This window comes from Blastococcus sp. SYSU DS0539, assembly GCF_054050855.1.
In genome coordinates this window covers 115,137-160,647 of the sequence record NZ_JBJHAF010000012.1, presented here as the reverse complement: position 1 = coordinate 160,647, position 45,511 = coordinate 115,137, and the positions used below count along the sequence as shown (strand labels likewise).

48 protein-coding genes and 1 tRNA gene (1 of these 49 running past the window's edge) are annotated in these 45,511 nt (G+C 74.5%); 5 read left to right on the top strand and 44 right to left on the bottom strand.

Annotated features, from left to right (window positions below):
* Positions 1-89: 89 nt before the first annotated feature.
* Positions 90-698, top strand: coding sequence for a hypothetical protein (locus ACI790_RS15605; RefSeq protein WP_456570697.1), 609 nt, complete (start codon positions 90-92; stop codon positions 696-698).
* 3 nt (positions 699-701) lie between these two features.
* On the opposite strand, the gene nusB is transcribed toward ACI790_RS15605, so the two are convergent.
* The 15 genes from nusB to ACI790_RS15530 all read right to left on the bottom strand — a co-directional run bounded on the left by nusB (position 702) and on the right by ACI790_RS15530 (position 14,852).
* Positions 702-1,109: a transcription antitermination factor NusB gene (gene nusB, locus ACI790_RS15600; protein ID WP_456570696.1), complete on the bottom strand. Its 408-nt coding sequence runs from the start codon at positions 1,107-1,109 to the stop codon at positions 702-704.
* Between the two features lie 25 nt (positions 1,110-1,134).
* Positions 1,135-1,695: an elongation factor P gene (efp, locus tag ACI790_RS15595; protein WP_456570695.1), complete on the bottom strand. Its 561-nt coding sequence runs from the start codon at positions 1,693-1,695 to the stop codon at positions 1,135-1,137.
* Positions 1,696-2,814 (bottom strand): M24 family metallopeptidase, encoded by a 1,119-nt coding sequence (locus tag ACI790_RS15590; RefSeq protein ID WP_456570694.1) that lies wholly within the window; start codon positions 2,812-2,814, stop codon positions 1,696-1,698.
* Positions 2,811-3,245 carry a type II 3-dehydroquinate dehydratase gene (aroQ, locus tag ACI790_RS15585; RefSeq protein WP_456570693.1) on the bottom strand — a complete coding sequence of 145 codons (435 nt, stop codon included), beginning with the start codon at positions 3,243-3,245 and terminating at the stop codon, positions 2,811-2,813. Before aroQ ends, ACI790_RS15590 begins: the two co-directional genes overlap by 4 nt.
* Entirely contained in the window at positions 3,242-4,303 is a 1,062-nt protein-coding gene (gene aroB / locus ACI790_RS15580; protein ID WP_456570692.1) for a 3-dehydroquinate synthase, read from the bottom strand. The genes aroQ and aroB overlap by 4 nt, the downstream gene beginning before the upstream one ends.
* Complete coding sequence (locus ACI790_RS15575) at positions 4,300-4,833, bottom strand: shikimate kinase (RefSeq protein ID WP_456570691.1); 534 nt, start codon at positions 4,831-4,833, stop codon at positions 4,300-4,302. The genes aroB and ACI790_RS15575 overlap by 4 nt, the downstream gene beginning before the upstream one ends.
* The gene (gene aroC, locus ACI790_RS15570) at positions 4,830-6,014 is read right to left on the bottom strand and encodes a chorismate synthase (RefSeq protein WP_456570690.1); all 1,185 of its coding nucleotides are present in this window, start codon (positions 6,012-6,014) and stop codon (positions 4,830-4,832) included. The genes ACI790_RS15575 and aroC overlap by 4 nt, the downstream gene beginning before the upstream one ends.
* Positions 6,015-6,061: 47 nt before the next feature.
* Positions 6,062-6,724, bottom strand: coding sequence for a prepilin peptidase (locus tag ACI790_RS15565; protein ID WP_456570689.1), 663 nt, complete (start codon positions 6,722-6,724; stop codon positions 6,062-6,064).
* Between the two features lie 8 nt (positions 6,725-6,732).
* Positions 6,733-7,539, bottom strand: coding sequence for a shikimate dehydrogenase (locus tag ACI790_RS15560; protein WP_456570688.1), 807 nt, complete (start codon positions 7,537-7,539; stop codon positions 6,733-6,735).
* On the bottom strand, positions 7,532-9,292 hold the full coding sequence (mltG, locus tag ACI790_RS15555; protein ID WP_456570687.1) for an endolytic transglycosylase MltG: 1,761 nt from the start codon (positions 9,290-9,292) through the stop codon (positions 7,532-7,534). The genes ACI790_RS15560 and mltG overlap by 8 nt, the downstream gene beginning before the upstream one ends.
* Positions 9,289-9,894, bottom strand: coding sequence for a Holliday junction resolvase RuvX (gene ruvX / locus ACI790_RS15550; RefSeq protein WP_456570686.1), 606 nt, complete (start codon positions 9,892-9,894; stop codon positions 9,289-9,291). Before ruvX ends, mltG begins: the two co-directional genes overlap by 4 nt.
* Before the next feature lie 75 nt (positions 9,895-9,969).
* Entirely contained in the window at positions 9,970-12,651 is a 2,682-nt protein-coding gene (alaS, locus tag ACI790_RS15545; protein WP_456570685.1) for an alanine--tRNA ligase, read from the bottom strand.
* Between the two features lie 55 nt (positions 12,652-12,706).
* Positions 12,707-12,991, bottom strand: a complete 285-nt coding sequence (locus ACI790_RS15540) for a hypothetical protein (RefSeq protein WP_456570684.1) — start codon at positions 12,989-12,991, stop codon at positions 12,707-12,709.
* Entirely contained in the window at positions 12,991-13,416 is a 426-nt protein-coding gene (locus ACI790_RS15535; RefSeq protein ID WP_456570683.1) for a DUF948 domain-containing protein, read from the bottom strand. The genes ACI790_RS15540 and ACI790_RS15535 overlap by 1 nt, the downstream gene beginning before the upstream one ends.
* 98 nt (positions 13,417-13,514) lie before the next feature.
* Positions 13,515-14,852: a replication-associated recombination protein A gene (locus tag ACI790_RS15530; RefSeq protein ID WP_456570682.1), complete on the bottom strand. Its 1,338-nt coding sequence runs from the start codon at positions 14,850-14,852 to the stop codon at positions 13,515-13,517.
* A gap of 35 nt (positions 14,853-14,887) precedes the next feature.
* On the opposite strand from ACI790_RS15530, the gene ACI790_RS15525 reads away from it, so the two are divergent.
* The 3 genes from ACI790_RS15525 to ACI790_RS15515 all read left to right on the top strand — a co-directional run bounded on the left by ACI790_RS15525 (position 14,888) and on the right by ACI790_RS15515 (position 16,778).
* Positions 14,888-15,748, top strand: coding sequence for an aldo/keto reductase (locus ACI790_RS15525; RefSeq protein WP_456570681.1), 861 nt, complete (start codon positions 14,888-14,890; stop codon positions 15,746-15,748).
* Positions 15,749-15,909: 161 nt separating this feature from the next.
* A complete protein-coding gene (locus ACI790_RS15520) occupies positions 15,910-16,224 on the top strand; it encodes a hypothetical protein (protein WP_456570680.1) in 315 nt (104 codons plus the stop codon).
* Positions 16,146-16,778: a hypothetical protein gene (locus tag ACI790_RS15515; RefSeq protein WP_456570679.1), complete on the top strand. Its 633-nt coding sequence runs from the start codon at positions 16,146-16,148 to the stop codon at positions 16,776-16,778. The genes ACI790_RS15520 and ACI790_RS15515 overlap by 79 nt, the downstream gene beginning before the upstream one ends.
* Before the next feature lie 100 nt (positions 16,779-16,878).
* Here the strand turns inward: ACI790_RS15515 and ACI790_RS15510 are convergent, their stop codons facing one another.
* The 5 genes from ACI790_RS15510 to ACI790_RS15490 form a co-directional block, all read right to left on the bottom strand.
* A complete protein-coding gene (locus ACI790_RS15510; protein ID WP_456570678.1) occupies positions 16,879-17,970 on the bottom strand; it encodes a pyridoxal-phosphate-dependent aminotransferase family protein in 1,092 nt (363 codons plus the stop codon).
* A gap of 241 nt (positions 17,971-18,211) precedes the next feature.
* Positions 18,212-19,987, bottom strand: coding sequence for an aspartate--tRNA ligase (aspS, locus tag ACI790_RS15505; protein WP_456570677.1), 1,776 nt, complete (start codon positions 19,985-19,987; stop codon positions 18,212-18,214).
* A gap of 29 nt (positions 19,988-20,016) precedes the next feature.
* Positions 20,017-21,012 (bottom strand): aldo/keto reductase, encoded by a 996-nt coding sequence (locus ACI790_RS15500; protein ID WP_456570676.1) that lies wholly within the window; start codon positions 21,010-21,012, stop codon positions 20,017-20,019.
* Positions 21,009-22,274: a histidine--tRNA ligase gene (hisS, locus tag ACI790_RS15495; protein WP_456570675.1), complete on the bottom strand. Its 1,266-nt coding sequence runs from the start codon at positions 22,272-22,274 to the stop codon at positions 21,009-21,011. The genes ACI790_RS15500 and hisS overlap by 4 nt, the downstream gene beginning before the upstream one ends.
* Positions 22,271-22,957 (bottom strand): MBL fold metallo-hydrolase, encoded by a 687-nt coding sequence (locus tag ACI790_RS15490; RefSeq protein WP_456570674.1) that lies wholly within the window; start codon positions 22,955-22,957, stop codon positions 22,271-22,273. Before ACI790_RS15490 ends, hisS begins: the two co-directional genes overlap by 4 nt.
* 159 nt (positions 22,958-23,116) lie before the next feature.
* Here ACI790_RS15490 and ACI790_RS15485 point away from each other — a divergent pair, with 159 nt between their 5' ends.
* Positions 23,117-23,962, top strand: a complete 846-nt coding sequence (locus tag ACI790_RS15485; RefSeq protein WP_456570673.1) for a peptidylprolyl isomerase — start codon at positions 23,117-23,119, stop codon at positions 23,960-23,962.
* 48 nt (positions 23,963-24,010) lie between these two features.
* Here the strand turns inward: ACI790_RS15485 and ACI790_RS15480 are convergent, their stop codons facing one another.
* The 24 genes from ACI790_RS15480 to ACI790_RS15365 form a co-directional block, all read right to left on the bottom strand.
* Complete coding sequence (locus ACI790_RS15480) at positions 24,011-26,464, bottom strand: RelA/SpoT family protein (RefSeq protein ID WP_456570672.1); 2,454 nt, start codon at positions 26,462-26,464, stop codon at positions 24,011-24,013.
* 91 nt (positions 26,465-26,555) lie between these two features.
* The gene (locus ACI790_RS15475; RefSeq protein ID WP_456570671.1) at positions 26,556-27,143 is read right to left on the bottom strand and encodes an adenine phosphoribosyltransferase; all 588 of its coding nucleotides are present in this window, start codon (positions 27,141-27,143) and stop codon (positions 26,556-26,558) included.
* Complete coding sequence (gene secF, locus ACI790_RS15470) at positions 27,140-28,471, bottom strand: protein translocase subunit SecF (RefSeq protein ID WP_456570670.1); 1,332 nt, start codon at positions 28,469-28,471, stop codon at positions 27,140-27,142. Before secF ends, ACI790_RS15475 begins: the two co-directional genes overlap by 4 nt.
* Positions 28,468-30,126 carry a protein translocase subunit SecD gene (gene secD, locus ACI790_RS15465; RefSeq protein WP_456570669.1) on the bottom strand — a complete coding sequence of 553 codons (1,659 nt, stop codon included), beginning with the start codon at positions 30,124-30,126 and terminating at the stop codon, positions 28,468-28,470. The genes secF and secD overlap by 4 nt, the downstream gene beginning before the upstream one ends.
* 14 nt (positions 30,127-30,140) lie before the next feature.
* Positions 30,141-30,455: a preprotein translocase subunit YajC gene (gene yajC / locus ACI790_RS15460; protein WP_456570668.1), complete on the bottom strand. Its 315-nt coding sequence runs from the start codon at positions 30,453-30,455 to the stop codon at positions 30,141-30,143.
* A gap of 147 nt (positions 30,456-30,602) precedes the next feature.
* Complete coding sequence (ruvB, locus tag ACI790_RS15455) at positions 30,603-31,727, bottom strand: Holliday junction branch migration DNA helicase RuvB (protein ID WP_456570667.1); 1,125 nt, start codon at positions 31,725-31,727, stop codon at positions 30,603-30,605.
* Positions 31,724-32,359, bottom strand: coding sequence for a Holliday junction branch migration protein RuvA (gene ruvA, locus ACI790_RS15450; RefSeq protein WP_456570666.1), 636 nt, complete (start codon positions 32,357-32,359; stop codon positions 31,724-31,726). Before ruvA ends, ruvB begins: the two co-directional genes overlap by 4 nt.
* Positions 32,356-32,925, bottom strand: a complete 570-nt coding sequence (ruvC, locus tag ACI790_RS15445) for a crossover junction endodeoxyribonuclease RuvC (RefSeq protein ID WP_456570665.1) — start codon at positions 32,923-32,925, stop codon at positions 32,356-32,358. Before ruvC ends, ruvA begins: the two co-directional genes overlap by 4 nt.
* 92 nt (positions 32,926-33,017) lie before the next feature.
* Positions 33,018-33,779 (bottom strand): YebC/PmpR family DNA-binding transcriptional regulator, encoded by a 762-nt coding sequence (locus tag ACI790_RS15440; RefSeq protein WP_456570664.1) that lies wholly within the window; start codon positions 33,777-33,779, stop codon positions 33,018-33,020.
* 2 nt (positions 33,780-33,781) lie between these two features.
* Positions 33,782-34,438, bottom strand: coding sequence for a pyridoxal 5'-phosphate synthase glutaminase subunit PdxT (gene pdxT / locus ACI790_RS15435; protein WP_456570663.1), 657 nt, complete (start codon positions 34,436-34,438; stop codon positions 33,782-33,784).
* Positions 34,439-34,461: 23 nt separating this feature from the next.
* Positions 34,462-35,553 carry a heparan-alpha-glucosaminide N-acetyltransferase domain-containing protein gene (locus ACI790_RS15430; RefSeq protein WP_456570662.1) on the bottom strand — a complete coding sequence of 364 codons (1,092 nt, stop codon included), beginning with the start codon at positions 35,551-35,553 and terminating at the stop codon, positions 34,462-34,464.
* A 2-nt stretch (positions 35,554-35,555) separates the two neighbouring features.
* On the bottom strand, positions 35,556-36,464 hold the full coding sequence (gene pdxS / locus ACI790_RS15425) for a pyridoxal 5'-phosphate synthase lyase subunit PdxS (protein WP_456570661.1): 909 nt from the start codon (positions 36,462-36,464) through the stop codon (positions 35,556-35,558).
* A gap of 51 nt (positions 36,465-36,515) precedes the next feature.
* Positions 36,516-37,067, bottom strand: coding sequence for a hypothetical protein (locus ACI790_RS15420; protein ID WP_456570660.1), 552 nt, complete (start codon positions 37,065-37,067; stop codon positions 36,516-36,518).
* Positions 37,068-37,078: 11 nt separating this feature from the next.
* Positions 37,079-38,293, bottom strand: coding sequence for a glycosyltransferase family 4 protein (locus tag ACI790_RS15415; protein ID WP_456570659.1), 1,215 nt, complete (start codon positions 38,291-38,293; stop codon positions 37,079-37,081).
* A complete protein-coding gene (locus ACI790_RS15410; RefSeq protein WP_456570658.1) occupies positions 38,293-39,249 on the bottom strand; it encodes a phosphatidylinositol mannoside acyltransferase in 957 nt (318 codons plus the stop codon). The genes ACI790_RS15415 and ACI790_RS15410 overlap by 1 nt, the downstream gene beginning before the upstream one ends.
* The gene (gene pgsA, locus ACI790_RS15405; protein ID WP_456570657.1) at positions 39,246-39,863 is read right to left on the bottom strand and encodes a phosphatidylinositol phosphate synthase; all 618 of its coding nucleotides are present in this window, start codon (positions 39,861-39,863) and stop codon (positions 39,246-39,248) included. Before pgsA ends, ACI790_RS15410 begins: the two co-directional genes overlap by 4 nt.
* Positions 39,864-40,466 (bottom strand): HIT family protein, encoded by a 603-nt coding sequence (locus tag ACI790_RS15400; protein ID WP_456570656.1) that lies wholly within the window; start codon positions 40,464-40,466, stop codon positions 39,864-39,866.
* Complete coding sequence (thrS, locus tag ACI790_RS15395) at positions 40,463-42,457, bottom strand: threonine--tRNA ligase (protein ID WP_456570655.1); 1,995 nt, start codon at positions 42,455-42,457, stop codon at positions 40,463-40,465. The genes ACI790_RS15400 and thrS overlap by 4 nt, the downstream gene beginning before the upstream one ends.
* Positions 42,458-42,599: 142 nt before the next feature.
* Positions 42,600-43,736: a CapA family protein gene (locus ACI790_RS15390; RefSeq protein ID WP_456570654.1), complete on the bottom strand. Its 1,137-nt coding sequence runs from the start codon at positions 43,734-43,736 to the stop codon at positions 42,600-42,602.
* Complete coding sequence (locus ACI790_RS15385; protein ID WP_456570653.1) at positions 43,733-44,290, bottom strand: MOSC N-terminal beta barrel domain-containing protein; 558 nt, start codon at positions 44,288-44,290, stop codon at positions 43,733-43,735. Before ACI790_RS15385 ends, ACI790_RS15390 begins: the two co-directional genes overlap by 4 nt.
* A gap of 10 nt (positions 44,291-44,300) precedes the next feature.
* Entirely contained in the window at positions 44,301-44,684 is a 384-nt protein-coding gene (locus ACI790_RS15380) for an HNH endonuclease (protein WP_456570652.1), read from the bottom strand.
* 86 nt (positions 44,685-44,770) lie between these two features.
* Positions 44,771-44,842: transfer RNA gene (locus ACI790_RS15375), tRNA-Val, on the bottom strand.
* 26 nt (positions 44,843-44,868) lie between these two features.
* Positions 44,869-45,327, bottom strand: coding sequence for a TIGR02611 family protein (locus ACI790_RS15370; protein ID WP_456570651.1), 459 nt, complete (start codon positions 45,325-45,327; stop codon positions 44,869-44,871).
* Positions 45,328-45,353: 26 nt separating this feature from the next.
* A protein-coding gene (locus ACI790_RS15365; protein ID WP_456570650.1) for an anti-sigma factor crosses the window boundary here: on the bottom strand, positions 45,354-45,511 show its 3' portion. The gene runs 640 nt beyond the window's last position; the window shows 158 of its 798 coding nt (coding positions 641-798); the start codon falls outside the window, past its right edge; its stop codon occupies positions 45,354-45,356.

The window sequence follows — 45,511 nt, the reverse complement described above, 5'->3', positions numbered from 1 at the left end:
CCCCCCCCCCCCCCCCCCCCCCCCCCCCCCCCCCCCCCCCCCCCCCCCCCCCCCCCCCCCGCCCGCCCCCCCCCCCCCCCCCCCCCCCGGTGCTCGCCTTCCTCGTGGGCGCCACCTGGATCGGCGCCGAGTGGTCCCACCGCACCATCGTCGCCCTGCTGTTCTGGGTGCCGAACCGGCTGCGCGTCATCGGCACGAAGATCGGCGTGCTCGCCCTGGCGGCGCTGGTGATCGGGGTGGCGGCGCAGGCCGCCTGGCTCGCCATGGCGTGGATCCTGCGCAGCCTGGTGGGCGTCGACACGCCCCTGCCGGCGGGGTTCTGGGGCCAGCTGCTGGCCGCGCAGGGACGCGCGGTCGTGCTCGCCGTGCTGGTCGCGCTGATCGGCTTCGGGCTGGCCAACCTGGTGCGCAACACCGGGGCGGCGCTCGGCGTCGGGTTCGTCTACTTCGCGATCGTGGAGACGGCGCTGCGGATCTACGACCCGATGCTGGAGCGCTGGCTGCTGTCGACCAACGCCGCCGCCCTGGTCTTCCCCGGCGGCATCCCGGTCTTCGACTACGGCGCCATGGGTCCGGGGACGAGCGAACCGGTGCCCTACCTGGTCACCAACCTGCAGGGCGGCCTGGTCGTCGGCGCGTTCGCCGCGGTGATCCTCGGCGTCGGCGTCTGGCTCTTCGCCCGCCGCGACCTGCAGTGAGCGTCAGGCGGTGGGGACCTCGGCGGCGAGGATGGCGCCCAGGACGCCGTTGACGTAGCGCGGGGACTCGTCGGTGGACAGCGTCTTCGCCAGCTCCACCGCCTCGTCGATGACCACCGCGTCGGGCACGTCGTCGGCCCAGAGCAGCTCGTAGGTGGCCATGCGGAGGATCGCGCGGTCCACGTCGGGCAGGCGGTCCAGCGACCAGCCGGCGGTGTGGGTCTCGATCAGCTCGTCGATGCGCGCAGCCTGCTCGTCCACGCCCTCGACCAGCCGGACCGCGTGGTCCGGGATCGGGGGGTTGCCGTCGGCGACCCGTTCACGGAGGAGTTCCAGCCGGTCGCGGCCCCGGACGTCGGCCTCGTACAGGACGTCGACGGCACGCTTGCGCGCCTTGGACCGTGCAGCCATGCGACCTGTTCCGCCCGCTCCGTGCTCAGTTGACGCGGCCGAGGTAGCGGCCGTCGCGGGTGTCGACCTTCAGCTTCTCGCCGGTGGTGATGAACAGCGGGACCTGGATCTGCGCGCCGGTCTCCAGCGTGGCGGGCTTGGTGCCGCCGGTGGAGCGGTCGCCCTGCAGGCCCGGGTCGGTGTGCTCGACGACGAGCTCCAGGGTGACCGGGAGCTCGACGTACAGCGGGGTGCCGTCGTGCACCGCGACGACGACCTCGGTGTTCTCCAGCAGGTAGTCCGCGCCCCCGCCGACGGTCTCGGCCGGCACGTAGATCTGGTCGAACGTGTCGCCGTCCATGAAGACGTAGTCGGTGCCGTCCTTGTACAGGTACGTCATCGACCGCTTGTCCACGTTGGCCGTCTCGACCTTGGTGCCGGCGTTGAAGGTCTTGTCCACGACCTTGCCCGACAGCACGTTCTTCAGCGTCGTGCGCACGAAGGCGCCACCCTTGCCGGGCTTGACGTGCTGGAAGTCGGTGACGGTCCAGAGCTGGCCGTCCAGGTTCAGGACGATGCCGTTCTTCAGGTCGTTGGTGGTAGCCATCTAGAGAACCAGCAGTTCCTTGCTCGTGAGGGTCAACAACTCGGGCGCGTCGTCGGTGACGATCAGGGTGTCCTCGATCCGGACACCGCCATGGCCGGGCAGGTACACACCCGGCTCCACGGTGACGGCCATACCGGCGGCAAGCGTACCCGCGCCCTGCTGGCCGATGCCCGGTGCCTCGTGGATCTCCAGGCCGACCCCGTGCCCCAGCCCGTGGGTGAAGTGCTCGCCGTGGCCGGCCGCGACGATGACGTCGCGCGCCGCGGCGTCCACCACGACGACGTCGGCACCCACCGCCAGCGCGGCCCGGCCGGCCGCCTGGGACGCCGCCACCAGCTGGTAGATCTCCCGCTGCCAGTCCGCGGGCTCCCCGCCCAGCACCAGGGTGCGGGTCATGTCGGAGTGGTAGCCGTCGACCGTCGCACCGAAGTCGAGCTTGAGGAAGTCACCGGATCGCAGCTCGGTGCGGTCGGGTCGGTGGTGCGGGATGGCGGAGTTGGCGCCGGTGGCGACGATCGTCTCGAACGACGGCGCCTCGGCGCCGAGCGCCAGCATGCGCGCGTCGAGTTCCCGGCCGACCTCCAGCTCGGTGCGGCCCGGCCGCAGGGCGCCCTCGGCGGCCAGTTCGGCGAGCGCCTGGTCGGCGACGGCGCACGCGCGGCGCAGGGCCTCGATCTCGTCGTCGTCCTTGATCGCGCGCTGCCCCTCGACCGCCCGGCGGACCGAGGCCAGCTCGGGGACCGTTCCTCCGGCGGCGGCGTCGGCGAGGACCCGCTCGAGGCCGCGCAGGCCGTCGACGGTGAGGTCGTGGGACTCGTAGCCCAGCCGGCCGGCACCGCCTCGCACGGCCTCGCGGGCCAGCGCGGGCACGGTCGCCCGGTCGATCACCAGCTCGACGTCGGGCACCTGGGTGCCGGCCTGGGTGGTGTAGCGGCCGTCGGTGCCGAAGACGTCGCCGCCGCCGACCCGCACCAGCAGCGCACCGTTGGAGCCGGTGAAGCCGGTCAGGTAGCGCACGTTGAGCAGGTTGGTGACCAGGACGGCGTCGAGCCCGCGCTCGGCGGCGGTGGCCCGCAGCGCGTCGCGGCGACCGGCCTCGCGCGCGGTGTCCCGGCTCACGACAGGCCCCGCAGGACCAGCCACTGCAGGGCGAGCACGTAGCCGTGCACGCCCAGGCCGGCGATGACGCCGTCGGCGACGCGGGAGACGTACGAGTGCTGCCGGAACTCCTCGCGGCGGTGGATGTTGCTGATGTGCACCTCGATCACCGGCGCGGTCACCGCGGCCAGCGCGTCGTGCAGCACCACCGACGTGTGCGTCCAGCCGCCGGGGTTGACCACGATCGGGTCGCCGGCGTCGGTCGCCTCGTGGATCCAGCGCAGCAGCTGGCCCTCGTCGTCGGTCTGGCGCACCTGCACCTCGACGCCGAGCTCGCGCGCGGCGGTCGCCAGCAGCTCCTCGAGCTGGGCGTAGGTGGTCGTCCCGTAGACCTCGGGCTCGCGCGTGCCGAGCCGGCCGAGGTTGGCCCCGTTGAGCACGTGGATGGTCATCGCTGTCCTCCGGAGACTGCGGCCCACGCCGCGTCGAGCCAGGCCTGCTCGGGGTCGGTCAGGATCCTCGGGTTGCCGATGCCGTCGAGGACGACGAACCGCAGCGACGCGCCGCGGGCCTTCTTGTCCACCCGCATGACCTGCTGCAGCCGTGCCCAGTCGCCGGCGTACCGGGTGGGCAGGCCCATGGCGGCCACCAGGTCGCGGTGCCGCGCCACCTCGGCCGGCGTGAGCAGCCCGGCCTGCCCGGCCAGCTCCGCGGCGAAGACCAGCCCGACGGCGACCGCCTCGCCGTGCCGCCAGCCGAAGTCCTCGACCCGCTCGATGGCGTGGGCGAGGGTGTGGCCGTAGTTGAGGAACTCCCGCACGCCCGTGTCGAGCAGGTCCTCCCCCACCGCCGCGGCCTTGACCCGCACGGCCCGCTCGATGAGCTCCTCGGTGTGCCGCCGGCCGGCCGGGTCGGCGGCGAGCAGCTCCAGGATCCGCGGGTCGGCGATGAACCCGCACTTCACCACCTCGGCCAGCCCGGAGCGGAACTCCGCCTCGGGGAGCCCGGCCAGCAGGTCGGTGTCGGCGAGCACCGCGGCGGGCGGGTGGAAGGCGCCGACGAGGTTCTTGCCGGCCGCGGTGTTGATGCCGGTCTTGCCGCCCACGGCGGCGTCCACCATGCCGAGCAGGCTGGTGGGCACCTGGACGACGCGGATGCCGCGGGTCCAGGTGGCGGCCAGGAAGCCGGCCAGGTCGGTGACCGCTCCCCCGCCCACGCCGACGACGGCGTCCGAGCGGGTCAGGCCCAGCCGGCCGAACTCCTCCCACACCTCGGCGGCGACCTGCGCGGTCTTCGCGGCCTCGCCGTCGGGGACGACGACGGCCTCCGCGGCCACCCCGGCGGTCTGCAGGATCTCGACGGCGGCACCCGCGGCGGCGGCCAGCGGCGGCGCGTGGACGACGGCGGCCTTCGGGGTGCCGGCCAGCACCAGCCCGAGCTCGGCCTGGGCTCCGGCCCCGATCCGGACCTCGTAGGGCTGCTCCCCCGCGACGGGGACGCGGCGGGTCACCGGGCCCCCTCCGGCGTCAGGACGGTGAGCACCTCGGCGACGACCTCCTCCGGGGAGCGCCCCGCGGTGGCCACCGGATGGGTGGCGACCTCCGCGTACAGCGGGGCGCGCTGTTCGAGCATGGAACGCAGCATGGCGCGCGGGTTCACCGCCAGCAGCGGCCGGTCCCGGGACAGGCCCACCCGGCGGGCCGCCGAGGAGACGTCGACGTCGAGCCAGACGACCGTGCCGCCCGCGCGCCCGTAGGCCACGAGCAGCTCCCGCGTCGCGGGGCTGGTCACCGCGCCGCCTCCGAGCGCCAGGACGCCGTCGTGCTCGGCCAGGGCGCGGGCGACGGCCCGCTCCTCCAGCGCCCGGAAGTGCGGCTCCCCGTGCTGCACGAACAGGTCGGCGATGCTGCTGCCGGTCTCCCGCTCGACGTCCTGGTCGGTGTCCCGGAACGGGAGGTCCCGGGCGGCGGCGACGGCCGTGCCGACCGTCGTCTTGCCCGACGCGGGCGGGCCGACCAGGACGAGCGCGGGGACGCTCACCGGTACGGCAGCGCGTCGAGGTAGGCCTGCGCATTGCGCCGGGTCTCGGCGACCGAGTCGCCACCGAACTTCTCCAGCACGACGTCGGCCAGCACCAGCGCCACCATCGCCTCCATCACCACGCTGCCGCGGGGCACCGCGCAGGCGTCGCTGCGCTGGTTGATGGCGACCGCGGCCTCGCCGGTGGCGACGTCGACGGTCTGCAGCGCCCGGGGCACCGTGCTGATCGGCTTCATGGCGGCGCGGACCCGCAGCACCTCGCCGTTGGTCATCCCGCCCTCGATGCCGCCGGCGCGGTCGGTGAGCCGCTGCACCCGCGTGCCGTCGTCGGCCAGCACGATCTCGTCGTGGGCCACCGAGCCCCGGCGCCGGGCGGTCTCCAGCCCGTCCCCGACCTCCACGGCCTTCACCGACTGCACGCCCATGAGGGCCGCGGCCAGCCGGGCGTCCAGCCGGCGGTCCCAGTGCACGTGCGTCCCCAGGCCCGGCGGCAGCCCGTGCACCACCACCTCGATGACCCCGCCGAGGGTGTCGCCGGTCCTCCGGGCGTCGTCGATCTCGGCGACCATGCGCGCGCTGGTGGCCGGATCGGCGCAGCGCACCGGGTCCTCGTCCAGGCGCGGGTTGTCGTCGGGCCCGGGCAGGAGCCCGTCGGGCGCGACGACGGGACCGATGCCGACGACGTGGCTGACCACCGAGACGCCGAGCGTCTGGCGCAGGAACGCCTGCGCGATCGCGCCGAGCGCCACCCGCGCCGCGGTCTCCCGCGCGCTGGCCCGCTCGAGCACCGGCCGGGCGTCGCCGAAGCCGTACTTCTGCATGCCGGCGAGGTCGGCGTGCCCGGGACGCGGCCGGGTCAGCGGCGCGTTGCGGGCCTGGCCGGCCAGCACGTCGGCGTCGACCGGGTCGGCGGACATGACGGTCTGCCACTTCGGCCACTCGGTGTTGCCCACCTGGACGGCGATCGGGCCGCCCTGGGTGCGGCCGTGCCGCACCCCGCCGGTCAGCGTGACGAGGTCCTGCTCGAAGGACATGCGGGCGCCCCGCCCGTGCCCCAGCCTGCGGCGGGCGAGCTGCAGGTCGAGGTCGGCGGTCTGCACCTCGACCCCGGCCGGTAGGCCCTCGAGGATGGCGGTGAGCTGCTGGCCGTGCGACTCACCGGCGGTCAGCCAGCGCAACATGCCGGGGATTCTGCCAGTACGAGGAGCCGGTCCCCGGAGGCCTCCCCTCAGCCGGGTGGGACGCCGCCGACCAGCAGCGCCAGGACGGCGCCGACCAGCAGCGGCGGGCCGAACGGAACGGAACTGCGCCAGCCCGCCCGCCGGGTCGCCACCAGGGCCACCGACACGAGGGCGCCGGTGAGCAGACCGAGGAAGACGCCGGCCAGCAGCACCCCCCAGCCGAACCAGCCCAGCACCAGCCCGATCAGGCCGAGCAGCTTGACGTCGCCGAGACCGAGGGCCGCCGGGGCGAGCAGCCGCGCCACCGCCGGGATGGCGAACGCGGCGGCGCCCGCGGCGACGGCCCGCGCCAGCGGCAGCCAGGTGCCGAGCACGGCGGCGTCGGCGACCAGCGCCGCGGCGCAGACCACCAGCGCCGGCAGGAGGACCCGGTCGGGCAGCCGGTGGACCGCGAAATCGACCGCCGCGAGGACGACCGCGGCGCCCGCGGCCCAGGCCAGCGCGACGGTCGCGGGCCGGAGCCCGCAGAGCAGGACGGCGCCGGCGAACCCGGCGGCGAGCAGGCCGGTCGCCAGCGCGACGGCACCGGGTGCGGCGGTCGCCCGGGCGTCGCGGGCGGCCAGCCGGGCGGCGGTGCGCGCCAGCCACGGGCCGGCGCCCAGCCCCACGAGCAGGGCCGCGCCGGCCAGCAGCGGACGGGAGACCTCCACGCCGGCGGTCAGCGCGCGTCGAGCGCGGCCCGCATCGCGCCGATGGGCGCCGGCTGCCCGGTCATCAGCTCCACCTGCACGGTGGCCTGCCAGAACAGCACCTCGAGGCCGCTGACGACCGTGCCGCCGGCGGCGGTCACCCGCTCGGCCAGCGGCGTCGGCCACGGGGCGTACAGGACGTCGAGCACCGTCTGACCGGCATGCCAGTCCAGCGCCGCCACGGCGGGCTGGCCGTCGACGGGCACGGTGCTCACCACCACCGGGGCCGCGACCCGCGCACCGGCCAGCGGGAGGACGGCGCCGTCCACCCCCAGGGCGTCCAGCACGCGCACGACCTCGCCGGCCCGGGCGGGCTCCCGGACGACGACGTCGACCCGGCGGGCACCGAGCGAGGACAGCGCCACGGCGGCGGCCGCAGCCGTGCCCCCCGCGCCCAGGATCGCCGCGTGCTCCACCTGCTCAACCCCGGCCAGCTGCAGCGCCATGCCGACGCCGGTGACGTCGGTGTTCTCCGCGCGCCAGCCGGCCCCGGTGCGGACGAGCGTGTTGGCCGCCCCCAGCAGCCGGGGCAGCGGGTCGACCTCGTCGGCCACCTCGACCGCGGCCTGCTTGCACGGCATGGTGACCGAGAAGCCGCGCCACTCCTCGCCCAGCCCGGCCAGGAGCACCGGCACGTCTTCGGCACCCACGTCGAGGGCGTCGTACGTCCAGTCGGTGAGCCCCAGTGCCGCGTAGGCGGCGCGGTGCAGCAGCGGGGAGAGCGAGTGGGTCACCGGCCGGCCGAGGACCGCCGCCCGCTGCTGCCGCTCAGCCACCGCACCCCAGATCGGCGGCGGCGCACCGCTGCCGGGCTTCCTGGAACTCCGGGTACGAGCTGGTGAAGAAGTGCGATCCGTCCGCGGACTCCAGCACGTAGTACAGGAGGTCGCCGCTGCTCGGGGACAGGGCCGCCTCCAGGCTGGCCTCGCCGGGGGAGCTGATCGGCGTCGGCGGGAGCCCCTGGCGGTTGCGGGTGTTGTACGGGTCGTCGGACGCCAGATCGGTGACGGTGAGCTCGTTGCCGCTCTTGTCCAGCCCGTAGGCCAGCGTGGCGTCGATGCCGAGCGCGATCCCCTGCTCCAGCCGGTTGTAGATCACCTGGGCCACGTCGGGGCGCTCCTCGTCCAGCCGCGTCTCCGACTGGACCATCGACGCCACCGTGACGACCTCGTACGGGGACAGGGCCAAGGCCGCGGAGCGCTGCTCCAGCTGCAGCCGGTCGGCCACGCCGGCGAACGCGTCGACCATCTGCTGCAGCATCTGCTGCGGCGTGGTGCCGGGCTCGAAGTCGTAGGTCGCCGGGAACAGGAAGCCCTCGAGCTGGCCCCGGGCGTAGGCGGGCAGGGTCAGCGCGGCCGGATCGGCCGCCGCCCGCAGCTCCTCGATCGGCGTGCCGGTCTCCTCCGCCAGCCGGGCCAGGATCTGCTCCACGGTGAACCCCTCGGGCACGGTCACCCGCGACACCTGGCGCGAGGCCGGGTCCAGCAGCAGCTCCAGCGCCGCCTCGCCGCTCATCTGCTGCCGCACCGTGTAGACGCCGGGCTGGATGCTCGTCGCCTCGGGATTCGCCTGCGCGGCATCGATGAACGGGCCGGTGGACGCGACGACGTCGGCCTCCTGCAGCGTGCGGGCGATGTCGCTGAGCGTGTCCCCCTCCTCCACGCGGACGTCCACGCTGCCGGTGCCCGCCCCGGTGTAGTCGGGCGAGGACTGGTCGAACAGGGAGAGCAGCTGCTGACCGCCCAGGACGATGCCCGCCACGAGGCCGCCGAGGACCAGCAGGGCCGCGGCGATGGCGAAGGGACGGCGGCGACGGCGCCGGCGGCTGCGGTCGCTGTGCGCGTCGTAGGGCTCGATCGGGATCTCGTCGTCGGTCAGCGACCCGTCGGCGTGCTCGCCGGCCTCGTCCAGCAGGTCGTCGTCCGCGGGGTGGAGCTCCTCGTCCGGCCTGGAGCCGGACCCGGCGACGGCGCCGCGGCGACGGCGCAGGCCGCGCCGGCGGGGCCGGTCCTCGTCCACGTTGGCGCCGATGACGTCGAGGCCACCGGTCTGCTCCTCCCACGAGGAGGCGTCGGCCGCGGCGTCGGTCTCGGCGGCCGGTTCGCCGTCGCGCAGGTCGTCACCCGGGCGGCCGGCGTCGGGGCCGGTGCTCAGGCGGGGCGCGGCGACGGTGGCGTCGTCGTCCCCGGCGTCCGGGCGCGGGCGCAGCCGGCCCCAGGAGCCGGTGGGCAGCGGCGGCAGCGGTGCCGAGGGGTGCTGGCGGCCGGAGCCCTGCTCGTCGCCGCCGTGCCGGGAGGTGAGCGGGTGGCCGGGATGGGCGCCGGAGCCGGCGGACCGCCGGTCGGGGCCGGCCAGCGGACCGGTCGCGTCCTCGGCGCGGTCGGCCGGGTGACGCGTGGGGTGGGCGGTGGGGCCCGGCGGGAGTCCGCCGCCTGCGGGGGGCCCGGCTCCGCTCGAGAAGGGCGACGCACCCGCGCCGTCGTCGAAGGAGTGCCGGCCCCGCCGCGGCGGCCCGCCGGGCGCGCTCACGAGGGCGCCCGCCGGCTGTCGAGATACTGCTGGAGGATGACCACGGCAGCCGCCTGGTCGATCACGGCCCGCTGGCGACGGCTGTCGATACCGCCCTCCCGGAGATGGCTGGCTGCGGTCACGGTGGAGAGCCTCTCGTCGATCAGGTTCACCGGCACATCCGGAATGCGGTCGGCCAGTTCCTGAGCGTAATCGGCGGCATCCTGGGCGGAACTGCCCGACGCACCCGACAGGTGCACCGGCTCCCCCACGACCACCTCTGTCACCTCGTGTTCCGCCACGAGGGCGGCGAGCTGGTCGAGATCGGCCTTGCTCTTGGCCCGGCGGAGCGTCTCCAGGGGGCTGGCGAGCGTCCCCGTGGCGTCGGACAGCGCCACGCCGACCCGGACGGTCCCGACGTCGACACCGAGCACCCGGCCGCGTGGGGCGGACGCGTCGGCCCGGCGCGGCGGCACCTTGAGGTGCTGCGGCCAGCCGCCGGAGAGGTCGATCTCGGTGGTCTCGTGCGTGACCGGCGGAAAGCCCTGGCTCAGGTCGATCTCGGTCGTCGGGTGATAGGTCGGCTGCTCCCCCGTCGACGGGCGGGGCCGCGTCGGCGGCACCGCCGGCAGCTCCCGCCGCCGGCCGCCGACCGGGCCGGTGTCCTCGGGGCTGTGCTCGGTTCCGGACACGTTGGTCTACCTCCCACTGGCGGCCGCGACCGCCTGCTCGCCGGCCTGCAACGCCGCGGGGATCCCCGCGGGATCGGTTCCGCCGCCCTGGGCGACGTCGGACTTGCCGCCACCTCGCCCGCCGACCGGGGCCGAGGCGGCCTTCAGGACGTCGTTGGCCGACAGTCCCTGCGCGACCGCACCCGGGTTCAGCGCCGCCACCAGTGCCACCTTGCCACCGGAGTCCGAGGCCAGCAGCACGACCGCCGGGCGGTCGGACCCCAGCCGCCCCCGGATGTCCAGCGCCAGGGTGCGCAGATCGCCGCCGCCCAGGCCCGCCGGCGCGCCGGTGACCACGGCGACCCCGCCGACGTCCCGGGCGGAGGCGGCCAGCTCGCCGGCCGCGGCCACGCTCTGCCGGGCGCGCAGGTCGGCCAGCTCGCGGTCGAGGTCGCGGAGGCGGGCGACCATGCCGCTCACCCGGTCGACCAGTCCGTCCTGCGGGGACTTGAGCAGATCGGCCAGCTGGCGCACCAGGTCGCGCTCGCGCGCGAGGTACCGGAACCCCTCCAGCCCGACGACGGCCTCGACGCGGCGCGCGCCCGAACCGACCGAGGACTCACCGGTGAGGGCGAGGGTGCCGATCTGGGCGCTGCCGCGCACGTGGGTGCCACCGCAGAGCTCGCGGGACCACGGTCCGCCGATCTCCACGACGCGGACCTGCTCGCCGTAGGTCTCGCCGAACAGCGCCAGGGCGCCGAAGGCCTGCGCCTCGGGCAGCGTCATGTACGACGCGGTCACCGTGTGGTCGGCGCGCACGGCGGCGTTGGCGACGTCCTCGATGTCGGTGCGCTGCTGCTGGGTGAGCGCACCCTGCCAGGCGAAGTCCAGGCGCAGGTAGCCCGGCCGGTTGTAGGACCCCGACTGCAGTGCCTGCGGGCCGAGCACCTGGCGCAGCGCGGCGTGCACCACGTGGGTGCCCGAGTGCGCCTGGCAGGCCGACAGCCGCCACTCGCGGTCCACCTCGGCGGTGAGCTCGGCGCCGTCCCGCAGCTCGCCCTCCAGGATCCGCACCTGGTGGGCGACCAGGCCCTTCACCGGCCGCTGCACGTCGATGACCTCGGCGCGACCGCCGTCCCAGATCAGGATGCCGGCGTCGGCGACCTGCCCGCCGGACTCGGCGTAGAACGGCGTCCGGTCCAGGACGACGCGGGTGATCTCCCCCGGGCCGGCCGGCCGCTCGGCCTCCTCGTCGCCCTCGCGCACGATCGCGAGCACGCGGGAGTCGGTGCGCAGCGTCTCGTAGGCCTGCCAGTCGGTGGGGCCGTGGTCGGCCAGCAGCCGCCGGTAGGCCAGCACGTCGACCGAGCCGGTGCGCTTGGCGCGGGCGTCGGCCCGGGCCCGGTCCCGCTGCTCCGCCATCAGGGCGCGGAACCCCTCCTCGTCGACGGTGACGCCCTGCTCGGCGGCCATCTCGAGGGTGACGTCGATGGGGAAGCCGAAGGTGTCGTGCAGGCTGAAGGCCTGGTCGCCCGAGAGCCTCGGCGTGCCGGCCCGCTTGGCTTGCTGCACCGCGGTGTCGAACAGCGCCGTCCCGGAGGTGAGGGTGCGGCGGAACGCCTCCTCCTCGGCGTAGGCGACGCCCGAGATCCGGGCGAAGTCGGTGGCCAGCTCCGGGTAGCTCGCGCTCATCGCGTCGCGGGACACCGGCAGCAGCTCGGGCAGCGTGGCCTCGTCGACGCCGAGCAGCTTCATCGACCGGACGGCGCGGCGCAGCAGCCGGCGGAGGATGTAGCCGCGGCCCTCGTTGCCGGGCGTGACGCCGTCGCCGATGAGCATGAGCCCGCTGCGCACGTGGTCGGCGACCACGCGCAGCCGGACGTCGGCGTCGCGGTCCTTGCCGTAGGTGACGCCGGCCAGCTCGGCCGCGTGCCGCAGCACCGGGGCGACCTCGTCGATCTCGTACATGTTGTCGACGCCCTGCAGCAGGTAGGCGACCCGCTCCAGGCCCATGCCGGTGTCGATGTTCTTCTTCGGCAGCTCGCCGAGGATCGGGAAGTCCTTGCCCTCGCCCGGCCCCCGCTCGTACTGCATGAAGACGAGGTTCCAGATCTCCAGGAACCGGTCGCCGGCGCGGTCGACGGCCGGCCCGCCGTCGGGCCCGAACTCGGGGCCCCGGTCGACGTAGATCTCCGAGCAGGGACCGGCCGGGCCGGGGGCTCCGGTCGACCAGTAGTTGTCGTCCATGCCCAGGCGCTGGATCCGCTCGTGCGGGAGCCCGGCGATGCGGTGCCAGGCGTCGGCGGCCTCGTCGTCGTCCAGGTAGACCGTCGCCCAGATCTTCTCGGGGTCGAGGCCGAGCCCGCCGTCCTCCACCCGCCCGGTGATCAGGTCCCAGGCGTGCTGGACCGCGCCTTCCTTGAAGTAGTCGCCGAAGGAGAAGTTCCCGTTCATCTGGAAGAACGTGCCGTGGCGGGTGGTCTTGCCCACCTCCTCGATGTCGAGGGTGCGCACGCACTTCTGCACGCTGGTGGCCCGCGGGAACGGCGCGGGCTCCCGGCCGGTCAGGTACGGGATGAACGGGACCATGCCGGCGACGGTGAACAGCAGCGACGGGTCCGGGGAGACCAGCGACGCGCTGGGGACGACGGTGTGGCCGCGCTGGGCGAAGTGCTCCAGGAAGCGGCGGCGGATCTCGGCGGTCTGCATCAGGTCTTCTCGGTGTCGGGGGCCGGAGCGGGGTGCTCGATCCGGCCCCGGGGGGTCAGAGGTCGGCGGCGTGCGATCCGCGGCGCAGGGCCGCGGCGTCACCGGCCTCGGGGAGAGGCGCGTCGAGGCCGGTGCCGGCGCGCAGCTCCAGCTCCCGCTCGTTCATCGCCTCGCGGATGTCGGCGCCGAAGTCGCCGATCGCGTCGGCGAGGTCGCGCAGGCCGTCGGCGATCGAGGCCCCGATGCCGGCCGGCGTCATCTTCTCGGCGGCGGCCGACAGCTTGCGGACGACGAGCGCGCCGATGGTCACGCCCATCGCGAGCCAGAACAGCCGGCGCATCAGGCGGCCCGCCGGGCGGCACGGCGGGCGCGGCGCTCGGCCTTGTCCCGCGCGGCGGCGTCGGCCAGCGCCTGGCCCTCGCGCTTCTTCCGCGTCGCGCTGCGCACGCCGTAGCTGAAGGCGGCGACCTTGATCAGCGGGCTGCCGAGCGTGGCGGCGACGACGCTGGTGAGCGCGGCGACGTTGCTGGAGACGTTGGCGGCGTTGCCGGTGATGTCGTCGACCCGCTCCAGGTTGCTGTTGACGTGCGCGACCGTGGTGCTGGCCTGGCCGAGGATCGGCGCGCTCTGCTCACGCACCTGGCGGATGGTCAGGGTGGTCTCGTCGAGCGTCCGGCCCAGCTTGAGCAGCGGCACGGCCACGAGGACCACCAGCAGCACCAGCGCCCCGGCTGCGATCAGCCCGGCGATCTCTCCTACGGACACGCGTGCTCCTGTTCTGAAGGGACTCTGCGCCGGGAGCGGACTCCGGCCTCGTCACAGTAGTCGCGGCCCCCCGCCGCCGTCCGTGCCCCGCCGGGGCGTCACCGCTGTCGTCTGATGATCGCCCGGAGCTTGGCCAGCCGTTCCCCGAGCCGCGCCTCGGCGCCGCGGCCGGTCGGCCGGTAGTAGTCCTTCCCGACCAGCGCGTCCGGCGGGTACTGCTGGGGGACGACGCCGTCGGGGTGGGCGTGCGGATAGACGTAGCTGGTGCCGTGGCCGAGCTTCTTCGCCCCGCCGTAGTGCGCGTCCCGCAGCCCGGGCGGCACCGGCCCGCCCAGCCCGGCCCGCACGTCGGCCATCGACTCGCCCATGGCCGCGGTGACGGCGTTGGACTTGGGCGCCGTGGCGAGGTGGACGACGGCCTGCGCGAGCGGGAAGTGCCCCTCCGGCATGCCGATGAAGGCGACCGCGTCCGCGGCGGCGACCGCGGTGAGCAGCGCCGTGGGGTCGGCCATGCCGATGTCCTCGCTGGCGCTGATGACCAGCCGGCGGGCGATGAAGCGCGGGTCCTCCCCCGCCGTGACCATGCGCGCCAGGTAGTGCAGCGCGGCGTCGACGTCGCTGCCCCGGATACTCTTGATCAGCGCGCTGGCGACGTCGTAGTGCATGTCGCCCTGCCGGTCGTAGCGCACGGCCGCCTGCGCGACCGCCGTCTCCAGCGTGGCGAGGTCGATCTCCGTCGCGCCGACCGCCTGGGCGGCGCCCGCGCCGGACTCCAGCGCGGTCAGCGCCTTGCGCGCGTCACCGCCGGCCACCCGGACCAGGTGGTCCTCGGCCTCGGGGCTGAGCGTCAGCGCCCCCGCGAGCCCGCGCTCGCTGGTGAGCGCCCGGTGCAGCACCGCGCGGACGTCGTCGTCGGTGAGCGGCTGCAGCGCCAGCACCAGGCTGCGGGACAGCAGCGGGCTGACCACGGAGAAGAACGGGTTCTCGGTGGTCGCGGCGATCAGGCTGACGATCCGGTCCTCGACCGCGGACAGCAGGCTGTCCTGCTGGGTCTTGGAGAACCGGTGCACCTCGTCGATGAACAGCACCGTGCGGCGGCCGGCGTAGGTGAGCTCGCGCCTGGCGCTCTGGATGACCGCGCGCACCTCCTTCACCCCGGCGTCCAGGGCGGAGAGCTGCACGAACTGGCGCTTGGTGGCCAGCGAGATGACGTGCGCGAGCGTGGTCTTGCCGGTGCCGGGCGGGCCGTAGAGGACCAGCGACATCGGCTCGTCGGACTCGACCAGCCGGCGCAGCGGGGCGCGGTCGCCGAGCAGGTGCTGCTGGCCGACGACCTCCTCCAGCGCGCGCGGCCGCATCCGCACGGCCAGCGGCGCCCCGGCGTCGACCGCCGCTTCGGCAGCCGCCTCCACGGGGTCGTCGAAGAGCGAGGTCACGGTTCAGACGCTACCCGCGGGGCACGACACGCCCCGTGCAGCAGCGACGCATCGGGAACCTGACCGTGGGCGCCATCGGGCTCGGGGCCATGCCCCTGTCCACGAAGGACGCCCGCCCCTCGCCCGGCGACGCCGTCGCGGTGGTCCACGCGGCGCTGGACGCAGGTGTGACGCTCGTCGACACCGCCGACGCCTACTCCCGGGACGAGGCGGAGTTCGGGCACAACGAGTCGCTGGTGGCCGGTGCCCTGCGGTCCTACGGCGCCGGCGCCGCCGACGTGCTCGTCGCCACCAAGGGCGGGCACACCCGGCGGGGCACCGACTGGGAACTGGACGGGTCACCGGCCTACCTGCGCCGGGCCTGCGAGGCGTCGCTGCGCCGGCTCGGCGTCGAGGCGATCGGCCTCTACCAGTTCCACCGGCCCGATCCGGCCACGCCGTGGGAGGAGTCGATGGGGGCGCTGCGCGCGCTCGCCGACGACGGACTGGTGCGGATGGTCGGCATCTCCAACGCCGACGTCGGGCAGATCGACGTCGCCCGCACGATCGTGGGCGAGGCGCTGGTGAGCGTGCAGAACCAGTTCGCCCCCGGCTGGCGGCACTCCGCCGACGAGCTGGCGCACTGCGCCGCCCACGGGCTGGCCTTCCTGCCGTGGAGCCCGTTCGGCGGGGTCACCGCCGCCGGCTCGTTGGGGTCGACGGCGCCGGCGTTCACCGAGGTGGCCGGCGAGCTGGGCGTGTCCGTGTACCGGGTGGCGCTCGCCTGGCACCTGGCCCAGGCCGACGTCGTGGTGCCCATCCCCGGCGCCTCCCGGATCGGGTCGGTCCAGGACTCCGTGGCCGCCGACGAGCTCACCCTCTCCCCCGACCAGCTGGCCCGCCTCGACGCGAGCTGATCGCCGCCCCGGCCGAGTGAGCAGTTGGTGCCGCCGACCCGCGCAGCCACGCCGACGGGGGCGACCACGACTGCGCACTCGGCGGATCCACAGGCCCGCGGGCTGTCCACCGGTCCCCGACGGACCGGCCGTGACGGGCGCGCGCGCCCCACCGTCGGCCCATGGACCACCGGGAACTCCCACCGACCTACACGCGCGCTCTGGCCACGGCGGCCGGCCTGACCCGGGCGCAGCTCCGGGACGACGGCCGCCGCATCACCCGCGGGGTCTACGTCTCCCGGGCCGTGCCGCTGGGGCTCCGTGCCGCCTGCCACGCCGTGCTCCCGGTGCTGCCGCCCGGCACGGTCTTCTCGCACCTCACCGCCGCCGCGTTGTTCGGCGCACCGGTCGAGCACCGGTGGCCGGTGACCGTGAGCGTCCCCCGGGCACCTACCGGCCGCGGCGGGAGCGGCTGCGCACGCACGTCCGGCACCTGACCGAGGACGACGTCGTCCGGCACCACGGCCTGCCGTCGACCAGCGGCGCCCAGACGTGGCTGGACCTGGTGGGCCTGCTCCCCGACGGTGAGCTCGTGGCCGTGGGCGACGCCCTCTTCCGGTCCGGCCATCTGGACGGGGCCCGACTGGACGGCCGGCTGCAGCGGGCCGGGGGCACCCGCGGGATCGTCGTCGCGCGCGCCCTCGCGCCGCTGCTCACCTCGCGTGCCGCCTCCCGGCCGGAGAGCCTCGTGCGGTACGCGGTGATCAGTGGTGGACTGCCCTCCCCCGAGGTCCAGGTGCCGATCCTGGACCGGTGGGGTCAGGAGGTCGCGCACGCCGACCTGGGCTGGGCACGGTGGAAGGTGGCCCTGGAGTACGAGGGCCGCCAGCACGCGGAGGCCGGGCAGTTCGGGCGCGACATCGACCGCTACTCGCTCATGGCGGCGGACGGGTGGCTGGTGCTCCGCTTCGCCGGCAGGCACCTCGCGCACCTGGACACCGTGGTGAGCCGGGCCGCGGGCGCCCTGCGGAGTCGCGGTGCCCGGTGGTGACCGACCGTCGAGTGAGCAGTTGGTGCCGCCGACACGCAGGGGCGCGCCGGGACCGGCAGCGACAACTGCTCACTCGGCCGCGGGGGACGCCCGGGCGGCGTCAGCGGCCGAGGACGTCCTTCAGGGCGGCCAGCACGAGGCCCACCTTGGCCGGCGAGGCGTTCGGGCCCATCAGACCGATCCGCCACACGGTCGCGGCGAAGGCGCCCACTCCCCCGCCGATCTCGAGGTCGAAGCGCTCCAGCAGCTCCGCGCGCACCGCGGCCGAGTCGACACCGTCGGGCACCTTCACCGTGGTCAGCTCCGGGAGCCGGTGCCCCTCGGCGGCGAAGAGCTCGAGACCAAGCTCGGCCAGCCCCTCGTGCAGCAGCCGCCCGGCCTCCGCGTGCCGCGCGTGCACGGCGTCGAGCCCCTCGTCGAGGATGCGTCCGAGCCCCGCGTGCAGCGACACGACCATGCCCGTCGGCGCGGTGTGGTGGTAGGTGCGCCCACCGGTGCCGGCCGCCTCGCCGGCGTACCCGCCGAGCATGCCAAGGTCGAGGTACCAGCTCTGCGGCTTCTCGATCCGCCGCTCCCAGGCCCGGTCGTTGATGGTGAACGGGGCGAGCCCCGGTGCGACGCCGAGGCACTTCTGCGACCCGGAGTAGGCGAGGTCCACGCCCCAGTCGTCCAGCTCCACCGGGATGCCGCCGAGCGAGGTCACGCAATCGGCCAGCAGCAGGGCGTCGCCCTTGCCGGCGGCGAGCGGCGCCAGGTCGGATCGGACACCGGTGGAGGTCTCGGCGTGCACGGCGGCGATCAGCTTCGGCGCCGGGTGCGCGGCCAGCACGCGCTCGGCGTCCACCGGCTGCCCCCACTCGTGCTCCACGGCGACCACCTCGGCCCCGCACCGCGAGGCGACGTCGACCATCCGCTGCCCGAACAGCCCGTTCACCGCGACGACGACGACGTCGCCGGGGCCCACGGTGTTGACGAACGCCGTCTCCATGCCCGCCGACCCGGTGGCCGAGAGCGGGAGGGTGCGCCGGTTCGCCGTCCCGAACACCTGCCGGAGCCGGTCGGACGTCTCGTCCAGCACCTGCAGGAACACCGGGTCCAGATGACCCAGCAGCGGCTGGGCCAGGGCGACCTGCGCCTCCGGGTAGGGGTTGGACGGGCCGGGACCGAGCAGGGTGCGGGCGCGCAGCGACATGCCCGGGACGCTACCGGCGATTGGTGTGCCGCCGCGCTCCCGACCGCCGTCCGCGCACCGCCGCCGGCTCCCGCGTGACCCGTGCCGCCCAGGACGGCCGTGCCCGCGCCGGAGCAGGCGGCTCCACAGGGGTGCCGGGCAGTCCGTCTCTGCCCGCCCAGGGTGGGCAGAGACCGACTGCGCGGAGAACCCTGTCGAGACCTCGCCACGGCCCGGCGGCGGCCCGCGGCGGACCGGCTGACTACTTGGTCGGGTCGGACGGGCCGGGGGCGCCCGGCTCGCCGGGCAGCGCGGGCTCCTCAGGCTTCGCGTCGATGCCGGCCTCCGTGCGCTGGGCCTCGGTGATCGGCGTCGGCGCACCGGTCAGCGGGTCGAACCCGGCGCCGGTCTTCGGGAAGGCGATGACCTCGCGGATCGAGTCCACCCCGGTGAGCAGCGCGGTCAGCCGGTCCCAGCCGAGCGCGGCACCGGCGTGCGGGGGCGGGCCGTAGGCGAACGCCTCGAGGAAGAACCCGAAGCGCTCCCGGGCCTCCTCGCGCGACATCCCGAGCGTCTCGAACACCCGCTCCTGCAGGTCGGCGTCGTGGATGCGCACCGAGCCGCTCATGACCTCGTTGCCGTTGATCACCATGTCGTAGGCGTCGGACAGCGCCGCGCCCTTGTCCTCGGCGAACCGGTCGCGCCACTCGGGCGTGGGCGAGGTGAAGGGGTGGTGCATGAACGTCCAGTCGCCGTCCTCGGTCTCCTCGAACATCGGGAAGTCGACGACGAACAGGAACGACCAGGACCCGGGCTCGATGAGCTCGAGCCGCTTGGCGATCTCGTTGCGGGCGGCGCCCAGCAGCTCCTGCGCCGAGCGCCGCGCCCCGGCGGCGAAGAAGACGCAGTCACCGGGCTTCGCCCCGACCGCCTCGACCAGGCCGGCGCGCTCGGCGTCGGAGATGTTCTTCGCCACCGGCCCGCCGAGCGTGCCGTCCTCGGCGATCGTCACGTAGGCCAGCCCGCGGTAGCCCCGCGACTTCGCCCAGTCCTGCCACGCGTCGAACGCCCGGCGCGGTTGCGAGCCGCCGCCCGGCATGACGACGGCGCCCACGTAGGGGGCCTGGAAGACGCGGAACGGGGTGTCGGCGAAGTAGGACGTCAGCTCGGTGAGCTCGACGCCGAACCGCAGGTCGGGCTTGTCGGAGCCGAACCGGTCCATCGCCTCGCGGTAGGTCATCCGCGGGATCTCGGGCACCTCGTAGGAGGCCAGCTCCCGCCACAGCGAGCGGACGACGTCCTCGGCGATCGCCAGCACGTCGTCGCGCTCGACGAAGCTCATCTCGAAGTCGAGCTGGGTGAACTCCGGCTGCCGGTCGGCGCGGAAGTCCTCGTCCCGGAAGCACCGGGCGATCTGGTAGTACCGCTCCAGCCCGCCGATCATCAGCAGCTGCTTGAACAGCTGCGGCGACTGCGGCAGCGCGTACCACTTGCCCTGCTGGAGCCGCACCGGCACGAGGAAGTCGCGGGCACCCTCGGGCGTCGAGCGGGTCAGGTTCGGCGTCTCCACCTCGACGAAGCCGTGCTGCGCCATCACGCCCCGGGCCACCCGGCTGACCTCCGACCGCAGTCGGATCGCCTTCGCCGGCCCCTGCCGGCGCAGGTCGAGGTAGCGGTACCGGTAGCGGACGTCGTCCGAGGCGGCCTGGTCGGTCTCGATCGGGAACGGCAGCGGCGCCGCGGCCGATAGCACCCGCAGCTCGGAGGTGGCGACCTCGACCTCACCGGTCGGCAGCTCCGGGTTCTCGTTGCCCTCCGGACGGCGGCGCACCTCACCGGTCACGAGCACGCAGTACTCGTTGCGCAGGTGGTGGGCCTCTTCCTCGCGGACGACGACCTGCACGTACCCGGAGGCGTCGCGCAGGTCGAGGAAGACCACGCCGCCGTGGTCGCGGCGGCGGGCGACCCAGCCGGCGAGGGTGACGGTGGTGCCGGCGTCGGACGCGCGGAGCGTGCCGGCGTCGTGGGTGCGAAGCAAGGTCGGGCCTCTCAGGACGGAAGGGTGGGTTACCAGCGGTCGTGCACGTGCGGGCGGATGCGCTCGTCGTACAACCGCTCGAGGTCGGCGAGCTGGGCGTCCGACAGCGGCGCCATCGTGGCCGCCGCGACGTTGCCCCGGACCTGGGTGACGTTGCGCGCGCCCGGGATGACGGTGGTGACGCCGGGCTGGTCGATGACCCAGCGCAGGGCGAAGGCGGCCGTGGGCACGGCGTCGCCGGCGATCGCGGCGACCTCGCGGGCGGCGGCGACACCGACCTCGAAGGGGACGCCGGCGAACGTCTCGCCGACGTCGAAGGCCTCGCCGTTGCGGTTGAAGTTCCGGTGGTCGTCGGCCGGGAACGTCGTCGTCTCGTCGTACTTGCCGGTGAGCAGCCCGCTGGCCAGCGGCACGCGCGCCAGGATCCCGACGCCGGCCTCGCGCGCGGCGGGCAGCAGCTCCTCCAGCGGCTTGCGCCGGAAGATGTTGAGGATGACCTGGATCGTCTGGACGCCCTCGTGCTGCAGCGCCGTGAGCCCCTCCGCCACGGTCTCCACCGAGACGCCGTAGGCGGCGATCGAGCCGTCGGCCACGAACCCGTCGAGGGTGTCGTAGACCCGCTGGTCGGAGTAGACGGCGGTCGGGGGGCAGTGCAGCTGGACCAGGTCGAGGGTGTCGACGCCGAGGTTGCGGCGGGAGCGGTCGACCCACGCCCGCAGGTTCTCCGGCGTGTACTGCGCGGCCTCGAACGGATCGGCGCGCCGGCCGGCCTTGGTCGCCACGAAGGGCTGCTCCGAGCGCGGGGCCAGCGCCTTGCGGATGCGCTCCTCCGAGCGGCCGTCGCCGTAGACGTCGGCGGTGTCCAGCAGCGTCACCCCGGCGTCCAGCGCGGCGTCGAGGACCTCCGCGGCGGTGTCCTCGTCGACGTCGCCCCAGTCACCGCCGAGCTGCCAGGTGCCCAGGCCGATCACGCTGACGTCGGCCCCGGTCCGGCCGAGCGGCCGCTGCTCCATCGAAGAACTCATCCCTCCACACTCGCACGCACCGTCTCGAACAGCTCGCCCACGGGGACGGGCCGCTGCTCACCGGTGCGCAGATCCTTCAGCTGGCCCACGCCCTCGGCCAGGTCGCGCTCGCCGATGACCACGACGTGCGTGGCCCCCGACCGGTCGGCCGCCTTCATCGCGCCCTTGAGCCCGCGGTCGCCGTACACGGTGTCGGCCGCGACGCCGGCCTGCCGCAGCCGCCCGACCAGCCGGACCGCCAGCCGCTTCGCCTCGGCGCCCAGCGGGACGACGAACGCCTGCACGCCCGCCACCGCGCCGATGTCGAGGCCCTCGGCCTGGACGGCGAGCAACGTGCGGTCGACGCCGACGGCGTAGCCGATGCCGGAGACGTCCGGCCCGCCCAGCGCCGCGGAGAGCCCGTCGTAGCGCCCGCCGCCGCCGATGGCCGACTGCGCGCCGAGCCCGGAGTGCACGAACTCGAACGTCGTCTTCGTGTAGTAGTCCAGCCCGCGCACCAGCCGCGGCGCCTCGGTCCAGGAGACCCCCAGATCGGTGAGGTGCTGGCGGACGGCGTCGTAGTGGGCCCGGGTGGAGTCCGACAGGTGGTCGACCATCAGCGGGGCGTCGTCGAGCTGGGCCTGCACCTCGGGCCGCTTGTCGTCGAGCACCCGCAGCGGGTTGATCGCCGCCCGCCGCCGGGTCTCCTCGTCCAGGTCCAGCTTCGCCAGGTGGGCGACGAGCAGCTCCCGGTACTGCGGCCGGCAGGTCGCGTCGCCCAGCGAGGTCAGCAGCAGCTCGAAGTCGGTCAGCCCCAGGTCCCGGAACCCCTGGACGCCGAGCGCCACCACCTCGGCGTCCAGCGCCGGGTCGTCGACGCCGAGCGCCTCCATGTCCACCTGGGTGAAGTGCCGGTACCGCCCGGCCTGCGGCCGCTCGTAGCGGAACGCCGAGCCGACGGTCCACAGCTTCACCGGCAGCGCCCCGCCGTGCAGCCGGTGCTCGATGAAGGCCCGCATCAGGCCGGCGGTGAGCTCGGGGCGGAGGGTCAGCGAGCGGCCGCCGCGGTCGTCGAAGGTGTACATCTCCTTCGTGACGACGTCGGTGGACTCCCCCACCCCGCGGGAGAAGACGGCGGTCTCCTCGAACACCGGCGTCTCGACGTAGCCGTAGCCGGCCCGGCGCAGCGGGGCGGTCAGCGTGTCCCGGACGGCGAGGAACCGGGCCGAGTCCGGCGGCAGCGTGTCGAAGGTGCCCTTGGGAGCGGTCAGCCCGCCGCTCACAGCCCGCGTCCCTTGGCGGGGGCCTGGGCGGCCTCGGCCAGGTAGGGGTTGGTGGCCCGCTCCCGGCCGATCGTCGTCGCCGGGCCGTGGCCGGGGAGCACCACCGTCGCGTCGTCCAGCGGCAGGACCACGTCGCGCAGCGAGGTGAGCATCGCGTCCCACGACCCGCCGGGCAGGTCCACCCGGCCGACGGATCCGGCGAACAGCACGTCGCCGGCGAGCAGGCCGGGGGCCTCGCCGAGGTCGAGGGAGAACATCACCGAGCCCTGGGTGTGGCCGGGCGCGTGCCGGACGGTGAGGTCCACCCCGGCCAGCGACAGCACCGCGCCGTCGTCGAGCGTCCGGACGTCGGACGGGTCGGGCAGCCGGACGCCGGTGATCAGCGGGGCCAGCTGCGGCCCGTGCCAGCGCACCGGGTCGCTGAGCATCCCGAAGTCGTCGGGGTGCAGGTAGGCGGGGATGTCGTAGCCGTCACACACCGGCAGCACCGAGAAGGTGTGGTCCAAGTGGCCGTGGGTCAGCACCACCGCGACCGGCTTGAGGCCGTCCTCGGCGAGCATGCGGGCCAGGGGCTCGACGGCGTCCATGCCGGGGTCGACGACGACGCACTCCTGCCCCGGTCCGGAGGCGACGGCGTAGCAGTTGGTGCCGAACGCGCCGGCGGGGAACGAGCGGATGAGCACCCGTGCAGGTTACGCGGGGGCGCACGGGGGTTCCGGCGCTGCCAGGGATCCCCCAGCCCGGCCACCTAGACTCGCACCCCGATCAGCGCCGCAGCCGCCCGTCCGCACCGCCGTCGAGGCCGCCCACCGCGCCCCCGTCCGCCCGAGGAGTCCGCACCCGTGCCCACGAACAAGCAGCGTCGCGAAGCCGCGCAGCGCCACCTGCAGCGTCAGCTGGAGCGCCGCGCCGAGCAGGCGAAGAAGCGCCGCCGCACCCTGGGCATCCTGCTGACCGCGCTCGCCGTCGTCGTCGTGGTGGGCGTGGCGCTGCTGGTCACCGGGGTCTTCGGCGGCGACGACGAGGACGTCACCGCGGCCGATCCCACGACGCCGACCACGTCGTCCCCCACCAGCTCGCCGGCCGCGCGCACCACCAACGCCGACGGCACCGTCACCTGCGAGTACCTGCCCGACGAGTCGGGGAACACCAACCTCACCGACGTCGGCACCCCGCCCAGCCCGGAGGCCACGCCCACCCAGGGCACGGCCACCCTCCTGATGAGCACCAGCCAGGGCGACCTCACCCTCACGCTGGACCGGGCGAAGGCCCCGTGCGCGGCGGCCAGCTTCGTGTACCTGACCGAGCAGGACTTCTACGACGGCACCTCCTGCCACCGGCTGGTCAACGCCGAGACCTTCGGCGTCCTGCAGTGCGGCGACCCGACCGGCACCGGCGCCGGCGGCCCGAGCTACAAGTACGCCGAGGAGGTCACCCCGGAGACGACCTATCCGCGGGGCACGATCGCCATGGCGAAGACCGCCGCGCCCAACAGCACCGGCGGCCAGTTCTTCCTCACCTTCGTCGACACCGAGCTGCCGCCGGAGTACACCGTCGTGGGCTCGATCGACGAGGCCGGGCTGGCGGTGCTGGACGAGGTCGCGGCCGGTGGCGTCGAGGGCGCCGAAGGCCCCGGTGACGGCGCGCCGGTCATCCCGGTGACCATCGAGGACATGGCCGTGCTGTGACCTCGTCGGCCTGCCGGCCGGCACCGCGGCCAGGGAGCGTACCGCCTGTTACGCGGTGACGCGCTCGACGTCGAAGACGCCCTCCACGTTGCGCACCGTCTGCAGGACGGCGCCGAGGTGCGCCGGGTCGGCGAGCTCGAAGGTGAACCGGCTGACCGCCACGCGGTCGCGGCTGGTCTGCACCGAGGCGGAGAGGATGTTGACCCGCTCGTCGGCCAGGGCCTTGGTGACGTCGGAGAGCAGCCGGTGCCGGTCGAGGGCCTCCACCTGGATGGCCACCAGGAACACCGAGCCCGGCGACGACGCCCACTCGACCTCGACCAGGCGTTCAGGCTTGCTCCGCAGGTCGCCGGCGTTGGTGCAGTCGGTCCGGTGCACGCTGACGCCGCCGCCGCGGGTGACGAAGCCGAGGATGTCGTCCCCGGGCACCGGGGTGCAGCACTTGGCGAGCTTGGCCCAGACGTCGGTCATCCCGTGCACGATGATCCCCGGGTCCCCGCCGGCGGCGCGGCGCGCGACCGGGCGGCGGGTCGGGATCGCCGTCTCGGCGATGTCCTCGGCGGCCCCCTCGCTGCCGCCGAGGGCGGTCATGAGCTTCTCGACCACGGAGGCGGCCGAGAGCTGGTTCTCCCCCACCGCCGCGAACAGGGCGGTGACGTCGGCGAAGCGGAGGTCCTTGGCCAGCGTCGACAGCGCCTCGCCGCCGAGCAGCCGCTGCAGCGGCAGGCCCGCCTTGCGCATGGCGCGGGTCAGGGCCTCCTTGCCGGCCTCGACCGCGTCCTCGCGGCGCTCCTTGGTGAACCACTGCCGGATCTTCGTGCGGGCCCGCGACGAGCCGACGAAGGTCAGCCAGTCCTTCGACGGGCCGGCGGTGGGCGACTTGGAGGTGAAGATCTCGACGACGTCGCCGTTGGTCAGCTTGCTGTCCAGGGAGACCAGCGAGCCGTTGACCCGGGCGCCGATCGTCCGGTAGCCGACCTCGGTGTGCACCGCGAACGCGAAGTCGACCGGCGTCGCCTCGCCGGGGAGGCTGACGACGTCGCCCTTCGGCGTGAAGACGAAGACCTCCTGCGGGCCGAGGTCGTAGCGCAGCGTCTCGAGGAACTCGCCGGGCTCCTGGGCCTCGCGCTGCCAGTCCAGCAGCTGGCGCAGCCACAGCATGTCGTCGGGCGAGCCGGCCTTCGGCGGGGCGCCGAACTCCCCGGCGCTCGGCTTGCCGCCGGCGCGGGCCTTCTCCTTGTACTTCCAGTGCGCGGCGATGCCGTACTCGGCGGTGCGGTGCATGTCGTGCGTGCGGATCTGCAGCTCGACCGGCTTGCCCTGCGGGCCGATCACCGTCGTGTGCAGCGACTGGTACATGTTGAACTTCGGCATCGCCACGAAGTCCTTGAAGCGGCCCGGCACCGGCTGCCAGTGGGCGTGCATGATGCCCAGCGCGGCGTAGCAGTCCCGCACCGAGTCGACCAGGATGCGGATCCCGACGAGGTCCCAGATGTCGGTGAAGTCCCGGCCGCGGACGATCATCTTCTGGTAGATCGAGTAGTAGTGCTTGGGCCGGCCGGTGACGACGGCGTCGATCTTGGCCGCCTTGAGCTGCTCGTTGACCGTCGTGGTCACCTCGGCCAGGTAGGTGTCCCGGGACGGCGCCCGCTCGGCCACCAGCCGCACGATCTCGTCGTAGCGCTTGGGGTACAGCGTGGCGAACGCGAGGTCCTCGAGCTCCCACTTGATCGTGTTCATGCCCAGCCGGTGGGCCAGCGGAGCGAGGATCTCCAGCGTCTCGCGCGCCTTCTTCTCCTGCTTCTCGGGCGGGAGGAAGCGCAGCGTGCGCATGTTGTGCAGCCGGTCGGCCAGCTTGATGACCAGCACCCGCGGGTCGCGGGACATCGCGACGATCATCTTGCGGATGGTCTCGGCCTGGGCGGCGTCACCCAGCTTGACCTTGTCGATCTTGGTGACGCCGTCGACGAGGTGGGCGACCTCCGACCCGAAGTCGGTGGTGATCGTCTCCAGGGTGACGCCGGTGTCCTCGACGGTGTCGTGCAGCAGCGCCGCGATCAGGGTGGTCGTGTCCATCCCGAGCCCGGCGAGGATGGTGGCGACGGCGAGCGGGTGGGTGATGTACGGGTCGCCGCTCTTGCGCTTCTGCGCGGAGTGCGCCGCCTCGGCGACGTCGTAGGCGCGCTGCAGCAGCGCCAGGTCGGCCTTGAGGTGGCTCTGCCGGTGCAGGGCGGCGAGCGGTTCGAGCACCGGCCGCACCAGGCCGCTGCGCTGACCGGCGACGATCCGCCGGGCCAGCCGGTCGCGCACCCGGCGCCGCGGCGCGCCCGACTCCGGGTCGAGCGGCTCGGCGCCGACGTCGTCGGGACGGCGCACCACGGGGCGCTCGGGCAGCGGGCTCCGGACCGGCGCGTCGCCCGCCGGCCCGGGGGCGGTGGCCTGCGTCCCCGCGGCCGGACCGGGCGGCGCGGCAGCCGTGTCGGCGGCTACTTCGGAGGCCACGGCGACTCCTGCGGCTGGCAGAGGGGGGACCTCCACCATCCTAGCGGGACCGGGCGCGGGGGCGCCGCGCCCGGGAGCCCCGCCTCCCCCGTCAGGTGGTCCAGAGGGAGTGCACGGTGTGCGGCGCCAGCACCTGCCGGCCACCGAGCGCGGCCAGCTCGACGACCACCGCGACCGCGGCGACCACGCCGCCCAGCTGCTCGACGAGCGCCACCGCCGCCGCCAGCGTGCCGCCGGTGGCCAGGACGTCGTCGACGACCAGCACCCGCTGACCCGGCCGGATGGAGTCCGAGTGCAGCTCCAGGGTCGCGGTGCCGTACTCCAGCGCGTAGTCGGCGGCGATCCGCTCGCGCGGCAGCTTCCCGGCCTTGCGCACCGGGACGACGCCGACCCCGGCGTCCAGCGCGACGGCCGCGGCGAGCAGGAATCCGCGCGCCTCCACGCCGACGACGACGTCGAAGTCCCGGGGACCGGACCCGCTGTCCGCCAGCGCGGCCGCCCGCGGGTCGGACACCGCAGGCGCCGCCAGCCCGTCGACCATGCGCCGGAAGGCCGGCCCGTCGGCGAAGACCGGGGTGAGGTCGCGGAAGACGACGCCGGGCTCCGGGTGGTCCGGGACGTCGACGGTGAGCGAGGCGATGAGCTCGTCGAGCGGCTGCTCGGCGGTGGTGCCGCTCACCGGCGTCGCTTGGCCGCGGGCCGGCGGGAGTCGGGGCGCTGCGGACGGGCACCGGGACGCGGCGCCGCGGTCGCACCGCGGGCCGGCTCCGGCCGCACCGACGACGGCGACTCGACGACCACGTCGGCGGCCACCGCCTCCGGCAGGTCGGCCACGGCGGTGGCGCCGCCGGACCGGCGCCGGCGGGCGCTGGCCACCGGACCGGCCGGCACGCCGCCGGTACGGGCCGCCGAGGAGCGCCGGGCCAGGACCCGGCGGCGCAGCGCGGCCTGGGCCGGCTCGCGCTCCTTGAGGTCGGCCACGATCGGCGTCGCCAGGAAGATCGACGAGTAGGTGCCGGCGGCCAGGCCCACGAACAGCACGAGCGCGAGGTCCTTGAGGGTGCCGACGCCGAGCAGCCCGGCACCGACGAACAGCAGGCCGGCGACCGGCAGCAGCGCGATGATCGAGGTGTTGATCGACCGCATCAGCGTCTGGTTGACCGCCAGGTTCGCCGCCTCGCCCCAGGTCATGCGGGCGCTGCGCTCGAGGTCGCGGGTGTTCTCGTCCACCTTGTCGAACACCACGACGGTGTCGTACAGGGAGAAGCCGAGGATGGTGAGGAACCCGATCACGGTCGACGGGGTCACCTCGAACCCGATCAGCGAGTAGACCCCGGCGGTCACGATGATGTCGTGCGCGAGCGCCCCCATGGCGCCGACCGCCATCTTCGGCTGGAAGCGCACGGCCAGGAACAGCACGACGGCGACGAGGAAGACCACCAGCGCCACGAGCGCCTGGCTGGTGATGTCCTGGCCCCACTCGGCGCTCACCGACTCGGGGCTGACCTGGTTCGCGTCGATCCCGGTCGCGTCGGCCAGCGACTCGACGACGGCGCGCTCGGTGTCGTTGTCCAGCTGCTCGGTGCGGATGAGTAGCGTGTTCCCACCGACGACCTGGGCGGTGGCCACCTCGGCACCGGCGTCCTCCGCCGCGGCCCGGGCGTCCTGGAGCTGCTGCTCGGTGCCGGGCAGCCGGAAGCTGTTGCCGCCCTCGAAGTCGATGCCGAAGTTGAAGCCCCGGAAGACCATCGAGGCGAGGCACAGCAGCACGACGACCGCGGTGACCTTGTAGATCAGCCGGCTGCGCCCGACGACGTCCAGCCCGGCCTCGCCGTTGTACAGCCGGTGCGTGAGGCCGGCCCGCCGGCCACCGCCGGTCGCCGGAGCCGCCGGGGTGCCCTCGCCGCCGGGGTCCTGGGGCAGGCCGGCGTCGGCGAGCGCGTCCTCGCCGGCGCCCACCGGCGCCTCCTCCGGCGACTGCTCCGCCGGGTCCGTGGGGCGGGTCATGAGGTGCTCCTGTCCTGGCGGCCGGCCCCGGAGGCCGCACCGACGAGCTCGCGGTCGCGGGCCGGCGCGCCGGTGGCCGCACGGCGGGTGTGCTCGACCTGGCCGAGGCCGGAGAACCGGTTCTTGCCGAAGCCCTTGAACCGGGACAGCACCGCCATGAGCGGGTGGGTGAAGAGGAAGACGACGACGAGGTCGAGCACCGTCGACATGCCGAGGGTGAAGGCGAAGCCCTTCACGTCACCGATCGCCAGCAGGTAGAGGATCGCCGCCGCGAGGAAGCTGACCGCGTCGGCGGAGAGGATCGTGCGCCGCGCGCGGACCCAGGCCCGCGGCACGGCCGACCGCAGCGACCGGCCCTCGCGGATCTCGTCCTTGAGGCGCTCGAAGTAGACGACGAACGAGTCGGCGGTGATGCCGATCGAGACGATGAACCCGGCGATGCCGGCGAGGCTCAGCGTGAAGCCGATCTCCCGGCCCAGCACCACCAGGGCGCCGTAGACCACGAGCGCGGACAGCGCCAGGCTGGCGATCATGACCAGGCCGAGCAGCCGGTAGTAGAACAGCGCGTAGACGAAGACCAGCGCGATGCCGAGGGCGCCGGCGATCAGGCCCGCCTCGAGCTGCTCCTCGCCGAGCTCGGTGGAGATCGACTGCGCGGTGGCCTGGGTGAAGGTCAGCGGCAGCGCGCCGTACTTGAGCTGGTTGGCCAGCTCGGTGGCCGACTCCTGGTCGAAGTCGCCGCTGATCGTCGTCTGGCCGCTGATCGCCTGGTTGATCCTCGGCGCCGAGACGACGCGGCCGTCGAGGGTGAAGGCGACGCTGGCCCCGACGTTGGCGGCGGTGTAGGCCGCCCAGGTCGCGCGGCCGCCGGACTCGAAGTCCAGGAGCACGATCCAGCTGCCGTCGGTCGGGTCGGTCGCGGCGCTCGCGTCCGCGATCTCGGTGCCCTCGATGATCGTGGGGCCGAGCAGGTACTTGACGGCGCCGTCCGCGCTGCACGCGGCCACGTAGGACTCCGGCCGGTCGACGTCGCCGGTCACGTTCTCCGCCTCGCAGGTCAGCGTGGCGAACTCCGCGGCGGCCTCCTCCTGCGTCACGGCCGGGGCGCCGGGATCGGGCAGCGCCGGGTCCTCGACGGCGCCGTCGGCGGTCGCCTCGTCGCCCGCTGCCTCGTCCCCGGCCGCCTCGTCGACGGTGGCCTCGTCACCGGCGGCGCCGTCGGCGGTCTCGGCGCCCTCGTCGGCGGACTCCTCGGTGCCGGCGTCCTCGGCCGGGGCGGCCGCGGCCGGCCCCTCGATCACCGGGCGGAAGCGGAGCTGCGCCGTGGCGCCGAGCTCGCGGGCCTGCTCGCCGTCGTCCCCGGGGACCGAGATGACGATGTTGGAGTCACCTTCGGTGACCACCTCGGCCTCGGCGACGCCGAGGCCGTTCACCCGCTGCTCGATGATCCGGCGGGCCAGCTCCAGGTCCTCCTGGGCCGGTGCCTGGCCGTCGGGCGTGCGGGCGGTCAGGGTGACGGTCGTCCCACCGCGCAGGTCGAGACCGAGCTGCGGGCTGCGGGTGTCTCCGGTGAAGAAGACCAGCCCGTAGAGGAGGGCGACGATCAGCGCGAACGCGCCGAAGTAGCGGCCCGCGGGGAGCGAGCGGTTGGCCACCGGGGTCCGCCGGGTCAGACGGTGCCGTCGGCCGGACGCGAGGGGTCGTCGTCGACCGCCTGCGTCGCGTCGGCCGGGCGCCGCACCTCGAGGACGGCCTGACGGGCGAAGGTGACGACGACGCCGGGGGCGATCTCCAGGTCGAGCGTGGTGTCACCGAGCGCGGCGACGGTGCCGTGCAGGCCGCTGGTCGTCATGACCGGCGTGCCGATCGTGAGCGAGGCCTGCATGGCCGCGGTCTGCTCCTGCATGCGCTTGCGCTGCCGCGCGGGCAGCACGAACAGCACGACGGCCAGCACGGCCAGCATGATCAGCGGGAAGTACTCCACGACAGATGTGCCTCTCTTCCGCGGCTGGTGCTCCGCGGTGGGTGCGGTCCGGGACGGGACCGCTCGGGTACGTCGGCACCGGCGCGCGCGGCGACCGGACGGGACGGGCGCGCCCGGCCTGCGAGTTGCGCGCCAGCGTCCGGGAGTCTAGGCGTCGAACAGCGCCTCTGACGACGACCCCGGTGCCTGTGGGTCTGCTGTGACCCGACCGAGGGGGACGCCGCCCCGCGGCAGCGGCTGACCGAGGTGCCGCCAGGCCGCTTCGGTGGCCACCCGCCCGCGCGGGGTGCGGGCCAGCAGGCCGGCGCGCACCAGGAAGGGCTCGCACACCTCCTCGACGGTGTGCGGCTCCTCCCCCACCGCGACGGCGAGGGTCGCGACCCCCACCGGCCCGCCGCCGAACTTGACGACCAGCGCCTCGAGCACGGCGCGGTCGAGCCGGTCCAGGCCGAGGTGGTCGACGTCGTAGAGCGCCAGCGCCGCCTCGGCGACCTCCCGGGTGACCCGGCCGTCGGCCTCCACCTCGGCGTAGTCGCGCACCCGGCGCAGCAGCCGGTTGGCGATCCGCGGGGTGCCCCGCGAGCGGCCGGCGATCTCGGCCGACCCCTCGTCGGTCAGCTCCACACCGAGCAGCGCCGCGCTGCGGGCGAGCACCCGCTGCAGCTCGGCCGGCTCGTAGAACTCCATCTGGCCGACGAAGCCGAACCGGTCGCGCAGCGGGCCGGTGAGCAGCCCGGCGCGGGTGGTGGCTCCCACGAGGGTGAACGGGTTGATCTCCAGCGGGATCGCGGTGGCGCCGGGCCCCTTGCCGACGACGACGTCGACCCGGAAGTCCTCCATCGCCATGTAGAGGAGTTCCTCCGCGGGGCGGGCGATGCGGTGGATCTCGTCGATGAACAGGACGTCGCCGGGCGCCAGGTTGGAGAGCATGGCGGCGAGGTCGCCGGACCGCTCGATCGCCGGGCCGCTGGTGATCTTCACCGCGGTGCCGAGTTCGGAGCCGATGATCAGCGCCAGGCTGGTCTTCCCGAGCCCTGGCGGGCCGGAGAGCAGCACGTGGTCGGGGGTGCGGCCACGCCGCTTCGCCCCCTCGAGCACCAGGGCGAGCTGACGGGACACCTTGGGCTGGCCGATGAAGTCGTGCAGCGAGTGCGGTCGCAGCGCCGACTCGACGACCCGCTCCTCGTCACCCGCCTCCGGGGACACCGCCCACTCCGGTGGCACGTCCCCGGCGAGCTCGCCGGTCAGCGACCGGTCGAACGGGGCGGTCACGCCCTACCCAGCAGCCGGAGGGCCTGGCGCAGCAGAACGGCGACCTCGACGCTGCCGGTCGCGACCACCTGCTCGTCGGCGACCGGGGCCAGCTGGGTGACCGCGCCGTCGGCCTCCTTGGCGCTCCAGCCGAGCCCCACGAGCGCCGAGGTGAGCTGGTCGCGCCACGGGGCGACCGGGGTGACCGGCAGGCCGGCGGGCGCCGGCGCGTCGAGCGAGGTGTCGGTGCTGGTGGAGCCCAGGCGGTCGCGCAGCTCGAGGATGAGCCGCTCGGCGCCCTTCTTGCCGATGCCGGGCACCTGCATCAGCGCCTTCACGTCGGCGGTCGACACCGCCCGCCGGACCTCCCGCGGCGGATGGATCGCCAGCACCGCCTGGGCAAGCCGCGGCCCGACGCCGTTCGCCGTCTGGAGCAGCTCGAACAGCTGCCGCTCGTCGTCGTCGGCGAAGCCGTAGAGGGTGAGCGAGTCCTCGCGCACCACCAGGCTGGTGGCCAGCCGCGCCGCCTCGCCCACCTGCAGCCGGGCGATCGTGCCGGGGGTGCACTGCACCGACAGGCCGATCCCGCCGACCTCGACGACGGCGCCGTCGGGCCCCACCGCGGCCACGCGGCCGTGCACGCTGGCGATCATCGGGCCGCCACCCCGGTCCAGCGCGGCAACGTGGTGGCGCGCACGGGCGCGCCGATGCCACCGGCGATCGCGGCGGTGCGCAGCCGCTGCTGGGCCGGGCCGCGCCACGCGTGGCAGACCGCCAACGCCAGCGCATCGGCGGCGTCGGCCGGCTTGGGTGCGGCGGCGAGGCCGAGAACCCGGGTGACCATGAGGGTGACCTGCTCCTTGTCCGCCCGGCCGTTGCCGGAGATGGCCGCCTTGACCTCGCTGGGCGTGTGCCAGGCGACCGGCCGGTCGGCCTGCGCCGCGGCGAGCGCGGCGACGCCGGCCGCCTGCGCCGTCCCCGTGGCGGTGCCCTTGTTGTTCTGGGTGAAGACCCGCTCGATCGCCACGACGTCGGGCCGGTGCTCGCGCAGCAGCGCCGTCACGGCGGTGTGCAGCTCCAGCAGCCGCAGCTCGAGGTCCAGCTCCGGCATCGTGCGGACCACGCCGACGCCGATCGCCGTGGGTCGCGCGCCGGGACGCCCGTCGACCACCCCCCAGCCGCACCGGGTGAGACCCGGGTCGATGCCGAGCACCCGCATGGTCACTCTCCCGTCAGCCGAACTGGTGTTCGACCGAGGCTAACCGGCGACAGCGACGTCCCGGGGCCGCAACACGCCGCGCGACACCGGGCTCAGGCGTCGGCCGCGACCTGCTCCATGACCTCGTCGGGCACGTCGTAGTTGGCGTAGACGTTCTGCACGTCGTCGAGGTCCTCGAGGGCGTCGATGAGCCGGAACACCTTGCCCGCACCCTCGACGTCGAGCTCCACCTGGACGCTGGGCTGGAAGCCGGCCTCGGCGGAGTCGTAGTCGATGCCGGCGTCCTGCAGGGCGGTGCGCACGGCGATCAGGTCGCCGGGCTCGCAGATCACCTCCAGCGTGTCGCCGAGGTCGCGGACCTCCTCCGCGCCGGCGTCCAGGACGGCCATCAGCACGCTGTCCTCGTCCACCCCGTCGGCCGTGGGCACGACCACGACCCCCTTGCGGGAGAAGAGGTAGGAGACCGACCCCGGGTCCGCCATCGACCCGCCGTTGCGGGTCATGGCGGTGCGGACCTCCATGGCCGACCGGTTCTTGTTGTCGGTGAGGCACTCGATGAGCACGGCGACGCCGCCGGCGGCATAGCCCTCGTAGGTGATGCCCTGGTAGTCGACACCGCCGGCCTCGAGTCCGGCGCCGCGCTTGACGGCGCGGTCGATGTTGTCGTTCGGGACGGAACTCTTCTTCGCCTTCTGGATGGCGTCGAACAGCGTCGGGTTGCCCGCCGGGTCACCACCACCGGTGCGGGCCGCGACCTCGATGTTCTTGATCAGCTTGGCGAAGAGCTTGCCGCGCTTGGCATCGATGCCGGCCTTCTTGTGCTTGGTCGTCGCCCACTTGGAATGGCCGCTCACGACTAACCCCTCTCGTCCCCGGCGTCCAGGCCGGCCCTCTCGGCCAGGTCACGGCGCACGATGTCGACGAACAGCGCGTGCACCCGGCGATCCCCGGTCAACTCCGGGTGGAAGCTGGTGGCCACCACGTTCCCCTGGCGGACCGCGACGATCCTACCGTCGGCCGGACCACCGACGACCCGGCCGAGGACATCCACCCCCGGGCCGGCCTCCTCCACCCACGGGGCGCGGATGAAGACCGCGTGCAGGGCGCCGCCGTCCAGGCCGGCGAGGTCCACCCGCGTCTCGAAGGAGTCGACCTGCCGGCCGAAGGCGTTCCGGCGCACGGTGACGTCGAGCCCGCCGATCGTGGGTTGCTCCGGCGGCGCGTCCAGCAGCCGGTCGGCCAGCAGGATCATCCCGGCGCACGTGCCGTAGGCGGGCAGCCCCGCGCGGACGGCCTCGCGCAGCGGTCCGAGCAGGCCGAACCGGCCGGCGAGCCTGGCCATCGTCGTCGACTCGCCGCCGGGGACGACGACGCCGGAGACGTCGGCGAGCTCCTCCGGGCGGCGCACCGGCCGGGCCTCGGCGCCCTCGGCGCGCAACGCGGCCAGGTGCTCCCGGACGTCGCCCTGCAGCGCCAGGACCCCGATGACGGGAGGTGCGGAGCGGGTGGACACGGCCGCCGAGGCTACGGCGCTGCTCAGACGGCCGGGGACGACGGGGTGAGGCCGGCCGCCCGGCTCGACGTCGAGGTCAGCAGCCACTCCAGCGGCCCGCGGCCCACCGTGCGCCGCCAGACCCAGGCGCCGGCCAGCGCCGTGACGGCGAACCACGACCACGTGCCCGGGCCCTGCGCCGCCTCGGGGGCGACGTCCATCAGCACCCGGATCGCCACCAGGTGCGCGGTGTACACGGTCAGCGCCAGCGCCCCCACCGCGGCGACCGGCGCCGTCGCCCGCGGCAGCCGCTCGGCCACCAGCAGGCAGGCGACCACCACCAGGACGGCGAAGCCGGTGGAGCCGACCACCTCGAAGGTGGTCCCGCTGTGCGGCTCGGCGCCGGTCAGCCAGCGGACGTCGAAGACCTCCGGATCCCCGAAGCCGGCCTCCGGGCCCGCGGACGGCACACCGTCGGCCAGCCCGCGCGTGGTCAGCCAACCTCCGCCATAACCGGCCACCACGGCCGCGGCGCCCGCCGCCGCCAGCCGGCGCCGCACCCCGTCGGAGGCCAGGTCCAGCCGGCCCACCGCCAGGCCGACGAGGACGAAGGCGATCCAGAGCAGCGCCGGATAGGCGCCGGTGACCAGCAGCGAGGGGACGAGCTCGCCCGCCACCCCCGCCGTGGTCAGCACCTGGCCGCTGACCGCCAGAAGCGGCGGGACGACGACGGCGACGAGGGCCGCGGTGCCGAGCAGCCGGCGCACCGGCCAGCGGAGGAACGGCAGCACCAGGACGAAGAGCACCCCGTACACGCCGAGGATGACCGCGACGAAGGTGTCCAGCTGCTGCAGCAGCCAGCCGATGGCGAAGACCCACAGCGCGCGGATGAAGATCCGCAGCCGGACCCGGGTCAGCTCCGGGCCCGCCGGCGGCCTGGTGCGCCCGGAGAGGAGGGCGACCGAGACGCCGGCCAGGGTGGCGAAGAGGATGGACGAGCGGCCGTCGACGAGCGCGGTCCAGGTCCGCGGGTCGGGGCGCAGCTCGCCGCCCACCCGCATGTGCGCGGCGAACATGCCGAGCACGGCGAGCCCGCGCGCGACGTCCAGCCCGCCGATGCGGCGCTGGACGTCCACGCTCACCAGCCTCGGGTGGCGTACCGCTCGCTCTCCGGGAGCGTCGACACGTTGATGCCCACCATCGGCTCGCCGAGGCCTCGCGACACCTTCGCGATGACGTCCGGGTCGTCGAAGAAGGTCGTCGCCTGCACGATCGCCGCCGCCCGCTGGGCCGGGTCGCCGGACTTGAAGATGCCCGAGCCCACGAACACACCCTCGGCGCCGAGCTGCATCATCATCGCCGCGTCGGCGGGGGTGGCGATGCCGCCCGCGGTGAACAGCACGACCGGCAGCTTGCCGAGCCGGGCCACCTCCACCACCAGGTGGTGCGGTGCGCGCAGCTCCTTGGCGGCGACGAACAGCTCGGTCTCGTCGAGCGTGGCCAGCCGCCTGATGCCGGCGCGGATCGACCGCATGTGCCGGGTGGCCTCGACGACGTTGCCGGTGCCGGCCTCGCCCTTCGAGCGGATCATCGCCGCCCCCTCCGAGATGCGCCGCAGCGCCTCGCCGAGGTCGGTGGCGCCGCACACGAACGGCACGGTGAACGCGCTCTTGGCGATGTGGTGCGCCTCGTCGGCCGGGGTCAGCACCTCGGACTCGTCGATGTAGTCGACGCCGAGGGCCTGCAGCACCTGCGCCTCGACGAAGTGGCCGATGCGGGCCTTGGCCATGACCGGGATGGAGACCGCGCCGATGATCTCCTCGATCATGTCGGGGTCGCTCATGCGCGCGATGCCGCCCTGGGCGCGGATGTCGGCCGGGACCCGCTCCAGCGCCATGACCGCGACCGCACCGGCGTCCTCGGCGATCCGCGCCTGCTCCGGGGTGACGACGTCCATGATGACGCCGCCCTTGAGCTGCTCGGCCATCCCGCGCTTCACGCGGTCGGTCCCGGTCGCGGTGTCCGTCCGGTCGATGTGCTCTGCCACTGGTGTCCGCCTTCGGTCGGCCGAGTCGAGTTGTGCACGACCTTACGGCCGTCAGGCGCTCCGGCGGCCCGCCGGGTCGGCGTCCCTGATCACAGCGCCCAGCCGGTCGTCGATGTCGAAGTACCGCGGCAGCCGACGGGACCGGTGCAGGCCGGTCCAGCGGGAGAACCGGTGGCCGCGCAGCTCCCGGGTGTCGCGGACGGCGTCGTTGTAGAACCGCCGGGCCAGCGCCACCCGCGTCTGGGTGCCCGCGAGGTCGGCGCGCAGCGCGGCGGGGACACCCGGCAGGTCGTCCGGCAGCTCGCTCAGGTCGTGGCCGAGGGCGTTCTCGGCCAGTTCCCGGTCGCCGTCGCTCCGCGAGCCGCGCGCCTCGGCGGCGCCGGCGGCGAGCCGGGCGGCCAGCTCGGGACCTAGTGCCGCCGGGTGGTCGCGGGCCAGCTCCTCGGCCAGCCCGGCCCGGCGCTGCAGCTGCGCGTCCAGCGTCGCCCAGGCACGGTCCACCCGCGCGGCGAGCCGCCGCAGCCGCGTCAGGGTCCAGCCGGCCCACGCGAGCAGGACCAGCAGGATCCCGGCGGCGAGCAGCAACCAGGCCTCGGGCGTCACGGTGGACGAGGCTAGCGGGGCGGCCGCCGGATGCGGGGAGGTCGGGCCGCGGTGCCCGTCGGCGGCACCGCCGGGAAGTCGTCGTCGGTACCCGCCGTGACGACTCCGCCACCGGGGGGCAGCACGGTCTCGTAGACGGCGAGGATGCGGCGGGCGAGGACCTGCCAGTCGTAGCGGGCGGCCGCCGCCGAGCCCCGGGCCGCCAGCTCCGCCCGGCGCGCCGGGTCGGCGAGCAGGTCGCCCAGCGCCCGCCCCAGCGCCGCGGCGTCGTTCCGGCGCACCAGCACCCCGGCCGCCCCGCCGTCGAGCACGCGGGAGAACGCATCCAGATCGCTGGCCACGATCGGTGCGCCGGCCGCCATCGCCTCGATGAGGATGACGCCGAAGGACTCACCGAGCAGGTTGGGCGCGCAGTAGACGTCCACCGAGCGCAGGAAGGCCGCCTTGTCCGCCTCGGAGATCTCGCCCAGGAGCGTGACGGAGGGGCGCAGCTCCTCCCCCACCAGCCGCCACAGCTCGTCGGCGTCGCCGCGGCCGGCGACCAGCAGCCGCACGCCGGGGTGCTCCCGGACCACGCCGCGCATCGCCTCCAGCAGCACCGGCAGCCCCTTGCGGGGTTCGTCGTAGCGGCCCAGGAAGCCGATGGTCGGCGGCCCGCCGGTGCCCCGCGCGAAGCCCGGCAGCGAGGGGCCCTCGGCGAAGAACGGGACGTGCACCCCGTTGGGCAGGATCACCGCGTCGCCACCGAGGTGCTCCACCTGCACCCGCCGCGCGAAGTCCGAGACGGCGATCCGGCCGCTGATCTTCTCCAGCCACGGCCGCGCCATGGGGCCGACGGCGGCCAGCCACTTGGAGCGCGTGGTGGCCGCGTGGAAGGTCGCCACGATGGGCCCGGTCGCGATCATGCACACCAGCAGCGACACCGACGGCGTGGCCGGCTCGTGCACGTGGACGACGTCGAAGCGCCCGTCGCGCAGCCAGCGCCGCACCCGCGCTGCCGAGACCGGCCCGAACTGCAGGCTGGCCATCGAGCCGTTGTAGGGCACCGGGACGGTCCGGCCGGCGAAGGTGAGGAAGGGATCGCTGACCGACTCCTCCCGCTCCGCGGGGGTCAGCACCTCGACGTGGTGGCCCATGCCGCGCAGCGTCTCGGCCAGGTCGCGCACGTGGTACTGCACGCCTCCGGGGACGTCCCACCGGTACGGGCAGACCAGGCCGATGCGCATCAGCGGGCCTCCCCCCGGCCGGCCCGCGGCGGATCGGGCGGCACGTCGGGCCAGATGCGGCCGAGCATGTGCCAGTCCTCGGGCCGCTCGGCAATGCCCTCGGCGATCGCGTCGGCGACGCCCTGCATCGCGCCGGCCACCCGGTCCCGGAGCCGTCCGGGTCCCTGCACGGGCACCTCCGGGTAGACGTGCATCCGCCAGCCGTGCTCGCTGAACCGGCAGACGGCCGGGTGCAGCGCGGCCCCGGTCTGGTCGGCCAGGAGGGCGGGACCGCCGGGCATGGTGGCCGGCCGCCCGAAGAAGCTGACCGGGACGCCGCCGGCCCCGAGGTTGCGGTCGACGAGCAGGCAGCTGGCTCCGCCGTCCTTCAGCCAGTCGCGGAGCACCTCGGAGCTCGGCCGGGGGCCGCCGGTGAGCGGGACCACGCGCATGCCGAGCGTCTCCCTGTAGGCGAGGAACCGGCGGTAGAGGGACTCGGGCCGCAGCCGCTCGGCCACCGTCATGAACGGCCCACCCAGCCAGTCGACGAACCAGACGCCGGCGGCGTCCCAGTTCCCGCTGTGCGGCAGGGCGACCACCAGGCCGCGCCCCTGGTCGCGGGCGGCCGCCAGGTGCTCGGCGCCCACGATCACGCTGCCGTCGAGGATCCGCTCGGTGCCGAGCGTGGGCAGCCGGAAGGCCTCCTGCCAGTAGCGGGCGTACGAGCTCATCGCCCGTTCGGTCAGCGCCTGCAGCTCCGCCTCCGGCAGCCGGCCTCCGGTGGCCACGCGCAGGTTCGCCCGCAGCTGCCGCACGCCCGTCCCGTCCCGTCCGGCCACCCAGCGGCCGACGCGGTCGAACGCGCCCCGGGCCACCGGCTCGGGCAGCATCCGCACCGCGCGCCAGCCGGCGGCGTAGCCGGCGGCGTAGCCGGCGTCGGCCAGCCCCTCGGCCACCCGGGCACGGGCGCCGCTCACGGCTCGATCCGCCGTCCGTCGGCGGCGCGTTTCACGGCGAGCACGCGCTGCCCCACCGTGATCGCGCTGCCGGCCAGCAGCACCCAGAGCGCCACGTGCACGGCGTAGGGGATCCCCAGGCCGCTGAAGCCGGTTCCCACCAGGACCAGGATCAGCCGCTCGGTGCGCTCGACGACCCCGACGTCGCAGCGCAGGCCCATGCCTTCGGCCCGCGCCTTGATGTAGGAGGTGAGGACGCCGAGCACCAGGCAGAGCAGGGCGAGCAGGACCAGGAGCCGGTTGTCCCCGCTGCCCGAGAACCACCAGACCAGCGCGCCGAAGATCGCGGCGTCGGCGGCGCGGTCGCCGGTGGAGTCCAGCACCGCGCCGAACACCGAGCCGCCGCCGCGCAGCCGGGCCAGGGCGCCGTCGAGCATGTCGAGCAGCACGAAGATCGTGACGGTGAACGCGCCCCAGAAGAGGTGACCGGTGGCGATGAGCCCGGCGGACCCGGCGATCGCGCCGACGGTTCCGGTGATGGTCACCATGTCGGGGGTGACTCCCACGCGGGCGAGCCGGGTGACCACCGGGTTGACCACCTTCGCCACGACGGGCCGGGCGTTGACGCCGAGCACTCAGGCCTCCGTCGGGGTGGCGGGGTGGGTGGACGACGGAGGGGTGGAGGGGTGGGTGGCCCAGGCGGCGGCGAGCAGTTCCCGCGTCTCCCGGAGCACCTGCGGCAGCACCCGGGTGAGGCCGATGACCGGCATGAAGTTGGTGTCCCCGCCCCAGCGGGGCACCGCGTGCTGGTGCAGGTGGTCGGCGATGCCGGCCCCGGCCACCGAGCCCTGGTTCATCCCGATGTTGAACCCGTGCGCACCGGTCACCCCGCGCACGACGCGCATCGCCGTCTGGGTGAAGGCCCCCAGCTCGGCGACCTCGTCGGCGGTGAGGTCGGTGTAGTCGGGGACGTGCCGGTACGGGACGAGCATCAGGTGGCCGGCGTTGTACGGGTACAGGTTCAGGACGGCGAAGACCGATGCGCCCCGGGCCACGATCAGCCCGTCCTCGTCCCCGAGGGTGGGGATGACGCAGAACGGGCAGTCGTGGGCGCCGGTGGGTTTGCCCTCACCCCGGATGTAGGCCATCCGGTACGGCGTCCAGAGGTGCTCGAACACCGTCGCCGGACCGCCGTCGTCGGAGGACAGCGGTACCCGGTAGGGCGCGTTGTCGGTCATCCGGGCACCGCCGCGGTCTCGGCCGTCGGGTCGGCGTTGCTGCGGGCCGCGATCCAGGCGGCGATCCGCTCGACGGCGTCATCGACGGCCACCCCGTTGTCCTGGCTCCCGTCGCGGAAGCGGAAGGAGACCGCCGATGCCTCCGCGTCGGTGGCGCCGGCGATGAGCACGAAGGGGATCTTCTGCTTCGACGCGGTGCGGATCTTCTTCTGCATCCGGTCGTCGGAGTCGTCGATCTCCACCCGGATGCCGCGGGCGCGCAGCTTCAGGGCGACGTCGGTCAGGTACGGCACCTGCTCGTCGGTGACCGGGATGCCGACGACCTGCACCGGGGCCAGCCACGCCGGGAAGGCGCCGGCGTAGTGCTCGGTGAGGACGCCGAAGAAGCGCTCGATCGACCCGAACTTCGCGGAGTGGATCATCACCGGCTGCTGGCGGGTGCCGTCGGAGGCGCTGAACTCCAGGCCGAAGCGGGCGGGCTGGTTGAAGTCGTACTGGATGGTCGACATCTGCCAGGTGCGGCCGATGGCGTCGCGGGCCTGGACGGAGATCTTCGGCCCGTAGTAGGCCGCGCCCCCGGGATCCGGCACCAGCTCCAGGCCGGTCTCCTTCGCCGCCTCCTCGAGGACGGCGGTGGCGACCGCCCACTCCTCGTCGGACCCGATGAACTTGTCGGAGTCGTCGCGGGTGGAGAGCTCGAGGTAGTAGTCGTCGAGGCCGAAGTCGCGCAGCAGGCCGAGGACGAAGGACAGCAGGTGCCGGATCTCCCCCGGCGCCTGCTCCGGGGTGACGTAGCTGTGCGAGTCGTCCTGGGCGAAGCCCCGCACCCGGGTCAGGCCGTGCACGACGCCGGACTGCTCGTACCGGTAGACCGAGCCGAACTCGAACAACCGCAGCGGGAGCTCGCGGTAGGACCGCCCGCGCGACCGGAAGATCAGGTTGTGCATCGGGCAGTTCATGGCCTTGAGGTAGTACTTCGCGTTGTCCAGGTCCATGCCCGGGAACATGGTCTCCTCGTAGTACGGGAGGTGCCCGGAGGTCTCGAACAGCCCGCTCTTGCTGATGTGCGGGGTGCCGACGTAGTCGAAGCCCTCCTCGAGGTGCCGGCGCCGGACGTAGTCCTCCATCTCCCGCTTGATCACCCCGCCCTTGGGGTGGAAGACGGGCAGGCCGGAGCCGATCTCGTCCGGGAAGCTGAACAGGTCCAGCTCGACGCCCAGCCGGCGGTGGTCGCGGCGCTCGGCCTCGGCCAGGTGCTCCAGGTAGGCCTTGTGGGCGTCCTTGCTCTCCCAGGCGGTGCCGTAGATGCGCTGCAGCTGCGGGTTCCTCTCGCTGCCGCGCCAGTACGCGGCGGCGCTGCGGGTGAGGGAGAACGCCGGAATGGTGCTGGTGCGCGGCAGGTGCGGCCCGCGGCACAGGTCGGTCCACACCCGGTCGCCGCTGCGCGCGTCCAGGTTGTCGTACATGGTCAGCTGCGCGCCGCCCACCTCGACGGAGGCGCCGTCGTCCTCGGACGGGGCCTCCCCGGCACCGCCCTTCAGGCCGATCAGCTCGAGCTTGTACGGCTCGTGCGCGAGCTCGGCCTCGGCGTCGGCGTCGCTGATCTCCCGGCGGCTGAAGTGCTGCCCCGCCTTGACGATCTCCTGCATCCGCTTCTCGAGGGCCTTGAGGTCCTCGGGGGTGAACGGCCGCTCGGGGTCGAAGTCGTAGTAGAAGCCGTTCTCCACCGGCGGGCCGATGCCCAGCCGGGTGCCGGGGAAGAGGTCCTGCACCGCCTGGGCGAGCACGTGCGCGGCCGAGTGCCGGATGACGGCGCGGCCGTCGGCGCTGGCCGCCGGCACGGGGTCGACCTCGGCGTCGGTGTCCGGGGACCAGGCCAGGTCCTTGAGGTCGCCGGTGGCCAGGTCCCGGACGACGACGGCGCCGTCGGGCCCCTTGAGCGGGACGCCGGCGTCCTTCAGCGCCTGCTGCGCCGTCGTCCCGGCCGGCACCCGGATCGGTCCGACTGCGGTTGGCGAGGGCGGGGTCGACACAGGGGCTCCAGGGGGTCGTGTGCGGCGTCGGCGGCGGACCGGCAGGGCCGGTCGCCGGCCCCGAGCCTAGTGCGCGCGGCCGGCCGGGCCCGCAGCCCTTTCACCGCGGGGCGAGCTCCAGCCCGTCGGCGATGGCGCCCCGCATGTCGAGCACCTCGGAGACCCGCTCGTAGGTCGCCAGGTCGGCGGGGCGCACCGTCACCGCGGCCTCGCCCAGCTCGATGCTCAGCGGCACGGCCTCGGCCGTGGTGACCGCGAACCGGCCGTCGGCGCCCCGGGTGAAGGTGAACCGCGCCGCCACCGAGTCCTCCGTCGGGAAGCCGCGGGTGGCGTGCTCGGCGACGTGGTTGCCGAGGCCGTAGGCAGCCCACTCGCCGTCGACCCGCTCGATGGGCTGCACCACGTGCGCGTGGTGGCCGAGCACCAGGTCGACGTCCGGGGAGGCGAGCAGCGCCCGCACCGCGGTCTCCTGCTGCTCCGTCGGCTCGTGCCGGTACTCGACGCAGCAGTGCAGGCTGGCGACGACGATCTCGGCACCGGCGGCGCGGGTCCGTGCGGCGGCCTCGAGCATCGGGGTGACGTCCGGCACGTCGACGACGTCGACCGACCACTCGCGGTCGGCGGGCAGGGGCACGCCGTTGAGGCCGAACGTCCCGGCCACGTGCCCGATCCGGACGCCGTCCACGTCGAGGACGACCGGCTCGGTGCTCTCGGCCGGCGAACGGTAGGTGCCGGTGTGCGCGATGCCCTCCGCGTCGAGGACGTCCAGCGTGCGGACCAGGCCGTCGACGCCGGCGTCGAACGAGTGGTTCGAGGCGGTCGAGCACAGGTCGTACCCGGCCTCGGCGAGCGCCGCCACGATCTCCGGCTGGACGGCGAAGCTCGGGTACCCGCGGTAGGGGCCGCCGTCGGGCGCCACCGGCGTCTCCAGGTGGCAGATGGCCAGGTCCGCCGCGCGGATCATGTCCGCGACCGGGGCGAACACCCCGCTGAAGTCGTAGCTGCCGTCGTCCTGCCGGGCTCCGCCGGTGAGCGCGCGGTCCTGGTGGACGAGGACGTCACCGGTGGCCAGCAGCGTGACGCTCTGGGGCGGAGCCGGCTCGCTCGGCTGCGGGGGCGGTTCGGTCGCCTGCGGGGCCGTCGGGGTGGCGTCCGGAACGGCGGGTTGCGGGTCTGCGCCGCAGCCGGCCAGCAGCACCACGAGGGCGCCGAGGACCGCGGAGCCGCGGCGCCTCACGGCCGCGGACCGGGCAGCACGACGTCGCCGACGGAGATCTTGCCGGGTCGTCGCACCTCCGCGTAGACGCCGAGGCAGTGCTTCGGCGTGCGGGTGATGGCGAGCTCGGCGTCCCCGATGCGGACGGTCCGGCCGACCCAGTCCCGCTCGTCGTCGTCGGGCAGGTCGAGCAGGACGTTCGCCCGCGGGTCGTCGGCCGAGCACCCCTCGGGGACGTCGCCCCCGGCCGCCCGCTCGATGGCCTGGCGGGAGACCAGGTGCACGGCGGCCGCATCGGCCGCGGAGCCGCCGTCCAACGATCGGATGCGCACGTCCCGGCCCAGGGCCTGCGACGCCGCCCGCTCGTCGGCAGCGGGGTCCCCGGTAGGCGCGAGTCCGGCCAGCGCGGGCGCGTGCCTGCCCCGCACGACCTCGCCCGTCGCCGCGTCGACGACCGTGGCGGCGCGGTCGCCCTCGGGGCCGGTCGGGGCCAGCCGCACCCGGTCCCGAGCGGCCCCGCCCAGGGACTTCACCGGATAGATCCAGAGCTGCGCCACGCGCCCGGCCGTCGTCACGGATCCGACCCTAGGCCGCGTTCCGGTCGCGCCGCAGGCGCCGGAGCTGGGCGTCCAGGTACGGCCGCGCCCGCCGCTGGCCGCCGGTGCGGGCGATCGCCTGCGCCAGCGCGACCAGGGTGCGCCCCAGGCGCTCCCCGTCGGCCGGCCAGCTGCGCCGCCGGCACTCCTCCAGCCACTCGACCGGTGTGCGGTGGCCCCGCTCGCCGTTGCAGCGACCGCAGGCGGCGACCTCGTTCTCCAGCCAGGACGGGCCGCCCTTGACGCGGGGCACGACGTGCTCGGTGGTCGGCCGGACCTGGGCGGAGAACGCGCGCCCGCACCAGACGCAGGTGGCCCCGTCGCGGTCGAGGATCAGCTGCAGCCGGGCCGCGCGGTCGGGCTGGGCGCTCACCTCTCCCATGGTGACGCGATCGGGCGTCGCGCGCCGGAGACGACGGAGGCCCGGCCCGCTGCTGCGGGCCGGGCCTCTCGTACCGGTGGGCGATACTGGGTTCGAACCAGTGACCTCTTCGGTGTGAACGAAGCGCTCTACCACTGAGCCAATCGCCCGGTACGCGTCCGATTGTGCCAGACGCTCATCGCCAGAGCGGCACCCACCCCGGGACCCAGTCGGGCACCCCCATGACGTGCAGGCCGACCACGAGGATGCCGTAGACGAACGCCGCCGTCGCCAGCCCCAGCAGCAGCCGCACCCACGCCGGCTGGGCGGTGACCCAGTCGGTCCAGCGCTTGACGTGGCGCTTGGTGAACTCGAGCAGGCGCTCGGCCCACGTGAACTCGGTGGCGAGGACGAAGAGACCGGCGATGACGGTGAGCCAGCCCGGGCCCGGCAGCGGGATGGTCATCAGCCCCAGCGCGACGATCACCCCGCCGACGATCCCGACGCCGACCCGGTACCCGTGGTCGATGCCGCGGCGGACCGCCAGCCGCCGCCGCCAGCGCGTCTCGGCCACCCGCTCGCGGAGGCTGTGCACGTCGTCGGTGTCGTACCGCGCACGCCGCTCGTCGGCGGTCTCCGGCTGCGGGTGTTCCATCGCTGCTGCCGTCGCCCTCGTTCCGCTCAGCTGGTCACCTGCCCGGTCGCGACGACCTCCGTCGGTGCCGACGGAGCCTGTCGACCGGGCTCGATGCTGATGCCGTAGCCAGGGAAGTCGTCGATCCCGGTCGCCCCGGAGCCTACGGTCCGGATCTCCATCTGTGGCCCATCGACGTCGAACG

Excerpts from the sequence above, each read along its gene's own strand:
- ACI790_RS15510 (WP_456570678.1), bottom strand. The coding sequence starts at position 17,970 with ATGTCGCTGCGCGCCCGCACCCTGCTCGGTCCCGGCCCGTCCAACCCC.
- ACI790_RS15500 (WP_456570676.1), bottom strand. The coding sequence starts at position 21,012 with ATGAGTTCTTCGATGGAGCAGCGGCCGCTCGGCCGGACCGGGGCCGAC.
- ruvC (WP_456570665.1), bottom strand. The coding sequence starts at position 32,925 with ATGCGGGTGCTCGGCATCGACCCGGGTCTCACCCGGTGCGGCTGGGGG.
- aroC (WP_456570690.1), bottom strand. The coding sequence starts at position 6,014 with ATGTTGCGCTGGCTGACCGCCGGTGAGTCGCACGGCCAGCAGCTCACC.
- ACI790_RS15400 (WP_456570656.1), bottom strand. The coding sequence starts at position 40,466 with ATGACCGACAACGCGCCCTACCGGGTACCGCTGTCCTCCGACGACGGC.
- ACI790_RS15520 (WP_456570680.1), top strand. The coding sequence starts at position 15,910 with ATGGACCACCGGGAACTCCCACCGACCTACACGCGCGCTCTGGCCACG.
- ACI790_RS15415 (WP_456570659.1), bottom strand. The coding sequence starts at position 38,293 with ATGCGCATCGGCCTGGTCTGCCCGTACCGGTGGGACGTCCCCGGAGGC.
- ACI790_RS15540 (WP_456570684.1), bottom strand. The coding sequence starts at position 12,991 with ATGCGCCGGCTGTTCTGGCTCGCGATGGGCGTGACCATCGGCGCGCTC.
- nusB (WP_456570696.1), bottom strand. The coding sequence starts at position 1,109 with ATGGCTGCACGGTCCAAGGCGCGCAAGCGTGCCGTCGACGTCCTGTAC.
- aroQ (WP_456570693.1), bottom strand. The coding sequence starts at position 3,245 with ATGACCATCCACGTGCTCAACGGGGCCAACCTCGGCCGGCTCGGCACG.
- efp (WP_456570695.1), bottom strand. The coding sequence starts at position 1,695 with ATGGCTACCACCAACGACCTGAAGAACGGCATCGTCCTGAACCTGGAC.
- alaS (WP_456570685.1), bottom strand. The coding sequence starts at position 12,651 with ATGCAGACCGCCGAGATCCGCCGCCGCTTCCTGGAGCACTTCGCCCAG.
- secF (WP_456570670.1), bottom strand. The coding sequence starts at position 28,471 with ATGACCCGCCCCACGGACCCGGCGGAGCAGTCGCCGGAGGAGGCGCCG.
- ACI790_RS15370 (WP_456570651.1), bottom strand. The coding sequence starts at position 45,327 with ATGGAACACCCGCAGCCGGAGACCGCCGACGAGCGGCGTGCGCGGTAC.
- ruvA (WP_456570666.1), bottom strand. The coding sequence starts at position 32,359 with ATGATCGCCAGCGTGCACGGCCGCGTGGCCGCGGTGGGGCCCGACGGC.